General features: G+C 60.7%; 51 protein-coding genes, 1 tRNA gene and 2 pseudogenes (2 of these 54 running past the window's edge). 26 read left to right on the top strand and 28 right to left on the bottom strand.

Features of this window, described 5'->3' with window-relative positions; all coding sequences use genetic code 11:
* The 3 genes from J3P73_RS18690 to J3P73_RS18680 all read right to left on the bottom strand — a co-directional run.
* Positions 1–166: the beginning of a glycosyltransferase family 2 protein gene (locus J3P73_RS18690; protein WP_024319441.1), read on the bottom strand. The gene continues 1,055 nt to the left of window position 1, outside the view; only the first 166 of its 1,221 coding nucleotides appear in the window; its start codon is at positions 164–166; its stop codon lies beyond the left edge, outside the window.
* A gap of 31 nt (positions 167–197) precedes the next feature.
* Positions 198–1,154 (bottom strand): NAD-dependent epimerase/dehydratase family protein, encoded by a 957-nt coding sequence (locus J3P73_RS18685; RefSeq protein ID WP_018481588.1) that lies wholly within the window; start codon positions 1,152–1,154, stop codon positions 198–200.
* 104 nt (positions 1,155–1,258) lie between these two features.
* Complete coding sequence (locus J3P73_RS18680; protein ID WP_164034481.1) at positions 1,259–1,642, bottom strand: hypothetical protein; 384 nt, start codon at positions 1,640–1,642, stop codon at positions 1,259–1,261.
* Between the two features lie 341 nt (positions 1,643–1,983).
* Here J3P73_RS18680 and J3P73_RS18675 point away from each other — a divergent pair.
* Positions 1,984–2,184: pseudogene (locus tag J3P73_RS18675) on the top strand (ABC transporter permease); the annotation flags it as partial.
* Positions 2,185–2,205: 21 nt separating this feature from the next.
* Here the strand turns inward: J3P73_RS18675 and J3P73_RS18670 are convergent.
* The 6 genes from J3P73_RS18670 to xylF form a co-directional block, all read right to left on the bottom strand.
* Positions 2,206–3,627, bottom strand: coding sequence for a peptidoglycan L,D-endopeptidase MepK (locus tag J3P73_RS18670; protein ID WP_051320241.1), 1,422 nt, complete (start codon positions 3,625–3,627; stop codon positions 2,206–2,208).
* A gap of 415 nt (positions 3,628–4,042) precedes the next feature.
* Complete coding sequence (locus J3P73_RS37645; protein WP_018073828.1) at positions 4,043–4,405, bottom strand: hypothetical protein; 363 nt, start codon at positions 4,403–4,405, stop codon at positions 4,043–4,045.
* Positions 4,406–4,621: 216 nt separating this feature from the next.
* Positions 4,622–4,698, bottom strand: a tRNA-Arg gene (locus J3P73_RS18665).
* A 206-nt stretch (positions 4,699–4,904) separates the two neighbouring features.
* Positions 4,905–5,687, bottom strand: a complete 783-nt coding sequence (locus tag J3P73_RS18660) for an ATP-binding cassette domain-containing protein (protein ID WP_003561812.1) — start codon at positions 5,685–5,687, stop codon at positions 4,905–4,907.
* 14 nt (positions 5,688–5,701) lie between these two features.
* Positions 5,702–7,015, bottom strand: coding sequence for a sugar ABC transporter permease (locus J3P73_RS18655; protein WP_017989150.1), 1,314 nt, complete (start codon positions 7,013–7,015; stop codon positions 5,702–5,704).
* Between the two features lie 265 nt (positions 7,016–7,280).
* Positions 7,281–8,321, bottom strand: a complete 1,041-nt coding sequence (gene xylF, locus J3P73_RS18650) for a D-xylose ABC transporter substrate-binding protein (RefSeq protein WP_018073829.1) — start codon at positions 8,319–8,321, stop codon at positions 7,281–7,283.
* Positions 8,322–8,548: 227 nt separating this feature from the next.
* On the opposite strand from xylF, the gene J3P73_RS18645 reads away from it, so the two are divergent.
* A complete protein-coding gene (locus J3P73_RS18645) occupies positions 8,549–9,799 on the top strand; it encodes an ROK family transcriptional regulator (protein WP_024319445.1) in 1,251 nt (416 codons plus the stop codon).
* 130 nt (positions 9,800–9,929) lie between these two features.
* Here the strand turns inward: J3P73_RS18645 and iolG are convergent, their stop codons facing one another.
* Complete coding sequence (gene iolG, locus J3P73_RS18640) at positions 9,930–10,922, bottom strand: inositol 2-dehydrogenase (RefSeq protein ID WP_027689236.1); 993 nt, start codon at positions 10,920–10,922, stop codon at positions 9,930–9,932.
* A gap of 314 nt (positions 10,923–11,236) precedes the next feature.
* Between iolG and J3P73_RS18635 the strand changes: the two genes are divergently transcribed.
* Positions 11,237–11,518 carry a hypothetical protein gene (locus tag J3P73_RS18635; protein ID WP_024319447.1) on the top strand — a complete coding sequence of 94 codons (282 nt, stop codon included), beginning with the start codon at positions 11,237–11,239 and terminating at the stop codon, positions 11,516–11,518.
* Here the strand turns inward: J3P73_RS18635 and J3P73_RS18630 are convergent, their stop codons facing one another.
* Positions 11,519–11,989: a hypothetical protein gene (locus J3P73_RS18630; RefSeq protein WP_130656955.1), complete on the bottom strand. Its 471-nt coding sequence runs from the start codon at positions 11,987–11,989 to the stop codon at positions 11,519–11,521.
* Between the two features lie 159 nt (positions 11,990–12,148).
* A complete protein-coding gene (locus J3P73_RS18625; RefSeq protein ID WP_026236707.1) occupies positions 12,149–13,153 on the bottom strand; it encodes a LysR family transcriptional regulator in 1,005 nt (334 codons plus the stop codon).
* A 270-nt stretch (positions 13,154–13,423) separates the two neighbouring features.
* Here J3P73_RS18625 and chvE point away from each other — a divergent pair, with 270 nt between their 5' ends.
* From chvE to J3P73_RS18585, 8 genes are all read left to right on the top strand, one after another.
* Positions 13,424–14,488, top strand: a complete 1,065-nt coding sequence (gene chvE / locus J3P73_RS18620) for a multiple monosaccharide ABC transporter substrate-binding protein (RefSeq protein WP_003561803.1) — start codon at positions 13,424–13,426, stop codon at positions 14,486–14,488.
* A gap of 92 nt (positions 14,489–14,580) precedes the next feature.
* Positions 14,581–16,119 carry a multiple monosaccharide ABC transporter ATP-binding protein gene (mmsA, locus tag J3P73_RS18615; RefSeq protein WP_018073835.1) on the top strand — a complete coding sequence of 513 codons (1,539 nt, stop codon included), beginning with the start codon at positions 14,581–14,583 and terminating at the stop codon, positions 16,117–16,119.
* On the top strand, positions 16,116–17,327 hold the full coding sequence (gene mmsB, locus J3P73_RS18610; RefSeq protein WP_003561801.1) for a multiple monosaccharide ABC transporter permease: 1,212 nt from the start codon (positions 16,116–16,118) through the stop codon (positions 17,325–17,327). The genes mmsA and mmsB overlap by 4 nt, the downstream gene beginning before the upstream one ends.
* 105 nt (positions 17,328–17,432) lie before the next feature.
* The gene (araD1, locus tag J3P73_RS18605; RefSeq protein WP_024319451.1) at positions 17,433–18,428 is read left to right on the top strand and encodes an AraD1 family protein; all 996 of its coding nucleotides are present in this window, start codon (positions 17,433–17,435) and stop codon (positions 18,426–18,428) included.
* A 71-nt stretch (positions 18,429–18,499) separates the two neighbouring features.
* On the top strand, positions 18,500–19,933 hold the full coding sequence (locus J3P73_RS18600) for an aldehyde dehydrogenase family protein (RefSeq protein ID WP_130664954.1): 1,434 nt from the start codon (positions 18,500–18,502) through the stop codon (positions 19,931–19,933).
* A gap of 62 nt (positions 19,934–19,995) precedes the next feature.
* Positions 19,996–21,735, top strand: coding sequence for an L-arabinonate dehydratase (araD, locus tag J3P73_RS18595; RefSeq protein WP_018073838.1), 1,740 nt, complete (start codon positions 19,996–19,998; stop codon positions 21,733–21,735).
* 119 nt (positions 21,736–21,854) lie between these two features.
* Complete coding sequence (locus J3P73_RS18590; RefSeq protein ID WP_197726841.1) at positions 21,855–22,097, top strand: type II toxin-antitoxin system Phd/YefM family antitoxin; 243 nt, start codon at positions 21,855–21,857, stop codon at positions 22,095–22,097.
* Positions 22,094–22,504 (top strand): type II toxin-antitoxin system VapC family toxin, encoded by a 411-nt coding sequence (locus tag J3P73_RS18585; protein ID WP_130692433.1) that lies wholly within the window; start codon positions 22,094–22,096, stop codon positions 22,502–22,504. The genes J3P73_RS18590 and J3P73_RS18585 overlap by 4 nt, the downstream gene beginning before the upstream one ends.
* A 70-nt stretch (positions 22,505–22,574) precedes the next feature.
* Here J3P73_RS18585 and J3P73_RS37640 read toward each other — a convergent pair.
* The 4 genes and pseudogenes from J3P73_RS37640 to J3P73_RS18565 form a co-directional block, all read right to left on the bottom strand.
* Positions 22,575–23,637 (bottom strand): annotated as a pseudogene (locus J3P73_RS37640) (HD domain-containing phosphohydrolase).
* A gap of 369 nt (positions 23,638–24,006) precedes the next feature.
* Positions 24,007–24,831, bottom strand: a complete 825-nt coding sequence (locus J3P73_RS18575) for a transglutaminase family protein (RefSeq protein ID WP_018495269.1) — start codon at positions 24,829–24,831, stop codon at positions 24,007–24,009.
* 12 nt (positions 24,832–24,843) lie between these two features.
* A complete protein-coding gene (locus J3P73_RS18570) occupies positions 24,844–25,785 on the bottom strand; it encodes an alpha-E domain-containing protein (protein WP_018073842.1) in 942 nt (313 codons plus the stop codon).
* On the bottom strand, positions 25,785–27,194 hold the full coding sequence (locus tag J3P73_RS18565) for a circularly permuted type 2 ATP-grasp protein (protein ID WP_018073843.1): 1,410 nt from the start codon (positions 27,192–27,194) through the stop codon (positions 25,785–25,787). The genes J3P73_RS18570 and J3P73_RS18565 overlap by 1 nt, the downstream gene beginning before the upstream one ends.
* A 383-nt stretch (positions 27,195–27,577) precedes the next feature.
* Here J3P73_RS18565 and J3P73_RS18560 point away from each other — a divergent pair, with 383 nt between their 5' ends.
* On the top strand, positions 27,578–28,480 hold the full coding sequence (locus J3P73_RS18560; RefSeq protein ID WP_018495267.1) for a DMT family transporter: 903 nt from the start codon (positions 27,578–27,580) through the stop codon (positions 28,478–28,480).
* A 56-nt stretch (positions 28,481–28,536) separates the two neighbouring features.
* On the opposite strand, the gene J3P73_RS18555 is transcribed toward J3P73_RS18560, so the two are convergent.
* The 3 genes from J3P73_RS18555 to J3P73_RS18545 all read right to left on the bottom strand — a co-directional run bounded on the left by J3P73_RS18555 (position 28,537) and on the right by J3P73_RS18545 (position 32,717).
* Positions 28,537–30,252 carry a DEAD/DEAH box helicase gene (locus J3P73_RS18555; RefSeq protein ID WP_207580012.1) on the bottom strand — a complete coding sequence of 572 codons (1,716 nt, stop codon included), beginning with the start codon at positions 30,250–30,252 and terminating at the stop codon, positions 28,537–28,539.
* Between the two features lie 247 nt (positions 30,253–30,499).
* Positions 30,500–31,615, bottom strand: a complete 1,116-nt coding sequence (locus J3P73_RS18550) for a DNA alkylation repair protein (RefSeq protein ID WP_130664953.1) — start codon at positions 31,613–31,615, stop codon at positions 30,500–30,502.
* Between the two features lie 73 nt (positions 31,616–31,688).
* On the bottom strand, positions 31,689–32,717 hold the full coding sequence (locus tag J3P73_RS18545; protein WP_075224561.1) for a LacI family DNA-binding transcriptional regulator: 1,029 nt from the start codon (positions 32,715–32,717) through the stop codon (positions 31,689–31,691).
* Between the two features lie 163 nt (positions 32,718–32,880).
* On the opposite strand from J3P73_RS18545, the gene J3P73_RS18540 reads away from it, so the two are divergent.
* Both J3P73_RS18540 and J3P73_RS18535 read left to right on the top strand, forming a co-directional pair.
* Positions 32,881–33,828: a dihydrodipicolinate synthase family protein gene (locus J3P73_RS18540; protein WP_024319458.1), complete on the top strand. Its 948-nt coding sequence runs from the start codon at positions 32,881–32,883 to the stop codon at positions 33,826–33,828.
* 194 nt (positions 33,829–34,022) lie between these two features.
* The gene (locus tag J3P73_RS18535) at positions 34,023–35,408 is read left to right on the top strand and encodes an MFS transporter (RefSeq protein WP_130692429.1); all 1,386 of its coding nucleotides are present in this window, start codon (positions 34,023–34,025) and stop codon (positions 35,406–35,408) included.
* A gap of 125 nt (positions 35,409–35,533) precedes the next feature.
* Here the strand turns inward: J3P73_RS18535 and J3P73_RS18530 are convergent, their stop codons facing one another.
* The gene (locus J3P73_RS18530; RefSeq protein ID WP_003561784.1) at positions 35,534–35,842 is read right to left on the bottom strand and encodes a hypothetical protein; all 309 of its coding nucleotides are present in this window, start codon (positions 35,840–35,842) and stop codon (positions 35,534–35,536) included.
* A 317-nt stretch (positions 35,843–36,159) separates the two neighbouring features.
* Here J3P73_RS18530 and J3P73_RS18525 point away from each other — a divergent pair, with 317 nt between their 5' ends.
* Positions 36,160–39,531, top strand: a complete 3,372-nt coding sequence (locus J3P73_RS18525) for a response regulator (protein ID WP_130692427.1) — start codon at positions 36,160–36,162, stop codon at positions 39,529–39,531.
* 33 nt (positions 39,532–39,564) lie between these two features.
* Here J3P73_RS18525 and mnmC2 read toward each other — a convergent pair whose 3' ends face one another.
* The gene (gene mnmC2, locus J3P73_RS18520) at positions 39,565–40,308 is read right to left on the bottom strand and encodes a tRNA (5-methylaminomethyl-2-thiouridine)(34)-methyltransferase MnmC2 (RefSeq protein ID WP_024319461.1); all 744 of its coding nucleotides are present in this window, start codon (positions 40,306–40,308) and stop codon (positions 39,565–39,567) included.
* On the opposite strand from mnmC2, the gene J3P73_RS18515 reads away from it, so the two are divergent.
* The 8 genes from J3P73_RS18515 to J3P73_RS18480 all read left to right on the top strand — a co-directional run bounded on the left by J3P73_RS18515 (position 40,307) and on the right by J3P73_RS18480 (position 45,808).
* Positions 40,307–41,485, top strand: coding sequence for an NAD(P)/FAD-dependent oxidoreductase (locus J3P73_RS18515; protein ID WP_130662045.1), 1,179 nt, complete (start codon positions 40,307–40,309; stop codon positions 41,483–41,485). The genes mnmC2 and J3P73_RS18515 overlap by 2 nt on opposite strands.
* A gap of 114 nt (positions 41,486–41,599) precedes the next feature.
* A complete protein-coding gene (locus J3P73_RS18510; RefSeq protein ID WP_018481554.1) occupies positions 41,600–42,307 on the top strand; it encodes a DUF1045 domain-containing protein in 708 nt (235 codons plus the stop codon).
* Between the two features lie 115 nt (positions 42,308–42,422).
* Positions 42,423–43,346 (top strand): allantoinase PuuE, encoded by a 924-nt coding sequence (gene puuE, locus J3P73_RS18505; protein ID WP_024319463.1) that lies wholly within the window; start codon positions 42,423–42,425, stop codon positions 43,344–43,346.
* Positions 43,346–43,846 (top strand): 2-oxo-4-hydroxy-4-carboxy-5-ureidoimidazoline decarboxylase, encoded by a 501-nt coding sequence (gene uraD, locus J3P73_RS18500; protein ID WP_075224560.1) that lies wholly within the window; start codon positions 43,346–43,348, stop codon positions 43,844–43,846. The genes puuE and uraD overlap by 1 nt, the downstream gene beginning before the upstream one ends.
* Positions 43,843–44,205 (top strand): HepT-like ribonuclease domain-containing protein, encoded by a 363-nt coding sequence (locus tag J3P73_RS18495; protein WP_018073857.1) that lies wholly within the window; start codon positions 43,843–43,845, stop codon positions 44,203–44,205. Before uraD ends, J3P73_RS18495 begins: the two co-directional genes overlap by 4 nt.
* 5 nt (positions 44,206–44,210) lie before the next feature.
* Positions 44,211–44,711, top strand: a complete 501-nt coding sequence (locus J3P73_RS18490; protein WP_130686738.1) for an ureidoglycolate lyase — start codon at positions 44,211–44,213, stop codon at positions 44,709–44,711.
* A complete protein-coding gene (uraH, locus tag J3P73_RS18485; RefSeq protein ID WP_018073859.1) occupies positions 44,708–45,064 on the top strand; it encodes a hydroxyisourate hydrolase in 357 nt (118 codons plus the stop codon). Before J3P73_RS18490 ends, uraH begins: the two co-directional genes overlap by 4 nt.
* A gap of 3 nt (positions 45,065–45,067) precedes the next feature.
* Positions 45,068–45,808 (top strand): metallophosphoesterase family protein, encoded by a 741-nt coding sequence (locus J3P73_RS18480; protein WP_024319465.1) that lies wholly within the window; start codon positions 45,068–45,070, stop codon positions 45,806–45,808.
* A 135-nt stretch (positions 45,809–45,943) separates the two neighbouring features.
* Here the strand turns inward: J3P73_RS18480 and J3P73_RS18475 are convergent, their stop codons facing one another.
* From J3P73_RS18475 to J3P73_RS18460, 4 genes are all read right to left on the bottom strand, one after another.
* On the bottom strand, positions 45,944–47,698 hold the full coding sequence (locus J3P73_RS18475; protein ID WP_130692423.1) for a flotillin family protein: 1,755 nt from the start codon (positions 47,696–47,698) through the stop codon (positions 45,944–45,946).
* Positions 47,695–48,342 (bottom strand): OB-fold-containig protein, encoded by a 648-nt coding sequence (locus J3P73_RS18470; RefSeq protein WP_130692421.1) that lies wholly within the window; start codon positions 48,340–48,342, stop codon positions 47,695–47,697. The genes J3P73_RS18475 and J3P73_RS18470 overlap by 4 nt, the downstream gene beginning before the upstream one ends.
* A 5-nt stretch (positions 48,343–48,347) precedes the next feature.
* A complete protein-coding gene (locus J3P73_RS18465) occupies positions 48,348–49,505 on the bottom strand; it encodes a PspA/IM30 family protein (protein ID WP_130692419.1) in 1,158 nt (385 codons plus the stop codon).
* 245 nt (positions 49,506–49,750) lie between these two features.
* Positions 49,751–50,362, bottom strand: coding sequence for a CDP-alcohol phosphatidyltransferase family protein (locus J3P73_RS18460; protein WP_018495251.1), 612 nt, complete (start codon positions 50,360–50,362; stop codon positions 49,751–49,753).
* Between the two features lie 200 nt (positions 50,363–50,562).
* On the opposite strand from J3P73_RS18460, the gene J3P73_RS18455 reads away from it, so the two are divergent.
* From J3P73_RS18455 to J3P73_RS18445, 3 genes are read left to right on the top strand one after another with little or no spacing between them, the layout of a single operon-like run.
* The gene (locus J3P73_RS18455; protein ID WP_130682164.1) at positions 50,563–52,347 is read left to right on the top strand and encodes a bifunctional alpha/beta hydrolase/class I SAM-dependent methyltransferase; all 1,785 of its coding nucleotides are present in this window, start codon (positions 50,563–50,565) and stop codon (positions 52,345–52,347) included.
* A 9-nt stretch (positions 52,348–52,356) separates the two neighbouring features.
* Positions 52,357–53,685 carry a phosphatase PAP2/dual specificity phosphatase family protein gene (locus J3P73_RS18450; RefSeq protein ID WP_130692417.1) on the top strand — a complete coding sequence of 443 codons (1,329 nt, stop codon included), beginning with the start codon at positions 52,357–52,359 and terminating at the stop codon, positions 53,683–53,685.
* Positions 53,682–54,122 (top strand): hypothetical protein, encoded by a 441-nt coding sequence (locus J3P73_RS18445; RefSeq protein ID WP_018073867.1) that lies wholly within the window; start codon positions 53,682–53,684, stop codon positions 54,120–54,122. The genes J3P73_RS18450 and J3P73_RS18445 overlap by 4 nt, the downstream gene beginning before the upstream one ends.
* 65 nt (positions 54,123–54,187) lie before the next feature.
* Here the strand turns inward: J3P73_RS18445 and J3P73_RS18440 are convergent, their stop codons facing one another.
* The 3 genes from J3P73_RS18440 to puuD all read right to left on the bottom strand — a co-directional run.
* Positions 54,188–55,330: an alpha-hydroxy acid oxidase gene (locus J3P73_RS18440; protein WP_018073868.1), complete on the bottom strand. Its 1,143-nt coding sequence runs from the start codon at positions 55,328–55,330 to the stop codon at positions 54,188–54,190.
* Between the two features lie 121 nt (positions 55,331–55,451).
* A complete protein-coding gene (gene guaD / locus J3P73_RS18435) occupies positions 55,452–56,762 on the bottom strand; it encodes a guanine deaminase (RefSeq protein WP_130692415.1) in 1,311 nt (436 codons plus the stop codon).
* On the bottom strand, positions 56,759–57,522 hold the 3' portion of the coding sequence (puuD, locus tag J3P73_RS18430; RefSeq protein ID WP_024319472.1) for a urate hydroxylase PuuD. Its footprint extends 475 nt past the window's final position; only the last 764 of its 1,239 coding nucleotides appear in the window; its start codon lies off the right edge, out of view; its stop codon occupies positions 56,759–56,761. The genes guaD and puuD overlap by 4 nt, the downstream gene beginning before the upstream one ends.

Below are 57,522 nucleotides of genomic sequence, written 5' to 3'. Positions count from 1 at the left end.
AGACCACGAGCCCATCGGAGACCGGGGGCGAAACGGCATCGAGGTGAGAGGTGGCGAGATCGAGATAGTGAATCGGTATGGGAAAACTTATATCCTTCAGATCGGACGGAATTGGTTCTCGCATCATCACTCTCTCAATCGCACCGTGAACATACGCCACCTGCACCCAGGACGCGAGTCTCGAAAGTCATTATGGTTTATTCTGCAGCGTGCGCCTTCATTTGGTCCCTGAACCAATCGAGCGTCATCGCCACGCCCTGTTCGTAGGTGATTTTGCACGACCACTCGGGCATGACATAGTGCGCGTTGGTCAAATCAGGCCGTCTGTTCGTGGGGTCCTGCGGCGGTGACGGCTCGAAGACGATCGGCACGCCGCCAACGAGTTTGGAGACATATTGCGCGACTTCAAGAACCGAAATCTCGCGATCATTGCCGACGTTCAGAGGCCCCTTATAGTCGGTTTCATTTATCCAGAAATATCGTGCGAAACCATCGACAACGTCATCGACATAGCCCCAGCTGCGTGACTGAAGGCCGTCGCCGAACACGGTAATCGGGCGGCCCGAGAGCGCCTGGGTGATGAAGTTGGAGACCGCGCGACCATCGTCGGAACGTGTCCGGGGACCGTAGATGTTGAAGGGGCGGACGATCTTGACGTCGAGCCCCTGGGTACGCTGCATTTCGAACAGCAGCGACTCCGTGCACCTTTTGCTTTCGTCGTAGGATGAGCGCGGTCCGGTGCAGTCGACCTGGCCTTTGTAGGATTCCGGCTGCGGCGACACCAGAGGATCGCCATAGACTTCGGAAGAAGAGGTGAAACCGAAACGTCCGCCCTTCTTCAGCAAGTCGAGCAACCGGAACGCCCCGAGGAGATTGGCGGAGATCGTTCTCTTCGGCTCCTTCATATACCACGGCGGCGATGCGGGGGATGCAAGGTGATAGATTTCGTCGAATTTATCCGAGGTCTGCAGCGTCTCGACGTCGGATTTCACGAAGTGGAAACGGGGGTCCCTGATGTGTGCGATATTTTCGAAAAGCCCGGTCCAGAGGTTGTCAACAACGACCAGCTTCTGAATGTCCGTCCTCAGTAAAAGTCGATCACACAAGTGCGATCCGATGAACCCAGCTCCGCCAGAAATCAATACGCTCTTCATTGCTTTGCGCCTTGTGACTTGAGATAAGGTGCCCGTTTATTAGCACCACCTGTAATTCGTGACAATTACTTAGAAGAGTTCTAAGAAATACTCACCTATTAATGTTAATCGTTAAATTTACCTACTTTAAGGTGATTCGTGTCGCTGCCGATGCCGCGCTCGATAACGAGCGGCCGCGCCGGACCGGATGCTACAGATGATCGTTGTACGATCATCACGACCAGCTCGATTTCGACCATCCGTTCCATGAGACGGCGGCCACCATTTGCGGTTCGATCGAAGGAATCGGCATGGTATCGAGAACCTCTCCGACGAGTTCGGGATACAGAGAGCTGCGGTTGCCTGTGAAAACGGGCATCCCGAATGTGTGCTATATTTTCGAAAGGTTCAGTGCAAAGATTGTCAGCAACAACCAGTTTCTGGATATCATTTTCTAAGTAGAAGGCGTCACATAAATGCGATCCAATGAAGTCGACCCAGTTTCTCACATCGTCTCGCCTCGTTACTTGAGAATATATTATTGTTATTACAGTGATCGAAGGTTTTGTATGGGCACGAAGTCCGGGGTGGGTCGGACTTTGGTCTGAATTTCCCCCGCGCGAAAACGATCGTCATCGTCGTTCGACTATCCAGACTACGGCGTCCGCGCGTCTTTTTCAGGCGCGGAGATAGCGCATTAACACATTGAATCAACCTCATTGTTCCGGAAAATCGAATCCGATTTTCGAGCCGATGCGTGAGCACCGCCTGTAAGGTGGGGTGATTTTTTAGTATTTGCTAAAAAATGCTAGAGGGCCGCAGTGCGACCCTCTATCCTACGCTGATATATGGATTTCCCGCCTTCGTGGTGACGCTCGGCTGTTGGTGGCGCGCGCAGCCTCGCGATGGTCGCATCGAAGGGTAACGTCGTCTTCAGTTAGGCCCCGACCACGACAGGATTCTGGCGCTGGGCGGCGCCTGGTTTCTCGGGAACGCCAACCCGGTTCTCACCATGGTCGTTCTGGCGCTTCCGATCGGTTTCGTGCCGCGCATCAAGCCCTGATGATTGAGGTCAGCCCTCCGGGGGCGATGCAAACCGGCTCGCATCGAACAGGTCTGTGGCGGCGACCGGAATGATATCCTTACCTGCTATCGCGGCATTGACCTCACGATGAACCGTGCGGGGAGAAACGCGAGGCGCGTTCAATCCCATCACCTCGCCAGGAGAATGCAACGCCCATTTCATCAGCGCCGCGTCGGACGTCGGTTCAAAGAAACTTGCTTCTTCCCAGGAAGCGGTCATGGGCAGGGAGGCGATCATATCAGCGCCCTGCTTGGAGGCCTGGTGTGCAACACGGAGGGGTTCGAAGCGGGCGTAGGCCGGCAACGCAGGCGTCGGTTTAGCCGGAAGCGCATCAATTGGGCCGATCGACGCAGTCTCCAGTTTGTCATCTGCGCCCGCGTCGTGCTCGAGGGCGGGCGGCCGCATCGCCGGTATCGGAATCGCCAAAGATGAAAGAGCCGGAGCGGATCGTTTGTCATCCCGCTCGACCGTGCCGGTCTGCAGCGCCAGCGCATTCAACGCCCGGCTTCGGGGCGCGGGCAGAAGCGCCGTCACGAGGTTATTGTCTGTGGTGTCGCCGCTCGGCTTGGTCGAGGTTCCTGCGTCTTCGTCGTCTCCAGCGGTGCTGGCGATCTGGATCGAGGCGGGGCCGACGCGCTTCTTGTAGTTCGCAATCGCCTGATTGTATCCCGGCAGCGGCCGGCCATCGGCCGGGAGATGCATCGTCTGCCCATTCGGGAATATTCGCGCGAGTTCTTGCCGAGACATGCGGGGCCAGGCCCTGACGTTGCCGACGTCGAGATGCACGAAGGGCGATCCCGAGGTCGGATAATATCCGACACCACCGACCTGCATCTGCATTGCAAGGGCACGCAGCGTCGAAAGCTTCACGCCGGGAACGTAGAAATCCATCGCCTTACCCAGCATGTGCTGGCTCTTCTTGGCGACGCCCGTGCTGCGCGAACGATTGCGGAGCATGTTGTTGGTATCGGGGGATCGATAGGCAGAGACGATATGGATGTAGTCCTTGCCGCCGCTGCGTTTGTACACCTCCCAGACCAGGTCGAGCAGCCGGGGATCCATCCGGGTCGGCTCGTTCCTTCGCCAGTCGCGCAGAAACCGATTGATCTGGGCAAGGCCTTTCGGATCGAACTTTCCATCCCGCTTGTAGGTAATCGTGGCCCTCTCGCCCGTATGGGTAAAGAACAGCTTCAAGGCGCGATCTTCCGCTGAGGCAAATGATGCAGAACCGATAAGCGCCGGGAGCGCAAACAGAGCCGGCAGAATGGTCTTCGCGACAAACCGTTCCGCACGCGACAGGAGCGTGGCAATTCCGCCCAAGGCTCCGCCCGATAATCCTTGCACTGGATACTTCAACACGAACAATCCCGCCCACACCAAACACTCGACGACGTGCGGGAAATTCCGCATCCATCGCGCTCAGTAAAGCCAGCTTATGGTCAACAAATTCCTAACAGGGGGATGCGGAAGCTCGGCGAATTGAGGCTGCGGGTCATCCCAAGCGCAATCGGACCCTGCGCCCGCGGGAGCAGAGCATCGAGCGCATTGTGTGCTGCTCTGAAATCCCCGCCGCTCTGAAACGGTTACAACCGCTCCCGACCTTCAGTCTCCCGGACACGCGACCTCAGCTCCCGCCTAGCGGCTGACCAGAACATGCATCGACCTTAAACCCGGATCAATCAATAGGGCGGGCCAGCTGGGAATGAGGCATTCAATGCGTTGTTAACCGCCAGCCTCGTCGATCGGTAGAGACGCGACGCTTGCCCAGAAATGCGTACCTCGGTCGGAACTGGAAAAATTCGCTCAACAAACTCTAGATATGTCCTCAGAAGTTTGGACTATCCTCATGGCTCTCCAACTCAGGGCACCCCCTGATGTTGCCGAAACCGATCGTTCGCCGGTCGCCCGATTCATCCAGACCTCTAAGCACGATGACATTGTCATCCTGCTGTATAATCTCGCTACGATAGATGCCGGCCCGAAGCGCCCGGTTTTTCGCCTGGCTTATGTTGCATTGCCCGGGCCGCGGAGTGACGTGCCAGTATCTCGTCCCTTGCCCATCCGACTGCCATCCGCCCGAAGCTGCGAATCCCGACAGGCTGGATAGCAGTATCCCAGACGCCAATATTACGCTGCCTAGAACCAGTTTCATGTAACCTCCGTAAGCCGCGGCAGGGCTCGTCTTCATTCTGCTTGTCCTGTTTTCAACGGACAACCGGGTTTCCCATGGCGTCACCACACTAGGTGGCTCGCGCTAACACTGTGCTAACGCCGGCTTCGGCCGCAATTTGCGGATACTGAAAACAAGGGTTTTTCGACGCGGTTCGCCTTTTGCTACCGATGTCGCCGCTCGGAGGAAGAGCAAGTAAAGGGGGCAATAATTCAATAATTTCAATGTGTTTTGTGGCGCACCCGACAGGATTCGAACCTGTGACCTTTGGAATCGGAATCCAACACTCTATCCAGCTGAGCTACGGGTGCATGCCGAAGGCGGTTTGAATCGCCTGTCCGATGGGTGGTTCTTAGCCTAGCTTGCGGCCGGCTTCAATCGCGAAATTCTCAGAAATACGGGTGCTTGCGCTTTGCAGGGTGTTTTTATCCGTCAGCCTGGGAACGCTGCACAAAAAAACTCCGCCGGCCTTGAGGGCGGCGGAGCGTTGTTGTCGCGGGCTGTCGCCTGGCGGCGGTCAGATCTGCATGGCGCCGGGGCCGGGGATGGCCTTGGACGGCACCTTGCCGAGGATGATCATGCCGAGGACTTCGTCCTTGGTCACATCCTCGGTGCGGGCGTGGCCGACGACCTGGCCGTTCTTCATCACCGAAACGCGGTCGGCAAGGTCGAAGACGTCGTGGATGTCGTGGCTGATGAGGAAGATGCCGATGCCTTCCTTCTTCAACTGCTTGATCAGCTCGCCGACCTGCGCCGTCTCCTGGGGGCCGAGCGCTGCCGTCGGCTCGTCCATGATCAGGATGCGGGCATTGAAGAGGATCGCACGCGCGATCGCCACCGATTGCCGCTGGCCGCCCGAGAGCGCCTTCACAGGCTCCTTGAAGCGCTTGAAGTTGGGGTTGAGCCGCCCCATCACCTCGCGGGCCGAGGCTTCCATCGCGACGTCGTCGAGCGTGCCCCAGCGGGTTTTCAGCTCGCGGCCGAGATAGAGGTTGGCGGCGGCGTCGACATTGTCGGCGACGGCGAGCGTCTGGTAGATCGTCTCGATCCCGTATTTCTTGGCATCGCGCGGATTGCGGATGTCGGCGGGCTCGCCGTTGATCAGGATCTCGCCGCCATCACGCTTGTAGGCGCCGGAGAGGATCTTGATGAGCGTCGACTTGCCGGCGCCGTTGTGGCCGAGCAATGCCACGACTTCGCCGGGGTAGAGATCGACCGAGGCATTGTCCACGGCGTGAATGCCGCCGAAGGAGATCGAGATGTTTTTCAGTTCCACGAGGGGAGTGCGTTGATCAGCCATGTCTAGGGCTCCTCTCACTTGGCACGGGCGCGGTAGACGGTGTCGAGCCAGACCGCCACGACAAGGACGGTGCCGACGACGACGCTCTGCAGCGGCGTATCGACATGCGCAAGCACCATGCCCGATTGCAGCGACTGCATGACGAGCGCGCCGAGCATGGCGCCGGCGATGGTGCCGGTACCGCCTGCCAGCGACGTTCCGCCAATGACGGCGGCGGCGATGGTGTAGAGCTCGTCGAGCGTACCCTGCGAGTTCGTCGCGGCATTGAGGCGCGCGGTGGAAATCGCCGCTGCGATGGCCGCGAGAATGCCCATCAGCGCGAAGATGCGCACGGTGACCCAGCGGGTCTTGATGCCGGCGAGTTCTGCCGCTTCGGGGTTGCCGCCGATTGCAAAGACGTAGCGGCCGAAGCGCAGCCTTGTCGCGATGAAGGTCATGATGATGCCGACGACGATCGCGATCAACACCGGCACCGCGATGCCGTAGGGGATATCCAGGCCGGTCTCGGGCCAGGGAATATTGTTGGTTTCTGCATATTTCTTGGCGATGTTGATCGGCCAGTAATAGCTGTTGGCGATCCAGACCGCGCCGAGGATGAGCACGCAGCTCAGGACGGCGAGGAAATATTCAGCCCACATCGGCCGGCGCGGGAAACCGAAGCGCCGGCGTTGCCGGCGTGAGCCGACGATGCTTGCGATGACGAAGAGGCAGGCGCAGATGCCGACGATCCAGCTCCAGGTGGCGCCGATCGAGCCTTCCGCGCCGCCGCCCATGATGCGGAAGGTCTGGTCCATCGGCGCAACCGTCTGGCCGCTGGTGACGAGCCAGGTGGCGCCGCGCCAGACGAGCAGGCCGCCGAGCGTGACGATGAAGGAGGGAACGTTGAGGAAGGCGATGATGATGCCCTGGAAGGCGCCGATCAGGCAGCCTGCCGCCAATCCGACCAGCAGCGTGATCGCCCAGGTGAAGGGGCTGTCGAAGCCGATATATTCTGGCAGGATCTTGGCCTGCGTCACGCCCATGATCATGCCGCAGAGGCCGAGCACGGAACCGACCGACAGGTCGATGTTGCGGGTGACGATGATCAGCACCATGCCCGTCGTCATGACGGCGATGTCGGTCGTCTGGACCGAGAGGTTCCAGAGATTGCGCGGGGTCAGGAAGAGGCCGCCGGTGATGATGTGGAAACCGATCCAGATGATGATCAGCGCGCCGATCATGCCGAGCAGGCGCGTGTCGATCTCGGTGGCGCGGAAGAAGCGGGTCACCGGACTGGCTTCCGCCGCTCGCGGTCCGCTTGATGTTGTGGATTTTACCATTTCGGCCATGGGTTTGCCGTTCCCCCACTTTGTTTGGACGGATGCGCCGGCGTGCCCGAGCTGCCATCGGCGTCATGCGTCTGTTCTTCAACTCACCATCGCGATGCTTCCGGAAACCGGTCGCGTGGCGTCGCGATACCCTTCCGGCAGGGAATGAAAACCCGCGATGGTGCGGCGAGGCGGAGAAAACTTCGTCGTTGGAATTCCCATCCGCATCCGGCGCCGCAACGGTGTTCCGCTGCGGCGCCGGCAATTCTAGTTTACAAGCCCTGGCTTACTTGCAGGCAGCGACGCTGTCGGCCTTGACGCCCTGGCACGCTTCCGCCTTGGAGATCCAGCCGGCGTCGATGACGACGTTCAGGTTTTCCTTGGTGATCGCAAGCGGCTTCAAGAAGACCGACTGCATTTCGACGCCCTTCGGGCCGCCCTTGAAAGCCTGGGCGCCGTCGATCTTGCTCATGTCCTTGCCGCCGGCGAGGTCGAGAGCGATTTCAGCGGCGCGCTTGCCGAGTTCGCGGCTGTCCTTCCAGACGGAAACCGTCTGCGTGCCGAGAGCGATGCGGTTGAGGGCTGCCTTGTCGCCGTCCTGGCCGGAAACCGGAACGGAGCCGGCGAGGCCCTGTGCGTCGAGAGCAGCGATCGCGCCACCGGCGGTGCCGTCATTCGATGCGACGACGGCGTCAACCTTGTTGTTGTTGGCGGTCAGGAACTGCTCCATGTTGCGCTGAGCGTTCTCCGGCAGCCAGCCGTCGGTATAGGCCTCGCCGACATTCTTGATCTTGCCGGCGTCGATGGCGGCCTTCAGGACTTCCTGCTGGCCCGAGAACAGAAAGTCGGCATTCGGATCGGAAGACGAGCCCTTGATGAAGACGTAATTGCCTTCCGGCTTGGCCTTGAAAACGCCCTCGGCCTGCAGGCGGCCGACTTCCTTGTTGTCGAAGGTGATGTAGAAGGCAGCCGGGTTTTCGATCAGGCGGTCATAGCCGACGACGGGGATGCCTTCAGCAGCGGCCTTCTCGATGGCCGGGCCGATCGCATCGGAGTCCTGGGCGAGAATGATCAGCGCGTTGGCGCCCTGCGAGATCAGCGATTCGACGTCGGTAAGCTGCTTTGCGGCAGAAGACTGCGCGTCAGCGGAAATATACTTGGCGCCCTTGGCTTCGAGAGCCTTCTTGATGGCGGCTTCGTCCGTCTTCCAGCGTTCTTCCTGGAAATTCGACCAGGAAACACCGACGACGAGATCGGCAGCCATGGCAGCGGTATGCACGGAAACGAGGATGGCAGCACCTGCCATCAATTTCAAAATAGACTTCATAATGTCCTCCCGAGTGGATTGCGACCGGCCCAGCCCATGCTTCCTCCGGCCACCGCGAAAAGCTGTCGAGAAAGGTTCTGATTTTTTTCTCGACAGTCGAGAAATTTAGTGTCAGAGATTTTTTCAACTGTCAACACTGCACTGCCAGCTTAATTTCCTTGCGAAACTTCGGCTGGAGATGCAGTGGAAACCAAGGGTGGAGCAAGCAGGGAGAGAGGGCGGCATTCATGCTGACCAAGTCGAGCACGGAGCTGGTCAGGCAGAGAAACAGCGTGCTCGTGCTGTCCGTGCTGCGTCGTCACGGTGCGCTCGCGCATACCGAAATATCCGATTCCACCGGGCTGTCATCGGCCACCATCTCGGCGATCACCACTGAGCTGGAAAAAGCCCAGATCATCGAGAAATCGGAACAGCAGCCGGCAAGCGGCCGCGGCCGGCCGCGCGTGCTGTTGCGCCAGCGGCGCGATTGCGGCTATCTCATCGTCGTCATCATCTCCTCGGATGCGGTGCAATATTCGCTGGTCGATTATGCCGGCAAGCTGATCGACCGCTTCAGCGAGGAACGTTCGCATGATCCGGCAGGCGCCGTCCGTTTTGTCGCGGCGGTGCGGGCCGGGCTTTTGCGCATTCTCGATCGCTCGAAGATCAGCCAAGAAAAGGTGCTGCTGATCTCGATCAGCAGCAAGGGGCTGGTCAATTCCACCGAGCCGGTTCTCGTCTGGTCGCCGATCTTCGGCAGCGACCAGATCGATTTCGAATCAGCACTCCGGCCGGAATGGCAGGCCAAGGTGATCCTCGACAACGAGACGCTGCTGGTCGCAGCGGCGCTCGGCGCGCGCGAGGAGATGGTAAAGGGCGCTGATTTCCGCTCGCTCGCAGCCCTTTCGCTTGGCCACAGCGTCGGTCTCGGCATCGTCAGGCGGGGGAACCAGACAGGCCAGGAAATATCGGCGCCCAATTTCGGGCACATGCTGCACATGGCCAATGGTGGGCTCTGCCGTTGCGGCACGCGCGGCTGCATCGAGGCCTATGCCGGTTTCTACGCGATTCTGCGCAGCGCCTTCGAGGTGCCGCTCGATACGATTCCGGCAAAGTTCGTGCCGGTGGCGGAACTCGACAAGATTGCTGCCAAGGCGCGCCAGGGCCACCGCGTCCCCGCCTTCGCCTTTCGCCAGGCGGGGCTGGCGCTTGGCAACGGGCTGTCGCGCATGCTGAGCCTGACGGAGCGCATGCCGATCGCCATCACCGGGCCGGGCACGCGTTATTACGACCTTCTTCGGCAAGGGATCGAAGAGGGTCTGGGGCAGTCGCATATCGTGCGCATGGAAGGCATGCCCGAGATCAGGGTAGTGGCCGACGAGCAGATCCTCGTCTTCGAAGGACATTTGAACCGGGCGCTGTCGGTGATCGACGAGGATATCGTTCTCTCGGGCGTTCAGGGAGCCCAAGCATCGGCGACTATTCAGGAATCGGGTTGAGGGTTTCTTTCAATCAAGCATATGGCTTTGGGGGCGCTGCGGCACGCCCCACAAAAAGATCCGAAAAATGCGAAATGGCCGGGCAAGTGCCCGGCCATCTCTTGCATGGCTTCCGGTCGGGAGAGAGCCGTCAGCCGATCTTGATGAGCTTGCCTTCCTTGACGGACTGGACCGCGGCATCGGCGAGTGCCAGCGCTGCGAGACCATCGGCACCGGAAGGCGAGATCTTCGAACCCTTCTCGATCGCGGCGATGAAGCTGGCGATCTCGTTGGCATAGGCTTCGGTATAGCGGGTCATGAAGAAATCGTGCAGCGGTGGGCGGGTGTAGCCTTCGCCGTTTGCGACCTCGATCGAAACAGGGCGCTGGTTTTCGGCCGAGACGAGGCCCTTGGAGCCGTGTGCCTCGATGCGCTGGTCGTAGCCATAGGTCGCGCGGCGGGAGTTGGATATGATGGCCTGCTTGCCGGATTTCGTCTGCAGGATCACCGAGACGCTGTCATAGTCACCAGCTTCGCCGATCGCCTTGTCGACGAGAACTGCAGCGGTCGCGAAAACCGACACCGGTTCTTCGCCGAGCAGGAAGCGGGCCATGTCGAAATCGTGGATCGTCATGTCGCGGAAGATACCGCCGGAGCGCTTGATATAGTCGACCGGCGGGGCGCCGGGGTCGCGCGAGGTGATCGTCACCATCTCGACATCGCCGATCTTGCCTTCGTCGATGACTTTGCGCACCGCCATGAAATGCGGGTCGAAGCGGCGGTTGAAGCCGACCATCAGCTTGGCGCCGGTCTCTTCCACCACCTTGATGCAGGCCTTGACGCGGGCGACGTCGAGATCGATCGGCTTTTCGCAGAAGATCGCCTTGCCGGCGCGGGCGAAGCGTTCGATCAGATCGGCATGGGTATCTGTCGGCGTGCAGATGACGACGGCGTCGATATCCTTGGCTGCCTCGATTGCCTCGATGGTGCGGACTTCGCAGCCATAGGCGGAGGCGATCGCTTCGGCAGCCTGCGGAAAGGCGTCGGCGACCGCGACGAGCGTCGCATTGGCGTCGCCGCTGACGGCCTTTGCATGGACCTTGCCGATGCGGCCGGCGCCGAGAAGACCAAATCTCACTGTCATTTTAACCTCCCTTGAATTCGGAACAAATAAACCGAATTGCCAAAATTCTGGAATTTTCATTCCATCTTCTGTGGACCGCGTCAAGCCCGCGGATCTTTCACATTTGCAAGATTCGAACCAGAGCCTTTCATGGTCGGATTGAAGTATTCTGCCGGAGCAGATTTTGGTCAGGGCAGAGCCGATCGCCTCCGATCCTGGCGGAAAGATGCCCGGCCTTTCAGCCAAGAGAATACTTTAATCTGACCAGGAAAGGCTCTAGAGACAATCGCGGCACGGGCCGAAGGCCGTGCGACAAATGCGACCGCGGGGCAGGAATGAAACTCATCGATCCGAATCATCCGGCATATCGGCGCCTCTGGGTGCGGATTGCCATCGTTGCCGTTTGCTTCGGCTGGGCCGTGGTCGAACTTGTCACCGGCGATCCGTTCTGGGCGGTGCTGGCAGGCGGGGCAGGCGCCTATTCCTTCTATATGCTGTTCTGGACCTTCAATCCGCAGCCTCCGGCCATCGAGCCGCCCGTGCAGCCTGATGCCGAGGACGAGGACGAACCCGCGGCGGCCGCTGAAAAATCTTCGAAGGACGGGCAGGCGGAATAGTCAGCGGCTCAATCGCCGCAGCGCTTCGTCGATCAGCAGATTGGCCAGCATCATGCGCTTTGTCGCATTGTCACGGTAGGGCACTTCCACGCCATCGGGATGATTGGCGCGCGCGAAGGCTCGGCGCTTCTCACGGAGTGTCAGCAGCGTATCGGCGGCGGAGATCCCCAGTTCGGCGGCAACCTCCTGCGGTGTCGTGCGGACGAGATGATCCGGCATGACGGGCTCGGCTGGAGGCGCAGGCGCCGGCTTGTCCACGACCCCAGCGGCGGCATCGAGATCCAGATTGTCGAAATAGGCTTGGCCGACGCGCTGCGAGGCGACTGAGACGCCCTCCATCACATCGAAGGCAAGCCCGGCGCCGAGACCGGACACCCGATGGGCAGCCGGCGCCTCGGCGTCTTCGGTCGTCTCATCCTCCGCCTTCAGCCGGTCGAGGACTGATTGAAATACCGACTGTCCGAACAGCATCCCGCCTACCTTGAGAGCATATCCGTTTTTCTTCGAATCACGGAAATGCTCTATCTTCTTGTTCACGCAATTCCGGACGCAAAACCGCTGCACACTTTTGCTGGAATTGCTCGAGGCGCATTAGAAGAGAGCAAGATGGCGCAGGGCTTGCGGGTGTCGTCAGCCGGCCTGCTTGTGGCTCTCCTCGAGGATGATGTCGTAGAGCAGCCGTGCACTCGGCGGCAGCGCCCGTTCCCTGGCCGTGATCATGCTGTAGGGTTTGACATTGATGTCGAAATCGATCGGCAGCATGCGCACATCAGAGGCATTCGAGCCCTGGCTGGCAAGGAACTGGGCGACGTCGACGGCAACGGGAGCGATCGCATCGGTTTCGCAGATGATGGCGCAGGTCAGAAGCAGCGAGGAGGTGTTGACGATGTTTTCGGGCAGGGCCACGCCATGCGACAGGAAAACGTCCTCGATCGTGCGGCGCAACAGCGTGCCCGGCGGCTGGAACACCCAATCGTAATCCCTGACGTCGGAGAGGCTGCTCGTCTTCTGCTTCATGAGTGGATGGCGGCTGCGCACGATCAGGCAAGCCCGTTCGATGCCGATCTCCGTCACCTCGAACAGGCGCGGGTTGAGATCATCGGGAATGCGACCGATGATGAAGTCATGGCGGGCGGCGAGCAGCTCGCGGGCAAGCACGTTGCTCGTCTCCACCTGGATGTTGATCTCGATGCCCGGATAGGCCTTGCGCACCTTGTTGATTGCCGGAACGACGAGGCTCATGGCCGGCGCCGTCACCGCGCCGATGAAGACCGAGCCGCCCTTGCCGCTTTTCAATTCACCGATCTCGCGGCTCGCCTCGCGCAGCTCCAGGAGGATCTTTCGAGCCCTTCGGGCGAGCGCTGCGCCGAAGGTCGTCAGCACCACGCCTCGGGCCACGCGCTCATAGAGCGACGTCTTGGTGATCGATTCCATTTCGGACAACATGCGCGATGCGGCGGGCTGCGAAATGTTCAGGACTTCCGCAGCTGCGGAAATCTGTCCACTATCTTCGATTGCGACGATCATGCGCAGGTGATTCAGCTTAAGTCCTGCACGCAAAAGGCCGTCATCGCCGAAATTATCGCTGTGGATATCGACGTGATCCATCAAAAATGGCTCAGAAATAACCGTCATGGTTGCAGCCTCCTCGCTGCGCTCCATCAAAAGTAATACTTTTTAACGATATACCAAAATTGTTATGCACGTTAGCACTTATTCTATTTGACAGTTATAGGAATCCATACCAGTTTGCCGCCGTGTGCTGGTTGGCACTCAACACGTGTGAGATCGTGGAGGAGACCTACTTCGTTTCTCACCATCTGAAGTAACTATCCAATACGGAACCTGCCACAGTTTCGGGGCGGGCGATTTTTCGTCCGCTGCTTATTAACAAGGGAGAGAGAAATGAAATCCATTATCTCATTGATGGCTGCGGCTGCCTTCGGCGTCGCTTCGTTCGTTGCACCGGCTCTGGCCGCGGATAAGGGCACTGTCGGTATTGCGATGCCGACCAAGGCTTCTGCCCGCTGGATCGACGACGGCAACAACATCGTCAAGCAGCTGCAGGCTGCCGGTTACGGCACTGACCTGCAGTATGGCGACGACGACATTCCGAACCAGCTTTCGCAGATCGAAAACATGGTCACCAAGGGTGCCAAGGTTCTCGTCATCGCTTCGATCGACGGCACGACGCTTTCCGACGTTCTCCAGAAGGCACACGACGCCGGCATCAAGGTCATCGCTTACGACCGCCTGATCCGCGATTCGGGCAACGTCGACTACTACGCCACCTTCGACAACTTCCAGGTCGGCGTTCTGCAGGCTGGCTCCATCGTTGACGGCCTCGGCCTCAAGGATGGCAAGGGCCCGTTCAACATCGAACTGTTCGGCGGCTCTCCGGACGACAACAACGCCTTCTTCTTCTATGATGGCGCAATGTCCGTCCTGCAGCCCTACATCGACAGCGGCAAGCTCGTCGTGAAGTCCGGCCAGACCGGCATGGACAAGGTCGGCACGCTGCGTTGGGATCCGGCAACGGCTCAGGCCCGCATGGACAACCTGCTCTCGGCCAACTACACCGACGCCAAGGTCGATGCCGTTCTGTCGCCTTACGACGGTCTCTCCATCGGTATCATCTCCTCGCTGAAGGGCGTTGGTTACGGTACTGCGGCTCAGCCGCTCCCGATCGTCACCGGTCAGGACGCTGAAATCCCGTCGGTCAAGTCGATCATCGCTGGCGAACAGCACTCGACGATCTTCAAGGACACCCGCGAACTCGCCAAGGTCACTGTTGCCATGGTCGACGCCGTCATGTCCGGCAAGGAGCCTGAGGTCAACGACACGAAGACTTACGACAACGGCGTCAAGGTCGTTCCGTCCTATCTGCTGAAGCCGGTTGCCGTCGACAAGACCAACTACAAGCAGATCCTCGTCGACAGCGGTTACTACTCTGAAGACAAGCTGAAGTAATGAGAAGGACCGGAACCCGCGCTTGCGGGTTCCGGTCTTCGATTTTATGATCGCCCAGCCGCTTGAAGGCTGTTGGCGCTGGAACTTTGACTATGGACAATACCATCCTCGAAATGCGGAGCATCACCAAGACGTTCCCAGGCGTCAAGGCACTGGAGAATGTAAACCTCAAGGTTCGCCAGGGTGAAATCCACGCATTGGTGGGCGAAAACGGGGCCGGCAAATCGACCCTGATGAAAGTGCTATCAGGCGTCTATCCCACAGGAAGCTATGAAGGCGACATCGTCTACGAAGGCGAGACGCGCAACTTCAAGGTCCTGAAGGACTCAGAAGAAATCGGCATCGTCATCATTCACCAGGAACTGGCGCTCGTGCCGTTGCTGTCGATCGGCGAAAACATCTTCCTCGGCAACGAGAATGCCAAGAGCGGCGTCATCAGCTGGGACGAGACATTCAACCGCACGAAGCAGCTGCTGAAGAAAGTAGGCCTGTCCGAATCTCCGAACACGCTGGTGACCGACATCGGCGTCGGCAAGCAGCAGCTCGTCGAGATCGCCAAGGCGCTGTCGAAGAGCGTCAAGCTGCTCATCCTGGACGAGCCGACCGCTTCGCTCAATGAACGCGATTCCGACGCGCTGCTCACTCTGCTCATGGAGTTCCGCAAGCAGGGCATCACTTCGATCATCATTTCCCATAAGTTGAACGAGATCCGCAAGGTCGCGGACCAGATCACGGTCCTGCGCGACGGCATGACGGTCAAGACGCTCGACTGTCACGCGGACGAGATCAGCGAAGACATCATCATCCGCAACATGGTCGGTCGTGATCTCGAGGACCGCTACCCTCCGCGTTCGGTGCCGATCGGCGAAACCATTCTCGAAGTGAAGAACTGGAACGCCTATCACCAGCAGCACCGCGACCGTCAGGTGCTGCACAATATCAACATCACAGTCCGCAAGGGCGAAGTCGTCGGTATCGCTGGCCTGATGGGAGCAGGGCGCACCGAATTCGCCATGAGCTTGTTCGGCAAGGCCTATGGGCATAAGGTTTCGGGCGAGGCGCTGATGCACGGCAAGCCGGTCGACGTCAGCACCGTGCGCAAGGCAATCGATGCAGGGCTCGCCTACGTCACCGAAGACCGCAAGCAGCTCGGCCTCGTGCTCAACGACACGATCCTGCACAACACGACGCTCGTCAATTTGGCGGCGGTGTCGAATGCGTCCGTTATCGACAGCTTTAAGGAAGCGCGGGTTGCGACCGACTATCGGTCGAAGTTGCGTATCCGTTCCTCCAGCATTTTCCAGGAGACGGTCAATCTTTCTGGCGGCAACCAGCAGAAGGTGGTGCTGTCGAAATGGCTGTTCTCCAATCCCGATATTTTGATCCTCGACGAGCCGACGCGCGGCATCGATGTTGGCGCAAAATACGAAATCTATACTATCATCAACCAGCTTGCCGCCGATGGAAAGGGCGTTCTGATGATCTCGTCGGAAATGCCCGAACTGCTCGGCACGTGTGACCGCATCTACGTGATGAACGAAGGGCGCATCGTCGCGGAACTGCCGAAGGGAGAAGCAAGCCAGGAAACCATCATGCGCGCTATCATGCGCTCAGGGGAGAAGAAACAATGACGCCGATCAATCAACCCATCGCTGAGCAAGGGCGTGTCGTCTCCATCGGAGACTACGTTCGCGGCAACATCCGCGAATATGGCATGTTTATCGCGCTTATCGCGATCATGGTGTTCTTCCAGTTTTCGACCGGTGGCGTTCTCTTCAGGCCGCTCAACCTGACAAACATCATTCTGCAGAACTCGTTCATCGTCATCATGGCGCTCGGCATGCTGCTGGTGATTGTTGCCGGCCATATCGATCTTTCGGTGGGATCCGTCGTCGGCTTTATCGGCGCTATCGCCGGCGTGATGACGGTGCAATGGCACACCAACTATGTCCTGGCGGGTATCGTCTGCCTCGCCATGGGCGCGCTTGTCGGCGGCATCCAGGGCTATTTCGTCGCTTATCACAAGATCCCGTCCTTCATCGTCACGCTGGCCGGCATGCTGGTCTTCCGCGGCCTGACGCTGTTCGTGATGACGGCATCGGGGACCGGCACCAGCATCGGTCCTTTCCCGCCGGCATTCCAGCTGATCAGCATCGGCTTCCTGCCGAACGCTTTCGATATGGGCGGCATCAACTCGACCTCGATCATTCTGACCGTCGTTGGCGCCGTAACCCTCTTCTATCTGGCATGGCGCAAGCGTCTATCGAATGAAAAGCATGGCAATGACGTCGAGCCGCTGGGCTTTTTCCTCGCCCAGAACGCCCTCGTCACCCTCGCTATTCTGGCGCTCGGCTACCAGCTGTCGATCTATCGCGGCTTCCCGAATGTGCTTATGGTCATGCTTGTTCTGGTGGCTGCCTATGCCTTCATTACCCGCCGCACGACGATCGGCCGCCGCATCTACGCCATGGGCGGCAATGAGAAGGCGACGAAGCTTTCCGGTATCAACACCGAGCGGCTGACCTTCCTGACGTTCGCAAACATGGGCCTGCTTGCCGGACTGGCCGGCCTGATCGTTGCCCTGCGTCTCAACTCGGCGACGGCCAAGGGCGGCTTTGGTCTTGAACTCGACGTGATCGCGGCCTGCTTCATCGGCGGCGCATCCGCCCAGGGCGGCGTCGGCAAGGTGACCGGCGCTGTTATCGGCGCTCTGATCATGGGCATCATGAACAACGGCATGTCGATCCACGGTCTCGGCACCGACTCGCAGCAGATGGTCAAGGGTGCGGTGCTTCTCGCTGCCGTGTTCTTCGACGTTTACAATAAGAACAAGGGCTGAGCTTAGCTCGGCACCCGCTCGCAGTCATATGAAACCTGAATTCCGGCTCCGCATGGAGCCGGAGAGGCGTAGCTGTGCCATCGCCAAAGGAAAAGGATGAGTAACGTGCTTATTTCACAGATCAAGGGTGCAAACGGAGAGATCATCGTCGCCGTGCGCGAGCCGGGCGGCGATGCCAAGTCGGTCAAGAACGCCGTCAGCGTCTATGCGCTGGCGATGGAGGCCGCAGACGGCGGCAAGTCCCTTGCCTCAGTCATCGAAGCGCATGGCTACGGAGATGCGGTCGATCTTGAAAAGGCCTATGCGGAAGGCCGCTTCCTGCCGCCGATCACCCATCCCGATGCCGCGCACCTGCATCTGACCGGCACTGGCCTGACACATTTGGGCTCGGCGGCAACGCGCGATTCGATGCACAAGAAGACCACCGAAGCCGCCGAGGAAACCCTCACGGACTCGATGAAGATGTTCAAGATGGGCCTCGAGAACGGCAAGCCGAAGGCTGGCGAAAAGGGTGTTCAGCCCGAATGGTTCTACAAGGGTAACGGCTATGGCGCCGCTGCCCCCGGCGCGCCGCTGGTTTCGCCTTCCTTCGCGCTCGATGGCGGCGAAGAGCCTGAAATGGCCGGCATTTATGTGATCGCCAAGGACGGCTCGCCCTTCCGCATCGGCTTTGCGCTGTCGAACGAATTTTCCGATCACGTCACCGAGCGGATTAACTATCTCTATCTCGCCCATTCGAAGCTGCGTCCGGCAAGCTTCGGCCCGGAAATCCGTGTCGGCGCGGCCCCGGAAGATATTCGCGGCACCTCGCGCATCAAGCGCGGCGATAAGGTGATCTTCGAAAAGCCGTTCCTGTCCGGTGAAGCGAACATGTCGCACACCTTCGCCAATCTGGAATATCACCATTTCAAATATGGCCTCTTCCGGGTTCCAGGCGATGTTCACGTCCATATGTTCGGTACGGCGACCCTTTCCTTTGCCGATGGCGTCAAGACCGAAGAGGGCGACGTCTTCGAGATCGAGGTCGGCGAATTCGGCCTGCCGCTCCGCAATCCGCTGAAGGTGGCGGCCGAGGAAGAGATCGCCGTCAGGCAGCTCTGAAATTCAAGACCTGGCCGCATTTGGCGGCCGGATCGTTGCTCGTAAACGGGTAAAGGAGGCTTGTTAAGCCCATGACCATTTATCAAAACCTGATCGCCGGCGAATGGGTCGGCTCGAACGCGACGAAGAATATCAACCCGTCGGATACGAACGAAGTCGTCGGCCTCTATGCCGACGGCAGCGCTGATGACACGAGAAACGCCATCGCTGCCGCCAAGGCCGCTTTCCCGGCCTGGTCGCGCTCGGGCATCTGGGAGCGCCACGTCATCCTGAAGAAGGCTGGCGACGAGATCATGGCGCGCAAGGACGAACTGGGCGCGCTGCTTGCCCGCGAAGAAGGCAAGACGCTGCCGGAAGCGACCGGCGAGGTTATCCGCGCTTCGCAGATTTTCGAGTTCTTTGCTGGCGAGGCGCTGCGGCTGGCCGGTGAGGTTGTCCCGTCGGTTCGCCCGAATATCGGCATCGAGATCACCCGCGAGGCTCTCGGCGTCATCGGCATCATCACGCCGTGGAACTTCCCGATCGCCATTCCCGCCTGGAAGATCGCGCCGGCACTCTGCTACGGCAACACCATCGTCTTCAAGCCGGCCGAACTGGTGCCCGCCTGTTCCTGGGCGATCGTCGATATCCTGCACCGCGCCGGCCTGCCGAAGGGCGTGCTGAACCTCGTCATGGGCAAGGGCTCGGTGGTCGGCCAGGCCATGCTCGAAAGCCCCGACGTTCACGGCATCACCTTCACCGGTTCCACCGGCACCGGCAGACGTGTCGCCGCCGCCTCCATCGAGCATAACCGCAAGTTCCAGCTGGAAATGGGCGGCAAGAACCCGATGGTCGTGCTTGACGATGCCGATCTCAACGTCGCCGTCGAGGCAGCCGCCAATTCCGGCTTCTTCTCGACCGGCCAGCGCTGCACCGCCTCCTCGCGCCTGATCGTCACCGAAGGCATTCACGACAAGTTCGTCGCAGCACTCACCGACAAGCTGAAGACGCTGGTCGTCGACAACGCCCTGAAGGCCGGCACTCATATCGGCCCTGTCGTCGATGAGCGGCAGTTGAAGACCGATACCGACTATATCGATATTGGCAAGTCGGAAGGCGCCAAACTCGCCTTCGGCGGCGAGGTTATCTCGCGCGACACGCCCGGCTTCTACCTGCAGCCGACGCTGTTTACCGAGGCGACCAACCAGATGCGGATTTCGCGCGAGGAGATCTTCGGGCCTGTGGTGTCGGTGATCCGGGCGAAGGATTACGACGAGGCGCTTGCCATCGCTAACGATACGCCGTTCGGCCTTTCGGCCGGCATCGCCACGACGAGCCTGAAACATGCGACGCACTTCAAGCGCAATTCTGAGGCCGGCATGGTGATGGTGAACCTGCCGACGGCAGGCGTCGATTTCCACGTGCCGTTCGGCGGCCGCAAGGGTTCGTCCTACGGTCCGCGCGAGCAGGGCAAATACGCCGCCGAATTCTACACAACCGTCAAGACCGCCTATACCCTGGCTTGAGACAAAGGCGATGACCCCAGGCCGTACGAGGCGGTCTGGCGACATCCTGAAGGATAGAGACTATGAAAAAGAAAGCGGAATGGCCGCGCAAGCTGAGGTCGCAGGAATGGTACGGCGGTACGAGCCGCGACGTGATCTATCACCGCGGCTGGCTTAAGAACCAGGGTTATCCCCACGACCTGTTCGACGGCCGGCCGGTGATCGGCATCCTCAACACCTGGTCGGATATGACCCCGTGCAACGGTCATCTCAGAGAGCTCGCCGAGAAGGTCAAGGCGGGCGTATGGGAGGCTGGCGGTTTCCCGCTTGAGGTGCCGGTGTTCTCGGCATCCGAAAACACCTTCCGCCCGACCGCGATGATGTACCGCAACCTTGCCGCGCTCGCGGTGGAGGAGGCGATCCGCGGCCAACCGATGGATGGGTGCGTACTGCTGGTCGGCTGCGACAAGACCACGCCGTCGCTTATCATGGGGGCGGCTTCCTGCGACCTGCCTTCGATCGTCGTCACCGGCGGGCCGATGCTGAACGGCTATTTTCGTGGCGAACGGGTCGGCTCGGGCACGCATCTGTGGAAGTTTTCCGAAATGGTGAAGGCCGGGGAGATGACGCAGGCCGAATTCCTCGAGGCCGAGGCCTCGATGAGCCGTTCGTCGGGCACCTGCAACACCATGGGCACGGCCTCGACCATGGCTTCCATGGCCGAGGCGCTCGGCATGGCGCTCTCCGGCAACGCCGCTATCCCGGGCGTCGATTCCCGCCGGAAGGTCATGGCGCAGCTTACCGGCCGGCGTATCGTGCAGATGGTCAAGGACGACCTGAAGCCCTCCGAGATCATGACGAAGCAAGCCTTCGAGAATGCCATCCGCACCAACGCGGCCATCGGCGGTTCGACCAATGCCGTCATCCACCTGCTCGCCATCGCCGGCCGTGTCGGCATCGATCTTTCGCTTGACGACTGGGACCGCTGTGGCCGTGACGTGCCGACCATCGTCAACCTGATGCCGTCGGGCAAGTACCTGATGGAGGAGTTCTTCTATGCCGGCGGCCTGCCGGTGGTTCTGAAGCGCCTGGGCGAGGCGGGTCTCTTGCACAAGGATGCGCTGACGGTATCCGGCGAAACCGTCTGGGACGAGGTCAAGGACGTCGTCAACTGGAACGAAGACGTTATCCTGCCAGCCGAAAAGGCGCTGACAGCTTCGGGCGGCATCGTCGTGCTGCGCGGCAATCTCGCGCCGAAGGGCGCGGTGTTGAAGCCTTCGGCGGCTTCGCCGCATCTGCTGGTGCACCGGGGCAGGGCTGTCGTGTTCGAGGATATCGACGACTACAAGGCCAAGATCAACGACGATAACCTCGATATCGACGAAACCTGCATCATGGTCATGAAGAACTGTGGGCCGAAGGGCTATCCCGGGATGGCCGAGGTCGGCAATATGGGGCTGCCGCCGAAGGTGCTCAAGAAGGGCATCCTCGACATGGTGCGCATTTCCGACGCCCGCATGTCCGGAACGGCCTACGGTACCGTCGTGCTGCACACATCGCCGGAAGCGGCTGTCGGCGGGCCGCTGGCGGTCGTGAAAAACGGCGACATGATCGAGCTTGATGTGCCGAACCGTCGTCTGCATCTCGATATTTCCGATGAGGAACTGGCGCGACGGCTTGCCGAATGGCAGCCGAACCATGATCTGCCCACATCCGGCTATGCCTTCCTGCATCAGCAGCATGTCGAAGGGGCTGATACCGGCGCCGACCTCGATTTCCTCAAGGGATGTCGCGGAAACGCGGTCGGCAAGGACAGCCACTGACAACGTAAATCCAGGATTAGAAATCGATGAAAGGCGGGGCATCACCCCGTCTTTTTCTTTGCACTTGTTCAATGAAGAAATGGCGTTATATTCTGTATAAATGTACAGGAGATATGGTCATGTCTAGGACCGTTGGTGCAGCCGAGTTCAAGGCGAAATGTCTGAACCTTATCGATCAGATGGGGAAGGACGACGAATCTATCGTCATCACCAAACGCGGCAGGCCAGTTGCCGTGCTTTCGCCGGCACCTGGCCCCAGCGGACGCAGGAGTATCATCGGCGCGATGAAGGGCAGCGTATTGCGCTATGACGATCCGCTGTCTCCGGCTGCTGAAGCAGAAGATTGGGACGCCGTTCGTTGATCGTCATCGACACGCATATCCTCGTCTGGGCAATGCAGGACGATGCACGCCTCGGTTCACAAGCCCGGCGCATCATCGACGAGATGACGGAGAAAAGCCGGATCCTGATTTCGGCGATTACACCTTGGGAAATCGGGATGCTTGTGCAGAAGGGGCGCCTGGCGCTCGGCGACGATGTTGGGCGATGGATCGACAGCGCGCTGTCTCTGCCCGGAATCCAGCTTGCACCGATTGAGCCTTCCATCGCGATAGACAGCGTCCGGCTACCCGGCGAGTTTCATGCCGACCCCGCCGACCGCATCATCGCTGCCACAGCCCGTTTTCATCGCGTACCATTACTTACGGCCGACCAGGCGATCCTCAGCTACGGCGCGCGCGGCCACCTCCAGGTTCTTGCAGCGGGTTAGGCTTGGGGTGGAGGGTTCAAGTTGCTGCCTTGGGACAGGGCCGGGTTGACCAGCCTAAAATCATCCGGCTCTAGCCGTTTGAGACCGCCATGCTGTGATCCTCGTCGGCGCCATGTTCGAAGAGCGCACGGATCGCCGGCCATTTGCGACGGAATGCGGCAACGCAGGCCGGGTCGAAATGCGATCCGCTGCAGGCGATGATTTCCTCGTAAGCCCGTTCGAACGGCCAGGCTTGTTTGTAAGGCCGATCGGAACAGAGCGCTTCGAAGACGTCGGCGACTGCGACAATGCGCGCTTCGATCGGGATCGCATCGCCGGACAGGCCCTTGGGATAGCCGGTTCCGTCCCATTTCTCATGATGGCCGGCAATGATGGCAGTCGCGACGCGCGAAAGCTCGGCGGAGCTGTTGGCAAGAATGGCGACGCCGATCGGAACATGTTCGCGCATGAGTTCGATCTCGTGCTGGTCGAGCTTACCCGGCTTCTGCAGGATGGCATCGGGAATGGCGATCTTGCCGATATCGTGCAAGGGAGCGGCGAGATAGATGTTGCGCCGCTGGATGCGGTCGAGGCCGAGGCCTTCGGCGATCAGCTCGGCGATATTGGCGACGCGCTCGATATGGTCGCCGGTGTTGCCATCGCGCGAGGCCATCGCCTGGGCAAGGCACCAGATGATCTCCTGCTCGCGCATATCGGCCTGTTCGGTAGCGTGGCGGAAGGCCATGTCGAGTGATTTCGCCCGGTCGGCAAGCGCCAGCTGGGCCTTATGCAGGGCCATCAGATTGAGGACGCGCGCCTGCAGTTCCAAGGGGTCAAAGGGCTTGGCAAGAAAATCCGTGGCGCCGGCCGCCAGCGCTTCCAGCCGAACCGACCGCTTCGCCTGCGAGGTGACCATCACGACCGGCACATCCTCATAACCCGGCTGGCGGCGCAACCTGCGGATCATCTCGATACCGTTCATCTCAGGGCATCATATAATCGATTAGCACGACGTCGAATTCGACGGCCTGGCAGCGAGCAAGGGCTTCGAGCGGATTGGTGAAGCTTTCGACCACACAGCCGGCGAAACCACGGACCGCGGTCTCAAGGGCGAGAAGGCTGGATTCGCTGTCGTCGACGATAAGAAGAGGCATGGACGATCCTGTTAAATCCCAGAAGCAAACAGGCTGCCTCATCGGAGGGCCGCGATTGTCGCCTCATCCGTGCCGGCAGCTCAACATCATCATGAAAGCCTGCATCATGCTGCTTCTTAATCGGCGCCTGCCGAAATACACTAGGCGTCGCCGCAGACAAGCTTGTGCCTGCGGCCTTAAAATAGAGTTAGTCTGCAATGAAAAATTGACGGACGGCAATTATGACGTGCGGCCCATCCCGGAAGCAGGCGGAAATTCGGGATCGTCGGTGTATATATGCAAGTCGAACATGCTTGTTTTACGGCAAACTCGCCAGGTATTCTATCGGCCCCAATCGCAGGGCGCGGTAAAGCTATTTGTGCGCTCCGCTCAACTCTGGCTCTGGCTTTGCATCTGTCCGCCGTCCTCGACCTTCACGGTAACCGACAGCGTTTCGCCCGGCGTGCCTATGCGCATACCTGAAATCGGCGCAGCGTCGCGATAGCAGAGGCCGGAGGCGACACGAATGTAGCGCGCATCCGGGCAGATCTCGTTGGCGGGATCGAAGCCGACCCAGCCGAGGCCGGGAATATGCGCCTCGGCCCATGCATGGGTCGCAGCCTGCTCGATCTTTTCCTCCATCATCAAATAACCGGAGATGTAACGCGCCGGTACCTGCAAGGCGCGGGCGGCGGCAATGAAAATATGCGCATGGTCCTGGCAGACGCCGCTCTTCTTCTCCAGCGCCTGTTCGGCCGTCGTCTCGGTGTTGCTGGTGCCGGGCTTGTAGTCGACCGTTTCGTGGATTGCGGCCATCAGCGCGTGCATGCGGGCAAGCTCGTTGTCGCCACCGATGCCCTTGATCAGTTCCTTGACCAGCTTGCCGCCCTTGGTCAACGGCGTGTCGCGCAGGAAGAGCCAAAGCGGGCAGAAGCCGGTATGCGGGCCGGTGACGCCGTTATTGTCCTCCGTCTCGACCTCGCCTTCGGCGAGAATGCGCGTCACATCCTGCTCGCCTTCCAGCGAGACCAGATTGACGTGATTGCCGTACTGGTCGTCATATTCCACTTCGGGCGTGGCGCCCTCGACGTTCAGCGCCCAGCCGAGCACTTTCTGAGCGGGGCTCGTCGGCGGCGTCAGCCGCAGCCTTTGCAGCGAGAACTGCGTCGGTCCGTCGTAGCGGTATTCGGTGAGGTGGCTGATCTTCAGTCTCATGTTGTTATCCGCTTATACATAGAACCGGTAGCCATCGGAAATTTCCGCGCCGAGCTTGTTGTTACGCGAGACGAAATCCTCCAGGAATTCGTGCAGGCCCTGATCCATGATATCCCGAATCGCCCTTGTCTGCAGTGTCTTGCGGATTGAATCCGCGGTATCGTGGGCGGGAAGCCGCTCCTCGTAATCCTGGGCGAGATAGCCGAGATTGCTGACGATCTTCTCGTAGCAATAGGCAAGCGAGCGCGGCATCTGGACATTGAGGGTCAGGAAGTCGGCGATGTTCATCGCCCGGTATTCGCCGTCATAGGCCCAGCTATAGGCGCGGTGCGCCGAGACCGAGCGCAGGATCGATTCCCACTGGACGTTGTCGAGAGAGGAACCGACTGATGAAACCGAGGGCAGCAGCACGTAATATTTCACGTCGAGAATGCGGCTGGTATTGTCGGCTCGCTCGATGAAGGTGCCGATGCGGGCAAAATTATAGAGCTCATTGCGCAGCGTCGAACCATGGAAGGCGCCGCGGATGAGGCCGGCGCGGCGCTTGATGACATCGATCACCTCTGGCATTTCGGCCGCCTTGACTCGCTTTTCGAGCAGCGACTTCAAGTCGATCCAGCATTCGTTGGTCGCTTCCCAGGTCTCCCGCGTCAGCGCCGTGCGCACCATACGGGCATTGTTGCGGCCGGAATCGATGCAAGACATGACGCTCGACGGATTGGTGCGATCGCGCAGGAGATAGTCGATCGCGTCGGCGTTGGTCAGCTTGTTGTGGCCTTCGTCATAAGCCTCGCGCACGCCCGCACTTTGTAGAACGCCATCCCAATTGTCATCGCCGGTGCTGCTGCGGGTCAGCGACATGCGTAATCCCGCATCGATCAGGCGGGCTATATTTTCGGCGCGCTCGATGTAGCGAAACATCCAGTAGAGGCCGTTTGCTGTTCTTCCGAGCATCAGTCCTCCAATACCCAAGTGTCTTTGGTGCCGCCGCCCTGGCTGGAATTGACCACCAGCGAGCCTTGCTTCAGCGCTACGCGGGTGAGCCCGCCCGGAATGATCTGCACCTTGTCGGATACAAGTACATAGGGGCGAAGGTCGACGTGGCGCGGAGCAATGCCCTTGTTGACGAGGATCGGCACGGTGGAGAGCGACAGCGTCGGCTGAGCGATGTAATTGTTCGGCTTGGCCTTCAGCTTCTCGGCGAAATCGGCGCGCTCCTTCTTCGATGCTGTCGGGCCAACCAGCATGCCGTAGCCGCCGGAGCCGTGTACCTCCTTGACGACGAGGTCTTCCAGGTGTTCCAGCACATATTTCAGGCTGTCGGCTTCCGAACAGCGCCAAGTCGGCACGTTTTCGAGCAGCGCCTTGCGGCCGGTATAGAATTCGACGATCTCGGGCATATAGGAATAGATCGCCTTGTCGTCACAAATGCCGGTGCCTGGCGCATTGGCGATGGTGATGTTGCCGGAGCGGTAGACATCCATGATGCCGGGAATCCCGAGCGCGGAATCGGAGCGGAAGGTCAGGGGATCGAGGAAGTCGTCGTCGACGCGGCGGTAGAGCACGTCGATCGCCTCGTAACCGCGTGTCGTCCTCATCTTCACCTTGCCGTCGATGACGCGCAGATCCGCGCCCTCAACCAGTTCGACGCCCATCATGTCGGCGAGGAAGGAATGCTCGTAATAGGCGGAATTGTAAATGCCCGGCGTCAGCACGGCGACGCGCGGCTTGCCCTTGCAGCCGGGAGGGGCGAGCGAGGCGAGGCTCTGACGCAGCAGATAGGGATAATCCTCGACACGCTGCACCTTGTTCTCATGAAAGAGCTCAGGGAACATCTGCATCATGGTTTCCCGGTTTTCCAGCATGTAGCTGACACCGGAGGGCGTGCGGGCATTATCCTCCAGCACGTAAAACTGGTCCTCTCCGGTGCGTACGATGTCGGTGCCGACGATATGGGTATAGACGCCGCCGGGTGGCCGGAAGCCGATCATCTCGGGGATGAAGGTGACGTTGTTCTCGATCAGCTCGCGCGGGATGCGGCCGGCGCGGATAATCTCCTGCTTGTGGTAGATATCGTCCAGAAAGGCGTTCAGTGCGATCACCCGCTGCTCGATGCCCTGGGCGAGCTTGCGCCACTCGCGGGCGGAGATAATGCGGGGAATGATGTCGAAGGGGATGAGCTTTTCGGAACTGTCGGCATGGCCGTAGACCGCGAAGGTGATGCCTGTCTTCCGGAAGATGTTTTCCGCATCGCGGGACTTGGCAATCAGATGCGCCCGGTCTTGGCTATTGTACCACTCGAAGTATTTTTCGTAAGGCGGGCGAGGACTTTCGTCCCCTGTAATCATTTCATCAAATGCCAAAAGCGCGGCTCCCCTTTTTGTTCATTTGAATACAACGCAAATGGCAATGCAAGAACCATGCGCAGTTCGAGCAAAAGATTTTGCGCTGCGGGAAATGGGTGAAAATCTGGGCATTTAAAGCGATGCGGTGCGGCGTGGCGGATGATCGACCTGCAGGCTTGCGCAAAATCTGAGCATGTGATCATTTTTCGTTCGGTCAAGGCGGTCGAATATGGTCATGTGCGCGAGGCTGGCCGCCCTTGGTGGTAAACCACCAGCTGGCAAAACTGCCATCGGCTCTCTGCGATCAGCGAAATTTCAGATAAGCATCAACGCTTCGCTTTTGACTGCAGTGGCCGGGTGGGGCTATCAGCACGGCGGACCCCTCTCTCCCGAGCCGCCCCATGTCCCTTGATCGCCTTGCCCCCGCCGTTTTCGTCCTCCTCTGGTCCACGGGCTGGGTGGTGGCGAAATACGCCTCGCTGCATTCCGAGCCCTTCACCTTTCTTTCGATACGTTACGCGCTGTCGGCGGCGGCATTCCTGGCGCTCTGCCTGGTGGTGCGGGCGCAATGGCCGAAAAGTCGGGCGACGGCGCTGCGCGCCATCTATTCCGGCTTCTTCCTGCATGGCTTCTATCTCGCCGGTCTCTGGTGGGCCATCGCCAATGGCGTGCCGGCCGGCATATCGGGCATCATCGCGGCGCTGCAGCCGCTGCTGACGGCAATGGCAGCTCCCTTCCTCATCGGCGAGCGGCTGCAGCAGGCGCAGAAACTCGGCCTTGCCCTTGGCTTTATCGGCATTGCCATTGCCATTTCGCCGAAGCTGCTCGGTCCGGCGACCGCCGATCTCACACATGCAGGCCTGCCGCTGGCGATCAACCTCGTCGCCATGGCGTCCGTCACCTACGGCACGCTCTATCAGAAGAAGCACCTGCAATCCGGCGACCTCAGAACCATCGCGACTTTGCAATATATCGGCGCGCTGATCCTCACCCTGCCGCTTTCGCTGATCTTCGAGCATCAGCACTTCGACGGCACCAAGCAGGCCTATGGCGCGCTCGCCTGGTCGGTCTTCGGTCTGTCGATGGGCGGCGTCGGGCTTCTGCTTCATCTGATCCGCCGCGGCCAGGTGTCGCGCGCCGCCTCGCTGATCTATCTGATGCCGCCAGCGGTCGCTCTCGAAGCCTTCATCGCCTTCGGAGAACCGCTGACCCTGCCGTTGATCGTCGGCACCGTGGTGGTCGTGACAGGCGTCTATCTCACGAACCGCAAGGCGTTCAGCGAGCATAGGCCTGCGGAGGCGTAGATAACAAAAAAGGCCGGAGATATCCCCGGCCTTTCCGTTTTTCAGTCGTTCAACGATCAGGCGCGTTCGCGGCGCTGGCCGCCGCCGTTGCGGGAGCCGGAGCCACCGCGACGATTGCCGCCGTTGCCGTCCCGGCGCGGTTCGCCGGCCTGGGCCTGCTGCGGGCCGCGGTCTTCGCCATGCTTGCGGGCCGGACGGCCATGGGCGTGGCGGCTGTTGCCGCGGTGATGGCCGCTCGGTTCGCCATTGGCGTGCGCAGGACGCTGCGGCTTTGCCGAGGGGCGGAAGTCGGAGGTCGAGGCCAGATCGTTGTCAGGACCGAGATTCGTGGCCGCTTCGCCGCGGCGCTGGCCACGGAAATCCTCATTGCGGCCGGTCGGGCGCTCCGGACGTGGACGACGCTCTTCGCCGCCGGCGCGGACTTCACCGCCTTCACCTTCGCGGCGCGGGCGGCGTTCCTGACGGCTGCCGCGATGCTCCGAACGGTTCTGGTCGCCGCGGCCTTCGCCGCGACCCTGACCTTCGCGACCCTGGCCGCCATTGCGATTGCGGTTGTTGCCGTTGGCGCGACGGGGCGCGCCGTTCATGTTTGCCGGAGCTTCACCGCTTGCGACAGTGATGTCGATGCCCATCAGGCGCTCGATATCACGCAGCAGCCTGGCTTCATCGGGAGCGCAGAAGGCGATGGCGATGCCGTCGCGGCCGGCGCGCGCGGTGCGGCCGATGCGATGGACATAGGCGTCAGGCACTTCAGGCAGATCGTAATTGTAGACGTGGCTGACAGCCGGGATGTCGATGCCGCGGGCGGCGACGTCGGTGGCGATCAGCGTCTTGACGCTGCCGTCGCGGAAAGCCTTCAGCGCCCGCTCGCGCTGACCCTGGCTCTTGTTGCCGTGGATCGAAGCGACGGAGTAGCCGATGTTTTCGAGATGCTTCATCAGCTTCTCGGCACCATGCTTGGTGCGCAGGAAGACCATGGCGCGGCCATCAGGGTTTTCGGTCAGCGACTTGCGGAGCAGTTCCGTCTTGTCGTTTTTGCCGGCGACGAAATGGACGTACTGCTCGACCTTGTCGGCAGCCTTGCCCGGGGGCGTGACTTCGACCTTGACGGGATCGACGAGATATTCGCCGGCAAGATCGGCAATCGCCTTCGGCATGGTGGCCGAGAAGAGCATGGTCTGGCGCTTCTTCGGCACCATCTTGGCGATCTTGCGCAGATCATGCACGAAGCCGAGGTCGAGCATCTGGTCGGCTTCGTCGAGCACGAGATAACGAACCGCAGTCAGCGTGATCGCGCGGCGATTGACGAGGTCGAGCAGGCGGCCCGGTGTGGCGACGAGGATGTCGGTGCCTTTTTCGAGCTGAAGCTGCTGCTTGTTGATCGAAACGCCGCCAACGACGACATTGATGCGCAGCGGCGACTTGCGGATGAACTTCTTCAGGCTCTCGGCGATCTGGTTCACCAGTTCGCGGGTCGGGGCGAGAATCAGCGTCCGCGTCGTGCGGTTGTCGGGACGCCGTTCATCGGCGAGTAGCTTTTCGATCAGCGGCAGGCCGAAAGCGGCCGTCTTGCCGGTGCCGGTCTGGGCAAGGCCGATCAGGTCGCGGCCTTCGAGGAGGAGAGGAATTGAATGTTCCTGGATCGGCGTCGGCGTTTCGATGCCGAGCTGGAACAAAGTAGCGACGATCGGCTTGGAGACACCAAGCGATTCAAAATTAGTCAAGGCAAAACCTTTCGGGGCGCCACAACGACTATCGCCGGAACGCACCATGCGATCCGGTTTCATTCTGGCGTCAAGAACCCCGCGTGAAGTGGGAACTTGTGAGTTGGAAAAAGCTTTCCAGCGCTTCTGGCCGCTCATGGGGAGTGCGGCACTCTATCGAAATGCGCTTTTGTCCCTTCTTCCTGCATCTGTATTTTTCAGCAGGGGCACGCTCACGCGGCGGCCGGAAGGGTGAAAGCTGACCCGCATTTGGGCTAGTTCGCGTGGAAAGTCAAGTGCAGTGCACAAGAAAGCCTCAGCCCGGGTCAGCTGAGGGCATGAAGAGGACGAAGCTTTGCGATGCTATCTCTGCGCCGTTGACGATGATGGTAATGCGATGTTCGCCGGGATAATAGCGCCGCGTGGTGATCGGCCGCATGGCGTGGCGGCGCTCAATCGCGTGGCTTTGCCCGGGAGCAAGCATTATCGTCTTGCACTTGAAGACCTTGGGTGAGAGCGAACCGTCGCCCTTCATATGGTGGATGGCATAGTCGATCATCAGCGATTGAGTGATCTCGCCGGCATTCGTCACCCGGATTTCGAAATCCAGTCCTGCGCCGAACATCACCTCTACATTCTGGATCCGCAGTTCGCATTCGAGCGAAGCGGCCACGCCGAAGCCGAAATTGGCGAGCGCCTGCGCGTGGCCCTTCTTCAGAAGCGTGCGCGAGGCGTGTTTCAGCAGCCAGCGGCGTTCGGGTGAAGCGCCGTCGATATGGCCGGCGATGAAGGCGGCGACCAGATCCGGGTGATCCTTGGCGACGTCGTTCAGGCTGTTGGCCACGGAGCGGCGCACATATTCCTCCGGATCATCCATCAGCGCGGTCAGGATGGGCAGGATCGGCGCCGGATCCTGCACGAGCTGCGGCAGGCGCATCGCCCAGGGCAGGCGCGGCCGCGTTCCCTCGCTCGCCAGCCGGCGCACATGCTGATCGGGATCGTCGACCCAGCCGGAAATGATCGCCAGCGCGTGCTGCTGGTCACGGTGGATAAAGGGGCGGATGCCGTATTCGGCCGTGAAATGCGGCGTCAGCGCCTTCAGGAGATCGAGACCGAGATCGAAATGATCGGGGCCGCGTGCGGCGATGAACTGATTGACCGGCAGCAGCATCCAGCCGGAGAGCCCCGGCCTGTTGGCGGCGGGCAGGCTCGCCTTGAGCATGGCTGCAGCCTCTCGGAAATCACCGGGAAGGGTGGCAAACAGCGCGTCGCGGATCAGAGCCGAGCGCTCCATCAGCTCCAGCGCGGTGAGGCCCTCGGTCGCCAGGGTCACGAAGCGGTTTTTATCGAAAGTCGGCGCGTTGCCGGAAATGCGATCGGCCATATCGCCGACCAATGCCTCATGCAGCAGGTTCTTGAGCGGTTCCGGCATGCTGGTCCTTCCTCTCTATGCGACCGCCGCATGCGGCCCGCATGAGGGCAGCATGGTCTGCGTGGTGCGAGCTTTAGCGTATCGGTGCCGTCGATTTCCTTGGAATGAGGGTTGGGGCCGAGATCCGAATACGCTCGTCGGCAGGGCTGTTGTCACCGGCAAGAAGATCAAGGGCGTTTGATGCAATTTGCTCAAACGGCACCCGCAACGTCGTGAGCGGCGTGGGGAGGTGGCTGACAATCGGAATGTCATTATAGCCTACGATCGAGATGTCCTGCGGCACGGAAAGGCCAAGTTTCGTCAGTCCCGACAAGGCGCCGATGGCGGTATTGTCGTTGACGGCGAAAATAGCGGTTGGGCGCGGACTAAGATGCATCAGTGTCTCGACGGCTACCGCACCGGACTCGATGCCGAATGTCGAGGGAATGATGTATGAGGGGTCTGCCTTCAATCCAGCTTCTTCCAGGGCGTGGCGGAAACCCTCCACTCGGCCCCGCGAACTGGAGGCATAGGATGGACCGGCGATGACGCCAATTCTGCGATGGCCGAGATCGAGGAGGTGGCGGGCGGCGAGGTACCCACCGAGCCTGTCGTCGCCGACCGACGAGAGGCTGTGGCCATCCGTCCGGAGTGCGAGGACATAAGGAATACCGCGTTTTGCCAGCTCGTCCGGAAAGTCATCGTCTTCCCGCGCTGTCGAAAGAATCAGACCATCGACACCGCGTTTCAGCAGAGACCCGGCCGCAAGCCGGTCTGCCTTTGGCTTGTCGTCGGTCGTTGCGACAATCGCGAAGCGGCCACTACGGCTGCAGGCCTTGGCCAGTGCTTCATAAAGCATGGCCATGACCGTATCCGTCAGCCTGGGCACGATCACCCCGATTGTCATCGTGTTGCCGCGCCTGAGGCTCGCTGCGGAAACATCCCGAACGTATCCGAGCTCTTCGGCAACCTTGCGCACGCGCCGCGCGGTCTCGCTGTCGGAGCGGGGAAGCCTCTCGTCCAGTATGCGGGACACGGTAGATTTGGAGACACCGGCTGCGGCAGCGACGCCGTGAATAGTGACGCGGGTCTGTCCCGGAACTTCATCCGTCTTTGAATTCATTGAGCCTTTTCCATTCGAGTCGGCAATCGGCCGTCGCCATTCTGAGCATGCACCAAAAAAGATATTGACTCCAGAGAATTCGAGAACGATAGTGGGAACGTTCCCGTAAACGATCCTATATCGGTCGCGAATGAACCGCGATCGCACGAAGGAGGAGACCAATATGCAACCGATGGATATGCGCGGGCTGAGCCCGGCCCCCGTTACCGCTTTCACCCGCGACGGTGAAGTTGATCACAAAGCCAACGCCAAACTCGCCAAATGGCTGGTCTCGATGGAAGGCGTCAAAAGCCTCGTCATCCTCGGTCATGCCGGTGAGGGCACCTTCCTCACGGAAGAGGAGCGCCTCGCTCTCATCCGCACTTATGTTGAAGCAGTCGACGGTGCCGTTCCGATCATTGCCGGGATTACCGGTGAAGGCACGAGGGTCGCCGCTGAAGAGGCCAGGAAATGCAAGGCTGCTGGGGCTACCGGCGCGCTCGTCTATCCCAACCACGGCTGGCTGCGTTTCGGCTTTCAGAAGGGAGCGCCTCAGGATCGCTACAAGGCAATCTGGCAGGAGTCTGGCCTCCAGTGCATCCTGTTCCAGTATCCCGACGCCACCAAGGCATCATACGATCTGGATACACAGCTTGCGATTGCCACCCAGGAAGGCGTCGTCGCTACCAAGAACGGCGTGCGAAATATGAAGCGCTGGTATGTCGAAATTCCGGAGCTGAAGAAAGCCAATCCAAAGCTGCAAGTTCTGAGCTGCCACGATGAATGGCTGCTGCCAACCATGTTCGATGTCGACGGTCTGCTCGTCGGTTATGGCAATATCGCGCCCGAGCTGCTGATCGACCTGATCAAAGCCGGCAAGGCACAGGACTATCCGGAAGCGCGCAAGGTCTTCGAACGCCTTCTTCCGGTGACGCGTGCCGTCTATCACCGTGGCTCTCACATGGAAGGCACCGTGGCCCTGAAACTCGGCCTTGTCCACCGCGGTATCCTTGATCACGCCACGATCCGCGAGCCGCTGAAGAACCTTGGCGAAAAGGCCGAAGCAGAGATCTTTGCTGCCTTCGACGCCGCCGGTATCGGTCGCGTTGACCAGTTGCTGGCAGCCGAGTGACCTCTTTGACGCCCCTGCGCAGGTCGCAGGGGCGCATTCCCAAGGGAGGAGGAAACCATGGAAACCCGCCGCAGACTTGAACGTCTTTGAAGGCCATTGCTCTGACGGGACGAACTGACGCGCAGTAGCAACCATCAAGCAGGAGCGCCCCTGGCCGGGAGAGTGGTAGTCCACGGGGCGAGAAGGAGGAACCAATGAATGTCACGCAGCCTATGCCGGCTGAGACGGCGAATGCCGCTGATCCTCAGGCCGAAATCAGCGCTCGTCTGGAGCGCCTTCCCATCACCCGCGAGGTATTCTGGGCGCGCAATATCGTCGGCGCCGCAACGTTCTTCGACGGCTACACGGTCATCGCCATTGCTTATGCCATGCCCGTCCTCGTCCGCGAGTGGGGCCTGACTCCCTCACAGACCGGCATGATCCTGTCGATGGGCTATCTGGGGCAGTTGATCGGTGCGATCCTGTTTGGCTGGCTTGCCGAGAAGGTCGGCCGGCTGAAAGTTCTTCTGTTCACGATCCTGCTCTTCGTCAGCATGGATGTCGCATGCCTGTTTGCCGCCGGGGCCGGCATGATGATGGCCTTCCGTTTCGTCCAGGGGATCGGCACGGGCGGCGAGGTTCCGGTCGCCAGCGCCTATATCAACGAGTTGATCGGATCGAAGGGGCGCGGCAAGTTCTTCCTCCTCTATGAGGTCATGTTCCTGCTGGGCCTCGTCAGCGCCGGGCTGATCGGCTACTTCATGGTACCGGTTTACGGCTGGAAGGCGATGTTCGTCGTCGGTCTCGTTCCCGCAATCATCATGATTCCTCTGCGCTGGTTCCTGAAGGAATCACCGCGTTGGCTAGCTGCCAACGGCCGCTATGGCGAAGCAAACGCTATCGTCACCCGCATGGAAGAAAGTGCTCGTGCAGCCGGCAAGGAATTGCCCGAACCGAAGCTCCTCCAAGCGCCGGTCCACCGCAAGTCGGACTGGCGCGAGCTCTTCCAGGGCGTCTACTTGAAGCGGACGCTTTCCATCTGGGCAATGTGGTTCACTGCCTATACGGTCGCCAACGGTACGATCACCTGGCTGCCGACCCTGTATCGACAGGTCTTCAACCTCCCGCTTCAAACCAGCATCTTCTATGGGTTCCTGACATCAGTCGGAGGCGTCATCGCCGCTGTCATCTGCGCGCTGCTCATCGACAAGGTGGGACGCAAACGCTGGTACACGGGGGCGCTGCTTCTCGCTCCCGTGCCGCTGCTGGCTCTCGCATGGCTCGGCGCGACCTCTCCCATCCAGGTTTTGGTTCTAGCCGGCCTCGCTTATGCGATCGTCCAGACCGTCACATTCTCCCTTTACCTGTACTCGGCAGAGATCTACCCGACGCGCCTGAGGGCATTGGGAACCGGAACCGGCAGTGCCTGGCTTCGCCTGGGATCGTCGACCGGCCCGATCATCGTCGGCACGGTGATGTCTTCCATGGGCATTCAGTATGTCTTTGCGAGCTTCGCAGCCATTCTGATCGTCGGTGCAATCATCACGATGTTGTTTGCGGTAGAAACCAAGGATCGCGTGCTGGAGGAGCTTTCTCCGTAACGGTTGAAAATACGGTCTGATCGGCTTGATCTGGCGGATGAAAATCCGCCAGTTTCATTTGGTCGTTGGTGAGGGCACTCGGTCGGCGCCGCCGGGAGGTCAAGCGCCGCCGGATGCGGTTTGCGCTATCGCTGGCAGACTTTAACGCGATAGGGATTGCCCCAATCATCGTGCAACCATTCGAAGTGGCAATAGTCTGGCCGGTAGTAGGTCCGGTAGACGGGATAGGGGCGGTAAGCCGGATAGGCGGGATAGACCGGGTAGGCGGGACGGGCGGCCTCCGACAGCAGGGCGCCGCCGACGACCCCGGCGGCAAGGCCGCCCCAGAAGGCATCGCGTGGACGGGCATCGGCGGTGGTGGCGGTGGCGAGCGAGGCGCCGGCGAAGGTCAGGGCGATCAGGCCCGTCGCCATGGTCTTATGAAGAACGGACATGGTATTTTCCTTTCATGGGCATGGCTTCCACAAAGCCATGCCGAGACTTGGCCCGGATCGCGGCAGCGCAATGGCCGCGCAAGCCGTTTCGGCATTAAATTTTCGTCATGATTTCAACGGATCCCAACGTCGAAAGGAATTATTGCCGGCGTCCTTTCAGTCTCGTGCAAGCCGGAGCTGGTCATCTCGAATTATCTTCAGCCTCGTGAGCCGGCTCGTAAAATTCCGCTGTCGAAATTTATGGTTAAAACCTTGTTAAAAGCCTTGGCGTTATAGTTTTTGTAGTCGATATTTCGTTCATTGCGGGAGCGATATTTTTGAAATCAGCCGGGGAACTTCTGGAGTTGGCTTGCCGCCGGATCGCTGATCTGGATACCCCGGCCTATGTCAAGAACAGCGAGCTGCGCTACATCGCTGTCAACGAGGCCTATGCCCGTTTTCTAGGCCGCGAGATCTCCGATTTCATCGGTAGGCGCAGCCGCGAGCTTCTTGACCGTCCCGAGGAAGAGGATCGTGAGGACAAGGAACGCCGTGCGCTGGTGTTCGGCACAGAGGAAAACGCCATCTGCTTTGATGCGGCGGGCCTCAGCCATGAACGCATACAGATAGAAAGCTTTTCGCCATCGGCCGACCGGGCTTATGTGCTCGGCATTTTCGAAGTGCGAGAGCCGCCGCGCCGCGCCGTTGACGATAGCGACGTCGCCGCCGATTTCGCCCGCGTGCGCGAGGCGCTGGAACAGCACGACCATCGGATCGGCATCTTTGCTGGGGATGGCCGGCCGCTGGTCGTCAACGCCGCCTATCGCAACGGCGCAAAACCTGCGGCTATCAGCGAAACGGCCTGGCACGAGAGCGTCAATGAGCTCGACCTGCTGCGGACCATCCTGGAGGACCTCCCGGTCGCTGCCTTCGTGCGCGATGAGAAGCATCGCCTCGTCTATGCCAATCAATATTACGAAACCTTCAGCGGCCATAACCGTTCTCGGGTCCTCGGGATGACCGAACACGAAATGTTCGGTCCGGACGGCGGCGAGGCGATCTACCAGGAAAACCTGCTGGCGTTGGAGGGAGGCACGTCGAAGGAAATCGAAAGCCTGCTGCCGAGCAAGGACGGCCATATCTATTCCGTCCTTTCGCGCGTCAATCGCGTCGTGACGGCGGATGGACGGCCCTATGTCGTCGGCTCTTTTTCGGACATCTCGCCACTCAAGGAACGAGAGAAGGCGCTGATCGAAGCGCAGAAACACAAAGAGTTGCTGCACCGGGACATCGAGAATATCCTGCGCTCGCTGCCAGTCGGCGTGCTGATCCTCGATAACGACCACCGGATCCTCTACGTCAACGACGAGTTCTACGGCATCTGGGAGCTGCCACTCGACGATCCATTCGACGGCCGCCCCTTCATCGACGTCATCCGCCGCAATTATGAGCTCGGTCGTTACGACGGCACGCAGACGCCCGAGGAGATCTACGATTTCCGCAAGCACCTGTTCGAGACCGAGGAGCCCGAGCCGATCGAGCTCGGCTGGGCGGGCGGCAAATCCGTCATCTTCGATAGCCGCCGTATCTCGAATGACCGAATCCTGCTCACCTATGCCGACATCACGGCCGTGCGTGAGCGGGAAAAGGAGATCCACGAGACCCGCGCTGCGCTGGAGCGGCTCGGCGAAATGATGCGCGATGCGACACACGCCATGCCGCAGGGCCTCGCCATCGTTCAGGACGGCATCATCAGGATGTCCAACGAGGCGCTTTCTGACATCCTGCAGATTCCGGCCACCTATCTCGAGCGTGGCGAGGGTTGGATTGGCATGTTCGAATATTGCGCGGCGCGTGGCGATTTCCACGATGCGGCGGCTGAAACCCTGCAGGGTTGGCGCGACAATATCGCGGCCAGGTTGCCGATCTCCACGGCCTTTCACGTCGGCGGCGAGCGCTGGGTGAACATGGATGCGACCGTCAGCCGGGGACAGCATTGGGTGGCGCTTTTTACTGACGTCACCGAACTCAAGAGCCGCGAAGAGGAACTACGCCAGCTGCTGTCGCGCGCCGAAGCCGCCGATCGCGCCAAATCCGAATTCCTTGCCAATATGAGCCATGAGATCCGCACGCCGATGAACGGCGTGCTTGGGATGGCGGAACTGCTTGCCAAGACCAATCTCGATACCCGCCAGAAGACATTCGTCGACATCATCGTCAAATCCGGCAATGCGCTGCTGACGATCATCAACGACATCCTCGACTTTTCGAAGATCGATGCCGGGCAGATGAAACTGCGCAAAGCCGCCTTCGACATCACCGAAGCGGTAGAGGACGTGGCGACACTGTTGTCTTCACACGCCGCCGAGAAGAACATCGAGCTCCTGGTGCGGGCCGCACCCGATCTGCCCGCCGCCGTCATCGGCGACGCCGGGCGTTTCCGTCAGATCGTCACTAATCTCGTCGGCAACGCCGTCAAGTTCACTGAGCGCGGCCATGTCTTCGTCGATGTCGGTTTCGAGACAGCTGCCGGCGGCGAGATCATGGCGAGCATCCGTATCGAGGATACCGGTATCGGCATTCCGCCGGAGAAGCTCGAATCCGTCTTCGACAAGTTCTCGCAGGTGGATGCCTCATCGACCCGGCGGCATGAGGGTACCGGCCTGGGTCTTGCGATCACCGCCGGGCTCGTCGACCTCTTCGGCGGTTATCTCAACGTCGACAGCGAATGGGGCAAGGGTTCGGTCTTCACCGTCAATCTGCCGTTTGCGGTCGCGGCCGCCCGCCTTGAGCCGAAGCCGTTGCCGATCAACGTGCAGGGTGCGCGCATCCTCGTCGTCGACGACAATGAAGTGAATCGGCGAATCCTGACCGAGCAATTGTCTCTTTGGGGCTTTGACGGCGTGGCCGCCGAGGGTGGCGGTACCGGTCTTGCGATCCTGGAAGCGGCTGCCGATCTTGGCGTCACCGTCGATGCCGTCGTGCTCGATTATCACATGCCCGATATGAACGGTGCCGATGTCGCGCGCAGGCTACGAGCCGATCCCCGCTTCGTCGAACTGCCGATCATCTTCCTGACGTCGATGGATATTTCGGGCACGGAGAAGGAATTCGCGGCGCTGAACGGCCATGCGCATCTGATGAAACCGGCGCGCGCCAACGTGCTGCGCAACACCGTCGTCGAGGTGGTGCGCGCCAGTCGCGTCAAACAGGCCTCCGAGGCCGAGATCGCCCGGCTGCAGACGGAAGCGGCCGTGCCCGCGCCCGCACTCGTGCCGCAGAAGCGGGCTGCTGAATTCGTCGACGTGCTCGTCGCCGAGGACAACGAGGTCAACCAGATCGTCTTCACACAGATCCTGCAAGGCACGGGTCTTTCCTTCCTCGTCGTCGACAATGGCGAGGAAGCGGTCGCCGCCTGGGAGCGGTATACGCCGCGCATCATCATGATGGACGTCTCGATGCCCGTCATGAACGGTCATCAGGCGACCCAGACGATCCGCGAACGGGAAAAGGGGCAGGGCCACCGAGTGCCGATCATCGGCGTCACCGCCCATGCGCTCGAAAGCGACCGCGAGCTCTGCCTCGATGCCGGCATGGACGATTACATGTCGAAGCCGATCAGCCCCGAGCTGCTTGAGGAAAAAATCCGCCAGTGGCTCGGAACAAGCGAGCAGCAGCCGGAGCGCACTACAGCGCCGCGCATCTTTTAAGACGCGAAAAGGACGCTGTAGCACTTTGAATGGCTACTGATCTGCACGCTGATCGGGTGATGCCTTGATGCCGCAGAGCATTTCGCGCTTGCCGGCAAAGCCCTTGCGGCGCTCGACGGCGAAGCCCGCGGCGATGAGGTTGCGGCGCACGAAGCCGGCCGCCGCATAGGTGGCGAAAGTGCCGCCCGCTGCGCTTTTCTCACAGACGAGCCGCATCAACTGCTCCGACCACATATCGCTGTTGCGCGACGGAGCGAAGCCGTCGAGATACCAGGCGTCGAAGCCGGGCTTGGCTGCCGCGACGCCGTCCAAGGCATGGCCGCAGACGACGCTGAGCGTCGTCTGACCATCGAGATCGAGCGAGATGGTATCCGTGGGTGTTTGCGGCCACGTCGCCGTCAGCGCCTCGCGTTCGGCATCGATCTCCGGCCAGTGCGACAGCGCCCGGCCGATTTCTTCGCTGCGCATCGGGTGGAGTTCGAAGGAGATGAAATGCAGGTGCTGGCTGTCTGCACGGTGGAGTTTCCATTGCCGCCAGGTTTCGGCGAAGTTCAGGCCGGTGCCGAAGCCGAGTTCTCCGATCAGGAATTTCTGCCGCCCGTTCCAGCGCTCCGGCAGGCCATTGCCGGCGAGAAAAACATGGCCGCATTCCAGCCGCCCATCGGTCTGGCAATAAAAATGATCGCCAAAGGCTGTGGAATAGGGCATATCGCCGTCGCGCCATTCGAGCGGCTGCGGCGCGCCCGCGCCAATCTGATCGGGGTTCACATCTGTCATGGAAAAAGCCGATAGTCCTGCGCCGGTCTCAGGTCAATCGTCCTACGAATTGCTGATCGTCGGCGGCGGCATCATGGGTCTCTGGGCGGCCGTCCATGCCGAGCGCCGGGGCATCCGTACTCTTGTTACTGACGCCGGCAGATTGGGCGAAGGTGCAAGCGGCGGCTTGCTTGGCGCGCTGATGCCGCATATGCCGGACCGGTGGTCTGAGAAGAAGCAGTTCCAGTTCGATGCACTGGTCTCGCTCGAAGCTGAGATCGCCGCGCTTGAAGCCGAAACGGGGCTTTCCGCCGGTTATACCAGGTCCGGGCGGGTGATCCCGCTGCCGAAGCCGCATCTCAACAAAATAGCGCTCGGTCACTCCCGGGATGCCGAACGCCATTGGCGGGCGGGCGACCGCCGTTTCTACTGGCATGTGCTCGACAGGCCTGATGTGGACGGCTGGATCGAGGCGTCTGCCGGCGAGAGCGGCTTCGTGCACGACACGCTCGCTGCCCGCGTGGCGCCGCGCTCGCTGATTGCGGTGCTCGTCGCTTTCCTGCGGCGAGCAGGGCATGTGCGAATTGGAGAGCATGCCGGGATCGCCGATCTCGATCCCGATCGCGGCACGGCCGAAATAAACGGTGAAACCATCGCTTTCGGTCACTGCATCCTGGCTGCCGGTCATCAATCCTTTCCGTTGTTGCAGGGCCTGACGGCGGGGCTGAAACAACCGCTTGGCCAGCCGGTCAAGGGGCAGGCAGCGCTATTGAAAGCCGATATCGACCCGGCGCTGCCGACGATCTTCTTCGACGGGCTCTATGTCGTCGCGCACGAGGGCGGGCACGCGGCAATCGGCAGCACCAGCGAGAACCGTTTTGAGGATCCCACCTCGACCGACGCCCAGCTCGACGTGCTGATCGAGGCGGCGCGCGGCATCGTGCCAACCCTTCGCGATGCCCCCGTTGTCGAGCGTTGGGCGGGGCTTCGCCCGAAGGCGATCGACCGAGATCCAATGATCGGCCGCCATCCCGATCACCGGCGCCTGATCGCGCTGACCGGCGGCTTCAAGGTCAGCTTCGGGCTCGCCCACAGGCTGGCGGAGGCGACGATATGTATCGCAGGCGATACAGACTGCGGATTTTTGCTGCCGGAAAGCTTCGCTATTTCAAGCCACATCGCGGTGGCTTCACGTTAAACGTGAATTCGGCGCCGCTGCGTTTCGTTATTCTGTCATGCAAATCACCTATCTGCTTGCGCATCGACAGCGCCGGATCTGGACGGCGCTCATTTCCTTGATGGAGGAAATTGCATGCGCTATGCCATTTGCTTCACGCCCCCGGCGAGCGACCCGCTGTCGCTCGTGGCCGCCAATTGGCTTGGCCGAAATGTGTTTTCGGGCGATATGATGGAGCCTCCGGCAGTTCGTGGCCTCGGCATTCACGAGATCGCCTTCCATACCGCCGTGCCCCGGCGCTACGGTTTTCACGGCGTTTTGAAGGCGCCGTTTCATCTGTCCCACGACATGTCCGAATCGCAACTCCTGCGCGATTTGATGCGTTTTTCCGGGACTTTCGTTCCCTTCCAGATTCCGCGTATCGAAGTCGCCCGGCTCGGCAATTTCTACAGCCTGCTGCCGAGTGTTCCCTGCGAGCAGATCCAGTATCTTGCCTCGGCGCTGGTGCAGGAATTCGATCGTTTCCGCGCACCGCTCAGCGAGGCCGAGATTGAACGCAGCGATCCGGACGGGCTGTCGGCGACGCAATTTGCCAATCTGCATCGCTGGGGCAATCCCTATGTGATGGAGGAGTTCCGCTTTCATATGCCGGTGACGGGCCCCGTCAACATGATCGATATGCCGCGCATCGAGCCGGTGCTGCGGACGATCTTCGAGCCTGTCCTGAGCGAGCCTGTCACGGTTTCGAACGTGGCGCTGATGATCGAGGAGGGCACGGGCGGCCCTTTCCGCGTTCATTCGCTGCATCCGATGGGTAAGGTCAGCGCGCGCAGGATCGCCTAAGGATGCCGATGAGCTAAGGCCTTGCGCTGCCAAGACAAAATCTGGTCGAGCAGTTTCCGTCTCGACATTCCGGCTGCGGATGCTACCGTTCCCCGTCTTTTCAGAAGGTGATTTGATGGTATCCGAGACTTATCCGCGCAATCTCGTCGGTTACGGGCGTCTGACGCCCGATCCGAAATGGCCGGACGAGGCACGCATCGCCGTGCAGTTCGTCATCAACTACGAAGAAGGCGGCGAAAGCTCGATCCTCGACGGCGATGCGGCTTCCGAAAACCTGCTGTCGGAGATCGTCGGCGCGGCCGCCTGGCCAGGACAGCGCAACCTCAACATGGAATCGATCTACGAGTATGGTTCGCGTGCCGGCTTCTGGCGGCTCTGGCGAATGTTCACCGATCTCAAGGTGCAGGCGACCGTCTACGGCGTGACGCTGGCGATGGCCCGCAACCCCGAGGCCGTTGCCGCGATGAAGGAGGCCGGCTGGGAGATCGCCAGCCACGGCTACCGCTGGCTGGAATACAAGGATTTTCCCGAGGATCTGGAGCGCAAGCATATCCTCGAAGCCGTGCGACTGCACACCGAACTCACCGGCGAGCGGCCCTACGGCATGTACCAGGGCAAGCCTTCCGACAATACGCTTCGACTGGTGCAGGAGGAGGGCGGTTTCCTCTATTCCTCCGATTCCTATGCCGACGACCTGCCTTACTGGGTGAAGGGCGTCGACGGGAAACCCTTCCTGATCATCCCCTATACACTCGAAACCAACGACATGCGTTTTGCAACGCCGCAGGGCTTCAACGCCGGCGATCAGTTCTTCACCTATCTGAAAGACGCCTTCGACACGCTTTATGAGGAAGGCAAGGCCGGCAGCCCGAAGATGATGTCGGTCGGCCTGCATTGCCGCCTCGTCGGACGTCCCGGCCGGGCAGCGGCGCTGAAACGCTTCATCGAATATGTGCTGAAGCACGACAATGTCTGGATTCCACGCCGCATCGAGATCGCCGAGCATTGGCACAAGCACCATCAGCCGGAAGCGCTCTGATGGTGTCGCGCGAGGATTTCGTCTCCCGCTTCGGCGGCGTCTTTGAACATTCGCCTTTCATCGCCGAGCGCGCCTATGACGCTGGCCACGTGACGGGGCCGCTGACGGCGGCCGGCGTGCATGCGGCCCTTGCCGCCGTCTTCCGGACGGCAAGCCCACAGGAGCGCCTCGGTGTGCTCCGCGCCCATCCAGATCTTGCCGGGCGCCTCGCAATATCAGGCGAACTCACCGAAGACAGCCGGAAGGAACAGTCCGGCGCCGGTCTCGATCGCCTGAGCCCGGCCGAACATGCCCGCTTCACCGAACTCAATTCGTCCTATGTCGAAAAATTCGGCTTTCCCTTCATCATCGCCGTCAAGGGACTTGGCAAGGACGACATCCTGTCGGCCTTCGAAACACGCATCGGCAACGTGCAGGACGAGGAATTCGCGACCGCAACGGCGCAGGTCGAAAAGATCGCGCTGCTGCGCCTCACATCGATGCTGCCGGAGGCTGAATGAGCGAGCGGCGCGCTGTCGATTATCTCAACGATATGCAAGAGGCGGCATCCGATGCGCTGCTCTTTGTCGGAGGAATGGATGGGGAGGCGTTCGCCGGGGATAAACTGATCTTCAAGGCGGTTGCCTTCTGCCATTTCACCATCGGGGTGGCGGCATCCCGTCTGCTGGTGACATATCCGGCATTTGCAACCGAGCATCCCGATTTGCCGTGGACGAAAATCTGCGGGACGGGCAACCGAATCCTCGACGACGTCTTCGATCTCGATCCCTCCGACATCTGGGAGGCGACGCAGCGCACGCTGCCGGAGCTTCTTGCCGCGATCGATGGCGTCCGCAACTGGCATGCCCAAGGCGAGTAAGGTAATTGGCTGAGCTTCTCGACGTCCGCCCGCTCACCAGATCCGTCTTTGCTCCCTTCGGTGAGGTGATCGAAGCCGATCCGGCCTCGATGCGGCTCATCAATGGTGGCACGACGGAGCGTTTTCATGCGCTGGCCGCCACTGAGGCGACGGGTGAGGGCGCACGCGTCATCATCAACCTCTTTCGTGGCCAGCCGCGCAGTTTCCCCTATGACGTCGGCATGATGGAGCGCCATCCCTTCGGCAGCCAGAGTTTCTCGCCGGTCTCGGGTCGTCCCTTTCTCGTCATCGTCTCCGAGGATGAGAACGGCCGCCCGGGCAGGCCGCAGGTGTTTCTCGCGCGCGGCGACCAGGGTGTGAACTACCGCCGCAATGTCTGGCATCATCCGCTGATGGCGCTCGAGCAAGCCTCAGATTTCCTGGTCGTCGACCGCGACGGGCCGGGCAATAATCTGGAAGAATACTTCTTCGAAACCCCTTTCACGATCAACGAGCCAGACCCATGACCGGACTGACCACGCATGTTCTCGACACCGCCCTCGGCAAGCCCGCCGAGGGCCTGAGGATCGATCTTTTCCAGCTCGACGGCGAGATCCGCAGACATCTGAAGACGGTCGAGACCAATGCCGACGGCCGGGTTGATGGCGGCCCCATCCTCGTTGGTGAAAGTTTCCGTGCCGGCATCTATGAACTGGTCTTCCACGCCGGCGATTATCTGAGGGCCAGCGGCACGCCGCTGCCGCATCCCGCCTTCCTCGATCTCGTGCCGATCCGCTTCGGTATTGCCGACGTCGCGGCGCACTACCATGTGCCGTTACTGATATCGCCTTATGGCTATTCCACCTACCGAGGGAGCTAAAAAATGCGGTTTGCGGCAATTGCCGATATCCACGGAAACCATCTGGCGCTCGAGGCCGTGCTTGTGGATATTCGTGCGCAGGGGATCGATGAGATCGTCAATCTCGGTGATTTCTTCAGCGGCCCGCTCGAGGCCGGCAAGACGGCAGACTTGCTGATGCCGCTCGGCCTGACCTCGGTCCGTGGTAATCACGACCGCTACCTGATCGAACAGGACCCGGCGGCAATGCATGCTTCGGATGCCGCCGCTTACGGTCAATTGTCGTCGTCTCATCTCAATTGGATACGAAGCCTGCCGTTCGATACCGTCTATCGCGGCGAGATCTATCTCTGCCACGCAACGCCGAAGGACGACAATCTCTACTGGCTGGAATCGGTCTCGCCGGAGGGCTTCGTCTTCCTGAAGCCGATCGAAGCGATCGCGGCACTGGCCGAAGGCATCGACCTGCCGCTGATCCTCTCCGGCCACAGTCACATTCCCCGCGCTGTCCGGCTTTCCGACGGCCGCCTCATCGTCAATCCCGGCAGCGTCGGCTGCCAGGCCTATGACGACGAGCTGCCCTATTACCACAAGGTGGAAGCCGGCCATCCGCTGGCGAGTTATGCCATTCTGGAAAAGGCGGCGGGCGGATGGACATGGCAGTTCAGAACCGTCGCCTACGACTATATGGCGATATCGGCATTGGCCGCCGAAAGGGGCCGTGCCGACTGGGCAGGCGCGCTGGCAACGGGTTGGGTGAGATAGAGCAGGATGCCGAAAAGTGTGTGCGGTTTTCGGGCGATATCATGCTCTAACTATTTAATTTAGAACAGGATTCAGATTTTAGGCCGAACCGGCCTAAAATCATCCTGTTCTGGTCCAGACCCGCTTGTGCGGTGATCAGTCCTTCTTTGGTGCCGGCTTCGGGGCCGGAGGGATGATCGTTTGTGTCGGGGCTGCGGCCGGTGTTGCCGGCTTTGCCGGGGCTGCGGCGGTTGCAGGTCTTGCTGGTTTTGCGCCTTCGAGATTTCCGAGAAGAGATGAGATGGCATCGTCGCCGTCGAAGCCGGCTTCCTTCAGCAATTTGTCGAGGATCGGTTTATTCGCCTGATAGGAGAGGAGCTGGCTGGCCAGTCCTTCGCCGAGCCCGATGCCGTTTCCGCCGGTCGCTCCGTTTCCGCGGCCGAGCATGCCGCCGGTATCGAATATCCTGATATCGGAGATCTTCTCGATCGGCTTGACGGCCTCGGCGAGCGCCTGCGGAATGATGCGGATACGTTCGCGGGTGATCTCGAACTCGATGATAGCAGAGCTCAACTTGTTGCGCGCGTCGTTGAGCAATGCTTCGCTCTCGGCCGCGGCCTTGCCGGTTTCGAGAATGCCCTTGGCCTTGATGATCGCCGCATCCGCCTCGGCGGTTGCGAGCGTCTTGATGGCTTCGGCCTGGTCGCTTGCTGCCTGTTTTTCGGCCTCCGCGCCGACGGTGACGGCGGTTGCTTCCGTCTCGGCTTTCTTGCGCGCATCAATCACGGCAATCTGCTTTTCGCGTTCGGCAATCTCGATCGCCTTGGCGGTGCCGACTTTTTCCTCCGCCGCTATCGCCAGCGCGCGGGCCGTTTCCGCAGCCGCCTTCGCTTCGGATTCTTCGCGGCTCTTGTTGGCAACGGCGATCGCGCTCTCCTGTGCCACGATCTGGAGGTCACGCTTGGCTTCGGTTTCGCGTTGCTGGACGGCGCGGGCGGCGTCGATGTTGGCGCTTTCGCGAGCCTGCTTGGCGGATGCCTCGCGTTCGGCGATCGCCTGTTCGGAAGCGATGCGGGCTTCCTCCTCGGCGCGTTTTGCGGCCTGCTCCTGCTGCGCGGTTTCGGCGCGTGTCGCCGCGGATTTGTTGGCGATGTCTCTTTCCTGGCTGAGTTCGGCCTCTCGCTTCGTCCGCTCGATGGTCAGCGATTGCTGGCGGGCCTCGAGATCCTTCTGGGCGATGGCGACTTCGGTGTCGCGAACGATCTCGTTCCGCTCCTTCTTGCGTCCCTCGGTGATGCGGGTCAATGCCGCCAGGCCTTGTGCGTCGAAGAAGTTGTTGGCGTTGAAATGCTTGATATCGGTCTGGTCGAGGCGTGTCAGCGACACGGATTCGAGTTCGAGACCGTTCGACTGGAGATCGGCGCCGACAGCTTCCTGCACGGCCTTGACAAAATCCATGCGCTGTTCCTGCAGCGCGTCGAGATTCATCGTCGCGGCCACCGAGCGAAGGCCGTCGACGAATTTCGCCTCGATCAAGATGCGGAGGGCCTCGGCGTCGTTGGTGCGGTTGCCGAGTGTCTGAGCTGCAAGCGCAATCGAGGAGGCATCGGGTTTCACGCGCACATAGAACTCGGCGCCGATATCGACGCGCATGCGGTCTTTGGTGATCAGCGCATCGCCTTCGCCGCGGCGAACCTCGAGGCGCAGTGTCTTCAGGTTGACCCGGGCGGTCGAATGGAAGATCGGCAGGACGACTGAACCGCCGTCGAGCACGACCTTCTGGCCGCCGAGACCGGTGCGCACATAGGCCTCATCGCGACTGGAGCGCGTGTAAAGAGAGGCGAGGACAAAACCGATGCCGAAGATCAGAACAATCCCAATGCCGGCTGGTAGAATAACGTCGTACATCATTGCTGCTCCCTGAAAGATTGATTGTTCGCATCGGTGGGGTCGACCGGCGCGGGAATGGCGATAAAGACATTTGCCTTGTGATCGACGAGAAGAACCGAAGCGCCGATCCCAAGCGGACCCTCGCCCTTGGCGGCTCGGGCTCGAAGCACATGCCAGTTTCCGTGCTGATCCTTGACACGGACGCGGCCCGGCAGTCCCTGATCGAGCGGGCCGATCGACACCTCGGCGGTCCGGCCGAGGAAGGCGTCGAGATCGACGGCATAGGTTTCGTCGTGCGGTACGAGCCGTGCCACAGTTCTGCTCGATGCCCTGACCATGGGGATGGTTGCGAGCGCGGCAGGTATGACGGCGATGAAGCTTGGCAGCGGCGCCCAGAAGGCGCTGGCGACGGCCTGCAAGGTAAACCCCGTCATCGCGAAGAAGCCGAGTGTCATCATCAGAAGAATCAGCAGGGGGACACCGCCGAGATTGAGCCAGGACAGGTATGCCAGGATGCCGTCATGGCCATGAACCTCCGGCTTTCCCAGAAATTCCGTCACAGAAAAACCCATGACCATCGCGAGCATCTCGATCGCGGTCAGACCTGCAAGCACGGCGGCGGCGATGGCAAAGGGAGCACATTCGGGTGCGAAGAGAAGGGCCATCGGCGTTACCGGTTATCCGCCTTGAAGCGTGCGAGGCGTGCCTCGATCGCCTGTTCGCGGTGCAACCGGTCGAGTTCGTCCAATTCGGAACTATGGGCATGCTCGCCAGCGGGAACTCCGGTCAGCCGAGAGACTGCCGCGGCAGCGCGGGCAGCATCTGCACCCGGTGCGGGCTGGCTATGACCGGTTGCGGCGTGTTCGGGATGCCTGGCAATGCTGCGCTTGAAATCGGCAAGGCGAGCGTCCGCCTCGCGGCGCGTGGCGAGCACGGCCTGCAAGGCTTTCTGGCCTTCGTCCAGCTGTTCCCTGGCATCGGCCAGTGCCTTATCCAGAGCTGCGATCTGGGATTCGAGATCGATCTGGCGGGCAACGCCGGCCTTTGCCAGGTCATCGCGCTGAGACGAGACAGCGAGGCGGATCTTCTGGTCGAGCGCGTTCAGGTCTTCGACGATTTCGTCCCTGCGGCTCTGGATGCGATATTCCTCGGCGCGCGCCTTGCCGAGATCGGTGCGGGCCTCATCCGCCGCTGCGTCGATTTCGCGGATCGCCTGTTCGATGACGGCGATCTTGTTGACGCCTTCCGCCTTGTCGACCGCCGCATTCGCGATGCCCGCGATCAGACGGCCCATACGTGAGAGAATGCCTTCGTTCGTCATGTTTTCCTCCATCCGAGCGGAATTCGGCGTAACGCCGATGTGAATCTCGTAGCGATCCTGGCCTGCAACGAGGTAGGCCGGAAAAATACTCTCCCATCCCCTGGAATAACCCGCGACATCGAAGGGCACGGCAACACGTCCGTGCACCGTGGCGATCGTCAGGTCCGCGGGGCCTTTGATGGCGAAGAGCTTGTCATCGAGCGGCAGATGCGGTGGATCGGCGGTGACGCCGCGATTGGCGGCGAAATCGCGAAGGCCGAGCGTGACCAGCCTTGCCGGCAAGCCCGTCTGCTCGCGGACGGTTTCATAGGCAAGGTCATGCAGCACGACGAGATTGGCGCCCGTCCTGTCGGTGACGAGGCCGGTCAGGATTTCGATCATCCTGAGATAGGCGGCAATGGTGTCATCAAGCGCCTGCCGGGCACTGTCGTCAGGCGCCAGCGTGTAGCGCAGCAGTGATGGATGCGATGTCTTGCCTGTGGTAGCCATAGGTAAAACATAAAGCACCGCTTTTGTGCTTTCAAGAGGTGACGCTAAAAATACAACCTGGACTTAACGTGCGGTTAGGAGGACAGAGGCAGCATCGATTGTCGAGATATGTCGCGAGCCACCGCCGGCGGCAGTGAGCAGCCTGCTGAAAAGAGTTACGGACCCTTGAAGCCTAACGCGTGACCGGCGGCAAAAAGCCTCGATACAGTTCCGGATCACATTTGCCGATGGAAGAACTGGCAGCAGCAGATCGGCTCCGCTCCCTATCGGGCGGCCGTGTGCGCCTCGCGAATACCGGCGCTGATACGGTTGCGGATGGTCCATATGAGAAGTAGAGCCACCACCGCCCAAAGCCACGAAGTCCATGCTGCAAACGTACCGCCAACCGCGACAAAGATGCCGAGCGCGCCGAAAAGCACCGCGCGGTCGCTCTTGCCCAGCGGCCCGTCGTAACGCCGGCTTGCCCCGACCGTTTGACCCAGAACGCCGGTAAATTCCGTCAGCGCCGAGAGGAATATGACGGCCATCGCCGGTACCAAGCCGTTCGGATCGATGAGCGCAAACGGCAAATACAGGGCGACATCCGACACGACGTCACCGATCTCGTTCAGATACGCGCCTAAAATGCTCTTCTGTCCATGTTCGCGTGCGAGCATGCCGTCGATGGCGTTGAGGCCCATGCGCAGGAGAAACCATACAGGCACCAGCAGGAACCAATGCGGAAGCGGGGCGACACTCAGAAAAAGGCCCAATGCAACCGAGACGGCGGCGGCAACTGAAGTCACCTGATTGGCGGTGACGCCTCGTGCCGCGAGGGAGCGCACCAGAGGGCGAAGAATATTTTGAAATCTGGACTTCAATTGATAGACAGACATGCTACCTCAGTGGAATTTCGTGGCATCGGAAAAGTCTATCCCGGCTCGGGCGGTGCAGATCGTCGTATTTTGAGGAAGGCCACACTTCATATCGGTTCTCGCAAAGGGCTTACATTTGCGACTAGACTTTTGCAATGAAGACAAATCACTGTTCCCGTCAATGGTTGCAACCCATCCACCCATCAGAATTGGAGAAGACCGTGCTGCAAACTGCCGATAGTGGGCAACCGTCCTCGACGGCCAGACCAATGCGTGAATCCGAATTCGAGTCGCATGATGGCACTCGACTCTTCTATCGGACGTGGCCTTCGACGGGCGCTGCACCGAAGGGCGTAATCATTCTTCTCCATCGCGGCCACGAGCATAGCGGCCGCGTCGCCCATCTCGCCACCGAGCTCGGCCTCGATGATTTTTCCTTCTACGCCTGGGATGCACGCGGCCAAGGGCGTTCACCGGGAGAGCGCGGCTATTCGCCATCCTTTGCTGCCTCGGCGCGTGATCTCGATTGCTTCGTCCGCCATGTAAGCGAGACAAGCGGCACTGCTGTCGAAAACATCGCCGTCATTGCACAGAGCGTCGGCGCGGTCCTCGCCACCACCTGGGTGCACGACTATGCGCCGCCGATCCGTGCGCTGGTGCTTGCCTCACCAGCATTCAGCGTCAAGCTCTACGTGCCTTTTGCCAAAGAAGGCATTGCACTCTGGGAAAAGCTCAAGGGAACGTTCTTCGTCAATTCCTATGTCAAGGCGAAGTTCCTGACGCATGATCCCGAGCGCATCGCCTCGTACGAATCCGACCCATTGATCTCCCGGCCGATTGCCTCCAACATCCTGTTGCAGCTCTATGAGGCGGCAGCCCGCGTCGTCGGTGACGCCCGCGCCATCACCGTTCCGACCCAATTGCTGATCTCCGGCAGCGACTGGGTGGTTCGACACGCGCCGCAGCACCGGTTTTACGAAAACCTGGGCAGCCGCATCAAGGAACGGCATGTGCTTGCCGGCTTCTACCATGACACGCTCGGCGAAAAGGACCGCGCGATTGCCCTGGCCGAGGTCCGCCGTTTTATCGACGCGCGTTTCGCCGAGCCTCGGGCGCCTGCTGATCTTCGCACCGCCCATATCCAGGGCTATACCAAGGACGAGGCCGACCGGCTCGCGAGCCCGCTGGATGCCACATCCCCACGCGGCGTCTACTGGGCGCTCAGCCGTCTCAACATCAAGATCGGCGCCCTGGTCTCCGAAGGCATAAGGACTGGGGTCAAGACCGGTTTTGATTCCGGCTCGACGCTCGATTACGTCTACGAGAACAAGCCGCGCGGGCTTGGTCCCGGCGGGCGTTTGATCGACAAGGTGTTCCTCGAGGCGATCGGCTGGCGCGGCATCAGGCAGCGCAAGCTGCACCTGCAGGAGCTGATCGACCGCGCGCTGCAGCGCCTGAAAGCCGCCGGCCGCAGTACCCACATGCTCGATATAGCGGCCGGGCATGGCCGTTATGTCCTTGATGCGATCGAGACGGCTGCCGTGCGTCCCGATAGCGCGCGGTTGCAGGACTATTCCTCCATCAACGTCGACGCCGGCCGCAAGAGCATTGCCACGCGCGGACTGAGTGATTTCGTGAGCTTCCGCCAGCAGGATGCCTTTGACCGCGAGGGGCTGGCTGCAATCACGCCGGCTCCGGATCTCGCGATCGTCTCCGGCCTTTACGAGCTGTTTTCCGACAATGCGCTGATCGCCGCTTCGCTCAATGGGATCGCCCGCGCGATGCAGCCCGGTGGTCTGCTCGTCTACACCAACCAGCCATGGCATCCGCAACTGGAGATGATCGCCCGCGCCCTGACGTCGCACCGCGGCGGCGAGGCGTGGGTGATGCGGCGGCGGACGCAAGAGGAAATGGACCAGCTGGTTGCCGCAGCCGGTTTCCGCAAGATCGAGCAGCGGATCGACCAGTGGGGCATTTTCACCGTCTCGCTGGCCGAGAGAGTCTGAGGGCAAAGCGTGGAGAAGGTACGTTCAACTTTTTCCCAGACAGCGCTGGTCCCGAAGCGGGCAGCGCTCTGGCTCGCCTTCCTGGCGCCGTCCTTCTATCTGAGCTATGGCGGCGCCAATTGGCTGGCATCGCAACGCGCTCATGTGCCGAACGTCGCCTTCGCATGGGAAAGCGCCATTCCGTTCCTCGGATGGACGATCATTCCCTATTGGTCGATCAATCTGTTCTATGCACTCTGCCTGTTCATCAACACGGTGCCGCGCGATGTGGATAGGCTGGCGAGGCGTTATCTGACGATCCAGATAGTAGCCGTAGCCTGCTTTATCGCGTTTCCGCTCGAAGCGACCTTCGTGCGGCCGGCAACGAGTGGCCTGCCGGGCTTCATGTTCGCCGTCCTCGGTGGCTTTGATAAGCCGTTCAATCAAGCGCCGTCGCTCCATATCGCACTCCTGGTGGTGATCTGGGATCATCTGCGCGGCCGGCTGCCGCGGAAGGTGCGGCTTCTCTGGCACCTCTGGTGCTTCCTGATCGGTGTCTCCGTGCTGACCACGTGGCAGCATCACATCATCGACATACCGACCGGCATGCTGCTCGGTCTGTTTGCCATCTGGCTTTTTCCGCGCGATGCCGGTTCGCCTCTCGCGAATTTTACGATGAGCGGCGATCCAAAGTCGCGCCGTCTCGGCTTCTATTATCTGTGCGGCGCCGTCGTATTTCTCGGTCTTGGAGCGCTCTGCACGCCTCTCTCGGCCGCAGCCCTTCTGTTGCTCTGGCCGGCTGTTGCGCTGGCGATCGTCGCGCTCGGATATTTCGGCGCCGGCCCGCAAATATTCCAGAAACGCGTCGATGGCCGGGCCACGCTTACCAGCCGCTGGCTGCTGGCACCTTATCGGCTCGGCGCTCTCATCAACATTCGGCTCTGGACCCGGAGAATGCCGGCATCGGTGGTGATCGCCGACGGCGTCCATCTCGGTCGTTTTCCGCGTCGCCACGAGGCCGACCGTTTTGCCACGGTGATCGACATGACCGGCGAACTTCAGCGCCCGGGCGGGACGCGCGCGCGCTGGTGCAGCTTTCCCACACTTGATCTTGCGGCCCTCGACAAGATCCAGACGCTCGCCGCGGCGAACCTCATCGAGACTGCGCGCCACCAAGGGCCGGTCCTCGTCTGCTGTGCACTCGGCTTCCAGCGGAGTGCCTGCGTCATCGTGCATTGGCTGCTCATCAGCCGACGTTGCGAAGATCCAGCCGAAGCCGTGCGGCGGGTCGAACGGACAGGGTGGCGTGTTCATCTGCCCGCGGAAAGCCTCCATGCCGTGACGGAGGGCTTGCAATGACGCAGTGGAATGTCACGGCCTCGGCGGCTGCGCGAAGTCTCGGCCGCAATTCGATATGCTGCGGGCTGGCAGCGCTGCTGCCACTGATTGCCGGCCCGATCGCCGTGGGATATCGCGGCTTCGTTCCATTGCTCGGCTGGCTCTTGATGCTCGTTTTCTGCGTGATGGTCCTTGCGCTGGCGGTCCATCTCCTCTTCGATGCGCTGCTGTTTCGCCTTGCGTCGAGCCACGAGACAGAGGCCGCCGGCCTTGCCGCCGTCGACGACCTGTTGTCCCGAATGCAGCTTCGCAAGCCTGGCGGGGCGCCGCTTGGCTTGGAGAGGCGGATTGCCGGGTCGCGCCGCATCGTCTGGCGGCAGCGTTTTGCCCTCGCCATCTGTCTGGTGATTTTCGCGATCCTTCTGTTCGATGCAAGCGACGGCCTGCCGCTATGCTGAATCGCATGCGGTCGATTGCATGATGGCTGGCTCGCGCCTCTTCTAAGCTGGCTTCTCCGGCAGGTTTACTGCCGTCCGGCGATGATCGACGAATTCACATCGTTAATGTCGCGCTTGCCGCAGAGCGCCATGGTGATGTCCATCTCCTTGCGGATGATGCCGAGCGCCAGCGACACGCCTTCCTTGCCCATGGCGCCGAGACCGTAAAGGAAGGGGCGGCCGATATAAGTGCCCTTGGCACCGAGCGCCACGGCCTTCAGCACGTCCTGGCCGGAGCGGATGCCGCCGTCGAGATGGACCTCGATGCGGTCGCCGACGGCGTCGACGATCTTCGGCAGCATGCTGATCGAGGAGGGGGCGCCGTCAAGCTGGCGGCCTCCGTGATTGGAGACGACGATCGCATCGGCGCCGGTGTCGACGGCCGCCTTCGCATCCTCCGGATCGAGTATGCCCTTGATGATCAGCGGGCCGCCCCATTGTTCTTTGATCCAGGCGACATCGGCCCAGGATAGCCGCGGGTCGAACTGCTCGTGTGTCCATGCGGAGAGCGAGGCGATATTGGTGACATTTTTCGCATGGCCGACGATATTGCCGAAGCTGCGGCGCTTGGTCTGCAGCATATCGAGGCACCAGAAGGGCCGGGTCGCCATCTGCCAGACATGTTTCGGGGTGAATTTCGGCGGCGCCGACAGGCCGTTGCGCAGGTCTTTATGCCGCTGGCCGAGGATCTGCAGATCGGCGGTCAGCACCAGCGCCGAGCATTTGGCGGCCTTGGCGCGGTTGATGAGGTTGAGGACGAAATCCTTGTCCCTCATCACGTAGAGTTGGAACCAGAAAGGGCGCGTCGTCACCGAAGCGACGTCCTCGATCGAGCAGATGCTCATCGTCGAGAGGGTGAAGGGAACGCCGAACTCCTCGGCGGCGCGTGCCGCCAGCATCTCGCCGTCGGCATGCTGCATGCCGGTCAGGCCGGTCGGCGCCAAGGCCACCGGCATCGACACTTTCTGGCCGATCATCGTCGTTGCCAGCGTGCGGTTGGTCATATCGACCATCACCCGCTGGCGCAGCTTGATCTGGCTGAAATCGCTCTCGTTCGCCGCGTAGGTCGATTCCGTCCAGGCACCCGAATCCGCATAGTCGAAAAACATCTTCGGCACACGGCGCCGGGCGAGCTTTTTCAGGTCGGCGATGGTGAGCGGGTCGGCCATGAATTGAACCTTCACATCTGAATGCGGCCATCGGCCATAACATGAATTTGGCGGGAGCGTTATGGGAAATTGGCCGTGCCGGGCTGCTTTCACGGTGCAAATTCGAGAGTAAAAGGGCGTGTCATCGAAGCCCCGCCTTCAACGCAACACCGGCCACATAGGTCTCGGCGATCGCCCGGTCGTCACCCATCGTCTGCAGCAGGAAGAGTTCCTCGGGCAGCGTCTTCACCACTTCCATCTTCAGCGCCATGGCGGGTGTTGCCGTTGCATCGAGAACGACGAGATCGGCCTCGGTGCCGGGTTCCAGCGTGCCGATCCGGTCCGCCAGCGACAGGGCCTCGGCATTGCCACGCGTCATCAGGTAATAGCTTTCCAGCGGGTTCAGCCGTTCGCCGAGCAACTGCTGGATCTTGTAGGCTTCGTCCATCGTCCGCAGCATCGAATAGCTGGAACCGCCGCCGATATCGGTCGCCACGCCGATACGGACCGGTTTTTCACGCCGCGCCAGCGCCTTCATCGGAAACAGGCCGGAGCCGAGGAAGAGGTTGGAGGTCGGGCAATGCACGGCGACGGCGCCGGCCTCGCTCATCGCATCCGCCTCACGCTCGGACAGGTGTATGGCGTGGCCGAAGAGGCTTTTCGGCCCGAGCAGGCCGTAGTGGGCGTAGATGTCGGTATAGTCGAGCGCGTCGGGATAGAGTTCGCAGGTGAATTTGATCTCGTCGTGGTTTTCGGAAAGATGCGTCTGGATGTGCAGGTCGGGGAATTCGCGGGCAAGGGCTGACGTCGCTTCCATCTGCGCCGGTGTCGAGGTGATGGCGAAGCGCGGGGTGATGGCGACGTGGTTGCGGCCCTTGCCGTGCCAGTCCGATATCACCTGGCGGGTCTCGTCATAGCCCATCTCGGGCGTGTCGAGCAGGCCCTGCGGGGCATTGCGGTCCATCATCACCTTCCCGCCGACCATGCGCATGTTGCGCCGCATCGCCTCGGCGAAGAAGGCGTCGGCCGAGGTCTTGTGCACGGAGCAATAGGCGACCGCCGTCGTCGTGCCGTGGCGGATCAACTCGTCGTAGAAATGCGTGGCGATCCTTTCGGCATGCGCACTTTCGACGAAACGGCATTCCTCGGGAAAGGTATAGGTGTTCAGCCATTCGAGCAGATTGGCGGCGTAGGAGGCAATCACCTGCATCTGCGGAAAATGCAGGTGCATGTCGATGAAGCCAGGCATGATCAGATGCGGGCGGTGATCGATCTCAGCCGTATCCGCGGCTGCTTTTGCCTTGACGTCGGCATAGGCGCCGATTGCCGTGATCAGCCCATCTTCGACCAGCAGGCCGCCGTCCTCTTCGTAAAGATAGCTTTGGCTGTCGGCGAGGCTCAGCGGTGCACGATGGAAGGAAAGCAGGCGGCCGCGCAGGAGTGTCGTCGTCATTGTTTCTTGCTTTCGACTGCGCTCTCGAACCAGGCGACCAGCAGCTTGCGTTCGTCCGGCGTGATGTCGGTGATGTTGCCGGGCGGCATGGCATGGCTGCGGCCCGCCTGTATATAGATCTCGCGGGCATGGGCGGCGATTTCCGCGTCGTTTTCGAGCATCACGCCCTTCGGCGGCCGCACGATACCCTCATAGACCGGTTCGGCCGCATGGCACATGGAACAGCGCGTCGAGACCAGTTGCTTGACGGCGGGGAAATGCGGATCGCCGGCGAATTGCTGGAAGGCGGGCGCGACCGCCGCCGCATCCCTTTCGCCCGTCAGCAGCTTCGGCACGGTCGAAAGCCACATGATCAGGATGAAGAGAATGACGGTGACGATCCAGGTCCAGGTCGGCCGGCCCTTCCTGGCATGCGTGGTGTTGAACCAGTGGCGGATGGTGACGCCCATTAGGAAGACCAGTGCGGCGATCACCCAGTTGAACTGCGTACCGAAGGAGAGCGGATAATGGTTCGACAGCATGAAGAAGATGACGGGCAGCGTCAGGTAGTTATTGTGTAGCGAACGCTGCTTGGCGACCTGCCCATATTTGGGATCGGGAACCCGTCCGGCGATGAGGTCGGCGACGACGATCTTCTGGTTCGGAATGATGATCATGAAGACGTTGGCCGACATGATTGTCGCGGTGAAGGCGCCGAGATGCAGGAATGCGGCGCGGCCGGTGAAAAGCTGCGTATAGCCCCAGGCCATGAAGACGAGCA

The organism is Rhizobium ruizarguesonis, assembly GCF_017357285.1.
GTDB lineage: Bacteria > Pseudomonadota > Alphaproteobacteria > Rhizobiales > Rhizobiaceae > Rhizobium > Rhizobium ruizarguesonis.
Note: the sequence above shows the minus strand (reverse complement) of the source record. Positions and strands in the feature narration are given on the sequence as shown.

Bases quoted from the DNA above. Each gene is read 5' to 3' on its own strand.
- J3P73_RS18685 (WP_018481588.1), bottom strand. From the start codon at position 1,154: ATGAAGAGCGTATTGATTTCTGGCGGAGCTGGGTTCATCGGATCGCAC.
- J3P73_RS18670 (WP_051320241.1), bottom strand. From the start codon at position 3,627: ATGCGGAATTTCCCGCACGTCGTCGAGTGTTTGGTGTGGGCGGGATTG.
- J3P73_RS37645 (WP_018073828.1), bottom strand. From the start codon at position 4,405: ATGAAGACGAGCCCTGCCGCGGCTTACGGAGGTTACATGAAACTGGTT.
- J3P73_RS18660 (WP_003561812.1), bottom strand. From the start codon at position 5,687: ATGGCTGATCAACGCACTCCCCTCGTGGAACTGAAAAACATCTCGATC.
- J3P73_RS18655 (WP_017989150.1), bottom strand. From the start codon at position 7,015: ATGGCCGAAATGGTAAAATCCACAACATCAAGCGGACCGCGAGCGGCG.
- xylF (WP_018073829.1), bottom strand. From the start codon at position 8,321: ATGAAGTCTATTTTGAAATTGATGGCAGGTGCTGCCATCCTCGTTTCC.
- J3P73_RS18645 (WP_024319445.1), top strand. From the start codon at position 8,549: ATGCTGACCAAGTCGAGCACGGAGCTGGTCAGGCAGAGAAACAGCGTG.
- iolG (WP_027689236.1), bottom strand. From the start codon at position 10,922: ATGACAGTGAGATTTGGTCTTCTCGGCGCCGGCCGCATCGGCAAGGTC.
- J3P73_RS18635 (WP_024319447.1), top strand. From the start codon at position 11,237: ATGAAACTCATCGATCCGAATCATCCGGCATATCGGCGCCTCTGGGTG.
- J3P73_RS18630 (WP_130656955.1), bottom strand. From the start codon at position 11,989: ATGCTGTTCGGACAGTCGGTATTTCAATCAGTCCTCGACCGGCTGAAG.
- J3P73_RS18625 (WP_026236707.1), bottom strand. From the start codon at position 13,153: ATGACGGTTATTTCTGAGCCATTTTTGATGGATCACGTCGATATCCAC.
- chvE (WP_003561803.1), top strand. From the start codon at position 13,424: ATGAAATCCATTATCTCATTGATGGCTGCGGCTGCCTTCGGCGTCGCT.
- mmsA (WP_018073835.1), top strand. From the start codon at position 14,581: ATGGACAATACCATCCTCGAAATGCGGAGCATCACCAAGACGTTCCCA.
- mmsB (WP_003561801.1), top strand. From the start codon at position 16,116: ATGACGCCGATCAATCAACCCATCGCTGAGCAAGGGCGTGTCGTCTCC.
- J3P73_RS18600 (WP_130664954.1), top strand. From the start codon at position 18,500: ATGACCATTTATCAAAACCTGATCGCCGGCGAATGGGTCGGCTCGAAC.
- araD (WP_018073838.1), top strand. From the start codon at position 19,996: ATGAAAAAGAAAGCGGAATGGCCGCGCAAGCTGAGGTCGCAGGAATGG.
- J3P73_RS18590 (WP_197726841.1), top strand. From the start codon at position 21,855: ATGTCTAGGACCGTTGGTGCAGCCGAGTTCAAGGCGAAATGTCTGAAC.
- J3P73_RS18575 (WP_018495269.1), bottom strand. From the start codon at position 24,831: ATGAGACTGAAGATCAGCCACCTCACCGAATACCGCTACGACGGACCG.
- J3P73_RS18570 (WP_018073842.1), bottom strand. From the start codon at position 25,785: ATGCTCGGAAGAACAGCAAACGGCCTCTACTGGATGTTTCGCTACATC.
- J3P73_RS18560 (WP_018495267.1), top strand. From the start codon at position 27,578: ATGTCCCTTGATCGCCTTGCCCCCGCCGTTTTCGTCCTCCTCTGGTCC.
- J3P73_RS18555 (WP_207580012.1), bottom strand. From the start codon at position 30,252: ATGGTGCGTTCCGGCGATAGTCGTTGTGGCGCCCCGAAAGGTTTTGCC.
- J3P73_RS18550 (WP_130664953.1), bottom strand. From the start codon at position 31,615: ATGCCGGAACCGCTCAAGAACCTGCTGCATGAGGCATTGGTCGGCGAT.
- J3P73_RS18545 (WP_075224561.1), bottom strand. From the start codon at position 32,717: ATGAATTCAAAGACGGATGAAGTTCCGGGACAGACCCGCGTCACTATT.
- J3P73_RS18540 (WP_024319458.1), top strand. From the start codon at position 32,881: ATGCAACCGATGGATATGCGCGGGCTGAGCCCGGCCCCCGTTACCGCT.
- J3P73_RS18535 (WP_130692429.1), top strand. From the start codon at position 34,023: ATGAATGTCACGCAGCCTATGCCGGCTGAGACGGCGAATGCCGCTGAT.
- J3P73_RS18530 (WP_003561784.1), bottom strand. From the start codon at position 35,842: ATGTCCGTTCTTCATAAGACCATGGCGACGGGCCTGATCGCCCTGACC.
- J3P73_RS18515 (WP_130662045.1), top strand. From the start codon at position 40,307: ATGGAAAAAGCCGATAGTCCTGCGCCGGTCTCAGGTCAATCGTCCTAC.
- mnmC2 (WP_024319461.1), bottom strand. From the start codon at position 40,308: ATGACAGATGTGAACCCCGATCAGATTGGCGCGGGCGCGCCGCAGCCG.
- J3P73_RS18510 (WP_018481554.1), top strand. From the start codon at position 41,600: ATGCGCTATGCCATTTGCTTCACGCCCCCGGCGAGCGACCCGCTGTCG.
- puuE (WP_024319463.1), top strand. From the start codon at position 42,423: ATGGTATCCGAGACTTATCCGCGCAATCTCGTCGGTTACGGGCGTCTG.
- uraD (WP_075224560.1), top strand. From the start codon at position 43,346: ATGGTGTCGCGCGAGGATTTCGTCTCCCGCTTCGGCGGCGTCTTTGAA.
- J3P73_RS18495 (WP_018073857.1), top strand. From the start codon at position 43,843: ATGAGCGAGCGGCGCGCTGTCGATTATCTCAACGATATGCAAGAGGCG.
- uraH (WP_018073859.1), top strand. From the start codon at position 44,708: ATGACCGGACTGACCACGCATGTTCTCGACACCGCCCTCGGCAAGCCC.
- J3P73_RS18480 (WP_024319465.1), top strand. From the start codon at position 45,068: ATGCGGTTTGCGGCAATTGCCGATATCCACGGAAACCATCTGGCGCTC.
- J3P73_RS18475 (WP_130692423.1), bottom strand. From the start codon at position 47,698: ATGATGTACGACGTTATTCTACCAGCCGGCATTGGGATTGTTCTGATC.
- J3P73_RS18470 (WP_130692421.1), bottom strand. From the start codon at position 48,342: ATGGCCCTTCTCTTCGCACCCGAATGTGCTCCCTTTGCCATCGCCGCC.
- J3P73_RS18460 (WP_018495251.1), bottom strand. From the start codon at position 50,362: ATGTCTGTCTATCAATTGAAGTCCAGATTTCAAAATATTCTTCGCCCT.
- J3P73_RS18445 (WP_018073867.1), top strand. From the start codon at position 53,682: ATGACGCAGTGGAATGTCACGGCCTCGGCGGCTGCGCGAAGTCTCGGC.
- J3P73_RS18440 (WP_018073868.1), bottom strand. From the start codon at position 55,330: ATGGCCGACCCGCTCACCATCGCCGACCTGAAAAAGCTCGCCCGGCGC.
- guaD (WP_130692415.1), bottom strand. From the start codon at position 56,762: ATGACGACGACACTCCTGCGCGGCCGCCTGCTTTCCTTCCATCGTGCA.